Raw genomic sequence first — 56,334 nt, 5'->3', positions numbered from 1 at the left:
GCAATTATGCGCATGATAATCGGATCGTCATCGAGCACGCAGAAAAGCTGCTTACCAACTCGATCTTTACCAAGTCCGAAATTGAGCATTTCGCGGCCGCGGGCCATTTGCCGGACATTCCGGAAGTGGTGCCGACCCCCCTGCCCCATGAGCTACGCGAGACAAACGAACAAGTGGACATCGAAATCCCCCAGAGCCCCTATCTGCTCGGCGTGGGCGTGATGACCGGCCGCAAGAACCTTGAATGCGTGGTCCAGGCGATGTTGCATCTTCACAATCAGGGCCGCCCTGTCCCGATGTTCCTTCTGGCAGGCGCTCACCGGAAAAGAACCGTCTCCTACCTGGAGAAGGCCGAATTCGCCCCCATCAAAGACAAAATCCAGCTGATCCTGAACCCGAACCAAGCCAGCCTGCGTGCGCTTTACCAAAAAGCTCTGGCCCTGGTCATTCCAAGCCATATGGAGGGTTTTGGCCTGCCGCTTGGCGAAGCTCTGTGGATGGGCACGCCCGGTCTTGCGGCCGCGGTACCAGCCTTGCAAGAAGTCGGTGGCGATCTGGCAGAATACTTCGACCCCAACGATCCAACCGCGCTTGCCGCCCTTATCGACAAGATGCACACCGATCCTGAGGCCTATGCCGCCCTCAAAGACAAGGTGGTGCGCAACCATGCTTCGCTGCGCAGCTGGAAAGACGTTGCAACCGATATCATTGCAGCGGTATCCCCCGAACCCACAGGCGCGTAAGACACAGCATGGACATCAAAGACCCAAAAGACTCTGCCGAGGCAGAAGCGGTAGACGCTGGCAAGCGCAAGGGCAAACCACGCGCGCCGCTGTTCAATGATCAGGACAAGGACAACCTCGCCTGGTTCTGGAACACCTACCTCAAGCAGCGCACGCCTTGGCTCGGGCTGGTGATGGCCATGATCCTGGTACAAGGCTTCGCCTATCAGCAGTTCATCGCCCTAACTGAAACCGGTCTGAGGGTCATTTTCGACAGCGGAGATGTCGCCGGCCTGGTCAGGGTCTGCGGCATGGTATTGGGGATCTTCCTCTTGCGCGCCGTGATGTCCTACTGGGTACCGCGGCTCTCGGCATGGCTGGCCAGTGATGCGGTCTACAAAATGCGGCGCGATCTGATTGATCACATGATGACCTTAGATCTGGCCTTTTTCGAGCGAACCAAATCAGGCGATTTGATCCTACGCCTGGTCAACCAGGCTCAGGATCTATCCGGATTTATTGGCCAAACCACCGTAAATGCGGTGCGTGACACGGTCACCGTCGTCGCCGTTTCCGGCTACCTGATTTGGAAGAACGCCCCCTTGTTCGTGCTGGTGATTGTGGTGATCCCCATCATCACAATTGTGGTGCGGCGGATATCCCAAGGCATCAAAGGCACGCAGGCCACGGCCGAAAACGCCATGGGCAACTATATGTCCGGCATCGAAGAGATGTCCAACGGCATGCGCACGGTCAAAATCTCGAACCAGGAGCCTGTAGAAAAAGCCCGCCTCAACAAGGCCACTGGGGAGATCAGGGATCTCTCGATCCGCCTGCAGGCGTTGCAAGCCATGATGAGCCCCACCGTCGACGTGCTATCGGCAATCATCTACGTTTTGATCATCGGGGTGGGCGGCTATATGGCGCTCAGTCCGGATTTTGGGATGGATGGTGCTGGAATCATAGGATTTATGATCGGCATGGCCCTGATATTTGACCCTGCACGCCGTCTGACATCCTTTTTTGTCAGTATGCAGGCCAGTTTGATCATTCTCGACAGCCTACGCTCGCTGTATCGCGAGCGCCCCTCAATCACCAATGCCCCCGACGCCAAAGAGACGTTCAATCCGGACGGCGATATCGTATTGGACGACGTCACCTTCCAATACTCTGAGAAACATCCCCTGTTCCGTGGGGTGAACATGACCTTCGAGGGCGGAAAGGTCACTGCGATCGTGGGCGCCACAGGCTCGGGTAAAACCTCCGTCCTGAGCCTGATTGCGCGGCTTTATGATGTCTCCGACGGAGTCGTGACCATTGGTGGCACGCCCATCAAAGAGCTGCGTGTCGACAAATTGCGTCAGTCTTTTTCGGTTGTGGCCCAAGATATCGTCATCTTCAACAACAGCATTTGGGAAAACATCCGCTACGTCCGTCCGGATGCCACTGACGCAGAGATTTGGCGCGCGGCGGAACTAGTTGGCATTGACCAACTGATGCGCGACCGCGGCGATGCCCCTCTGGGCCCCAAAGGCTCTCAGCTCTCAGGCGGACAGAAGCAGCGTATCGCCATTGCCCGCGCGTTTTTGCGCGGAGCGCCCATCTTGTTGCTCGACGAGGCAACTTCCGCGCTGGATCAGCGCACCGAAGAAAAGGTGCGTGATGCCATTCGAGAGCTCTCGCAGGACAAGACCACCATTCTGGTCGCGCACCGCCTCTCCACCGTGACCCATGCGGACAAGATCTATGTGTTGGACGAAGGCAGGGTCGTCGAAGAAGGCACACATGCTGAATTGATGGCCCAAGAAGGCCTCTACGCGGCAATGTTCACCGCCCAACGCGGCAGCTACGGCTAAAGCGTCCCACGCATCCTGGCCTTAGGGACTCTTGGCTCGCAAGCTGACCTCCGTCAGCCGTTTCTTCGCGCGGCGGTTTAAATGCGCAGAACGCTATTGGATGAAAAAATCCGTTGGTTCGCTGCCAGTTTCATCCAACTCCGCCCATCAAAATACACCAAGGCAAGGTAGACGGTCGGTGCTTCAACATCGGGTTTGAAGATGAAAGTCAGGCGATGCCCGCCCCCACAACGCACAATCCAGCCATCGAGCCTTCCTTCATCAGGAAACCTGCGCCTCGAAGGGTTTTATGAAAGCTTCCTTTCACGAAGAGGCCCGCCCCACGCCGTTTTTTGATCACAGTTCCCCACCAGATACTGGGGAACATGCCGCGAAGCTTAGACCCCGCAGCTTGCCGCTCATTTTGCTCATCATCCGGTCGGGACAAAACAGCTTCCTGACCGGCGGCTTGATCGGCCTGACCTGCATGCTGGTCCTGCGCAATTCTCGCTGGTCCGGTGTGCCGCTGGGGCTGATGGCCATCAAACCGCATCTGGCGCTTGGCGTTGGCTTTTGGGCCTTGTTAGATCGCCGGTGGGTCATGGCAGCGCAATCCTTCGCCGTCATTGGCCTCTTTGGCGGCTTGGCCACACTGATGTTTGGCACAGAGGTCTGGGCGGCAGCCTTCGGCGGGATCGCGGAGACGGCCCAGGCCCTTTCCTCTGTTCCGCATGACATCAATTTATGCCTTTGTGCTGTCATCTGGCGCTGATCATGCCGTGGCCATGGTTCTGCATGTAGCAGGTGTTCTGGCCGCTCTTGGCGCGTTGGTGCGGCTTAGCTTTGCAAAACCTCCACCGCGCGTTCTCATGGGCGCCGGGGTCGTCGTATCCGCCCTGATCAGCCCTTATAATTACGTCTATGATCTTGCGATGTTGGCCGCCGCAGCTCGCCTGCTATGCAAAACAGTCCTGCGCCACGCCCGTAAATTAGAACAATACATCCTGGCAACCATCATCTTATTGGTTGGCGCTTATGGGGCTGTCCTGTCCGCTGTGGTACCTAAGACAATCGGCGATGACATGACGCGCCCGGTCTCCATTCTGGGCCCGGTTCTCTTTGCCGGCGGGATCGTGGTTTTCCGTGTGCTTTGGCGCAGCAGTCAGGCTGTAGAGGATTCATCGCTTGTGAAAACTGTCAAATCTGCAAAATGAAGCTCGTAGCGCCTTCGCACGTCGTCCCCTGCTTGGGTCTCTTGCTCGATAACACAGACTAACAGACAGCCAGGGTGCAAAATTCCGGCCTACCTTGATCAGGGGCTTTAAAAAAAATGCCAGGAATGGTTTGCGACTAGCAACCATTTCGCCGACCAACCGCACGCCGGTTGGAGGCCGCGAGCTCACCGAAAATAAAACAGCCGGAAATAAAACCGCTGGGGTCCAACCGCCAGCCCGTGCATTAAATGTTGGCAGGGATCTGGAATATCCCTGATGCGACAGGCTTTTGTGATCGTTTCCACCCGAAGGTTTCTTCGAGAGCGGTAGAGCGTTTTGTAAAGCAGACGTTGATATAGCCCAACGCGGCATCACCCAGATGATCCGGGCACACGCCTTGCTCAAAGCGGGGCGGTGATCGGATCGCCTCTTATAGACAAAAAACTGTTTCTAAGCCACCGCGTCCGGGCGCTCTCTCAAGAATGAAGAGGGCCGGCCTTTTCTCATGGACGCAGAAAGACGGGCTCTTCTCTCGCCGCCCGCGGCGATCGTTCAATTGTCGCGGGATCAATCTCGCACATCGTCAGCTGTGCATTCACCTTCCGTGCGGCCACTCCAGCTCGGAACCACTTCGACGCTGCAGCAATGTTCATCCGCGCGCGCCTCTGGCCTTTTTTCGGCTTCGAGGCCTCCATCACGGCGGCGACCATCTCATCGATGCGGTATAGCCCACCAGAGACCGGCAGTGGCATCTTGCGCTGTTGAAGGGCCTGACGCTTGACCTCCAGCTTCTCCGCCACGTCGGCCAAGCTGACCAAGTCAGGGCGAACCTCGCGCAGGACAGTGCCTTGCGGCAGCGCCTTGATCAGTGCCCGCGCAGCATCGAGGATCACGACCTCTGCGTCGTCCCCTTCAGCCTCCAGCTCCACGCCGACCAGGCCAGCTTGGCCCGTGCCCACAAGGGCATCTTCAAAGCCAGCCTCGAAGACGGCGTCGGACAGGCCAAATGCGTCGTGCTCTCCTTCGGGAAGCGCGAAGACCAGTTCGAATTCGAATTCTTCAGACATCGGCTTTTCCTTCGTCTTTTTTTCAAGCCTCACGCAGGACAGGGCCTTCTGCCTAACCTTCTTCGCGTGCTGCTGCGGGTTCTTGGGTGTGGACCACACCGACATGTTGCAGAACGTGCCGCAGCGGCACTCCTTATCGTTGGCAGGACAGCGGAGAATTCCCCATACGTGCCCTTTGCCTTCAATCAGGTCCCATCCGAGAGCTTCCAGTTCTTGGACGACAGCCTCGATTTCCTTCGACGTGTGCTTCTTCCTCGGCACTGAAGATACTCTCCTCCCTTAAATTGTCAACCGACAAGTTATTGTGTCGACAAAAACATCACTCCAGATCGCAGCCAAGCTCCAGCACGCCCCACAGCAGGTTCACGGGCAGGGCATTGGCGCGATCATTGATCTCGCAAAGGGATACCCGACGGAAGTCGAAGACATCAACGCCCGTCGGATCGTTCATAATGCTGCGGCCTGGATGAATGATCGGTTCGGGTAAGCTGTTCTGCAGCGTTGGACCTACGGGCGAATGTCCGGAGAGGGCCGTCCACGAAGGACGGCCCGGCCGGTCAGATTTCGACTGACTCGGAGATCGAGAGTGCGTCCTCCAGCTCGACGCCAAGATAACGGACGGTGCTGTCCATCTTCGTATGGCCAAGTAGGAGTTGAACCGCACGGAGGTTTCCGGTCTTGCGATAGATCTGGGCGACTTTGGTCCGTCGCATCGAGTGCGTGCCGTATGACAAAAACGCTTGTCACATAGATTTGCATCGGCGGCTCCAAAATTCTCTGCTTTGCGCGACGATAGCAGACTTTCACGCACGGTGCAGCATCGGTCAAAGAGGGCTCGAAGCCATTAGCTGCGCAATACCCCAAGGTCGGCTTAGGGCTGCGTAGAAGCCTAAGCGTTCCAACTCAGTGTCGGCCGCAGCATTTCTTGTATTTGCGTCCCGACCCACAGGCCCATGGATCGTTCTGCCTTGGCCGGCGGTCTGCCTTGAACGGTATACCGGGGCCCATTTCGGAAACCCGAGGTGAAAGCTCAGGGCGAGACTGATGGAGTATTGTAGCGACGCAGTTTGGGATCAGATCTGGCGCCTCCAGGTCGATCTCGTCGATCTCCTCATTTGTGAACTTACTTTGGCCGGTGTAGATATCTTGAAGCGCCATCAGGAAGATCATCGTCGCTCGCGTCTCTTCGTCGGCGTGATCGAGAAGTTGGTTCCAAGCTTCCGGCCGTAGCCGCATGGCGCGCGTGAAGCCATCGACCCAAGGCTCCCACATGACTTCGTCATTATTGGGATCAACCTCGTAAATCGGTTCGACCCAAAGCGAGCCGGTTATGGACGCGCCGACCAAATTATAATGTGCCATCACCGCACTAATAGTCTCCTCGGCGACTTTTTCGTCAGGGAATTCTGCCTCTCCAGTCTCACCCCAGACCTGAGGCAGCCACTCCGAAGGCCGGATCATCTCCGGGCAGGCAAGAACACCGACTATGTAGCCATCGAGCTCGCTGAGCGTCATCGGCATGTTATCAACGGGCAGCGCACGCAGCAGCGCGTCAAGTTGATCGAGATCTTGATCGGACTGATCCATTGAGATCTCCCGGCGATGGTGAGGACTTTTACGCTCCGCAACGCGAGTCCGCAATTGCGTCAATGACAGCTCCGAACCGGCACGAATGGATCGCCGCAGGCGGTCTGGATGTCGGCATTGGATCGGGCGCTACAGGTGTTTCTATATCGCAATAGAGAAGCCTCCGTGATCAATGGCTTTCAGCTTGCCCCAAACTCAACCGCTTCGTGTCGCATGCGGAGGCTCGGTGAAAGGGTATTTAACACTTTCCAAGTTCGGCCCGAGCAGCGTGGCGTGAAACCGTATTGGCCATACTGTTAACTTGACCTCGGCGTTCCGCATTTCAGCCCAGGAGCTGAACGGGGCTTTTTCGCCCTTCGCTGCGCGGTGCAAAAAGGTCCGCTGAGCGGACTTTTCGAACATTGGTTCAGTTTGCTTCAACTCCTGCTTCGATGAACCGTTCGAAAACGGTCGTTTTGGGCTGGACTCTTAATACAGAAATCCAAATTGCCCAAACGGCCTTGTGCCGCTACAGTTATAGGAAATAACTGAGGGGCTTCATGCTAAAATCATTTATCGCAGCGTCTGCACTGGCACTTACACTTTCGGCGTGCAGCGGCAACATGCAGGGAATGGTTCGAGGTACCGGCGAACCGGTAGCGTTTTCATACGAACAAGGCATGTCGAGTGACAGCTTAACAGCAACCATTGATCAAGAAGTATTCGTTGGCAAATCTGTAATGCGAGGAAGCTCAACAGCTATTGGTAATGTAGGCCTGTCTACATTAGTGGCGTCCAGCTATACTGGAGACTTCGTTGCCAAATTGCTTGGCAATCGAGGATCAACTCTATCCTGTGAACTGCAATATGCTGACTCAAGTGGTCTCACGACAGCTGGTGGGGTCGGAGTCTGTCAACATAGTGATGGGCGGCTTATAGATATTATCTGGTAGCGCCAAAAACACACCCATTTTGAACGTTCACAGTCGAGGTTTTTTGGAGCAGGCTTGAGGTCCGATAGGCGGACGAAGCGGACGGTCGATCAGGGAAGGCTTAACTGAGACATTCGCCCGCCATCGATGGTGAAGACCTCGCCGGTGATGAAGCTTGCATCCTCCGATGCCAGGAAGGCAACGAGCGCGGCCACCTCGTCCGGTGAACCAGTGCGCCGCAGAGGATGGATGCGCCCGATCTCCTTACGAAAGTTTTCGGGATCAGGCCTGTCCTCGATCATCCTCTGATTGAGATTTGTGTCGATCCGTCCGGGGGCAACGGCGTTGCAGCGAATGCCGTCCTGCCCATGATCGACCGCTGTAGATTTCCACGCAGAAGTGAGCCGGGTAAGCAGATAATTTCCACTGAGATTTGAGCCATGTGACCTTTCCTCCAGCGCGATGCGCAATGGGGGACATTGGAGTGATACACATGGGACTTTTGAACATCATTCGACGTATGGCACTGCGCGAGAAACTATCGACCCGCGAGATCGCGCGTCGCACGGGCATGTCGCGCGAAACTGTCCAGACACAACAAGGTGGCCAAGGCGATCAACTACATGTTTGAGAAGCATGGCCGTTGGCAGGCCTTCACGGCATTCCTCGATGACGGGCGTATCTGTCTGACGAATAATACGGCCGAACGTGCTTTACGTGGCGTGGCACTGGGCAGAAAGTCGTGGCTCTTCGCAGGCTCAGAGCGCGGCGGTGAACGGGCTGTCGCCATGTATACCCTCATCGTCACCGCCAAAATGAACGACATCGATCCGCAGGCCTGGCTCGCCGATGTTCTCGCCCGGCTGCCCGACGTGCCCGTCTCGCGCGTGCATGAACTTCTGCCTTGGAACTGGAAAGCTCTATCCTTTCCACAAGCAGCGTAACCATGCAGCTCAACAAGGTGTATTCCGTCAAGACAATCGACCGCGTCGCTGTCGAACTGGGCGAAACCGTTGATCAGATCTTTGATCTCGCCATCGGTATGGAAACCGAAGATGGTATAATCTGGGTCTACGGCCCCGGCGACGATAGTGTCATCGCCTTCACTCCGTTTGGGATCGAAAACCTGCAGGAGCTCATCGAAATGGACCGTGATCGCGAGCGATGACCCACCTGTGGCCTGCGCCGGATGCTTACCTTACACAGCAAAGGAAACCCGCATCTTCGCTCGCCAGATCGGCCTGAAGTCATGCTTCACCCCAGTCGCCAGCCCGCAATCCAACGGCATGTCCGAAGCCTTCGTAAAGACGCTCAAACGCGATTACGTGCGCGTCAATCCACTACCCAATGCCGAAACCGTTTTGAATTTGATAGGAGACTGGATCGAGGACTATAATAACAATCACCCCCACAGCGGCCTAAGATGGCGCTCGCCTCGCGAGTTCTCCAAGGCCAAAACCGAAACCGCTTAGGTGTCCGGTGAAACGGGGGCCGGTGTACTCATTCCTTAGCTGTAGAGTCCCAGCCCTTATTTCACAACATTCTTCCCAATCGGGGCCGTAAAAAAATCCCGGCGGCCCTCGCCTTGGTTGCAGCCGTGTCACAACGCCGCCAGAATGCTGCGGGGTCTGTCCATCAATGGTGGAATGCCGGATCTTTTTTGCAACCAAGTATCAGGCGCCGGATCGAGCTAGAAAGTGACGATTTATGACGTCGCGCCGCCCCGCTGTTTCGGAGACCATTGGCAGGGGCCAGATTGGCCGACGCCATTCGCCCGCTGCGGCACTCATCAACGTCTGCCCCATAAAGCGCAGTGTCGACGCACCATGCCGCACGGTACCCTGTGTTAAGACCAACCATGCATTGACATAGGAATGGGCACCCAACCGGGGCACATTAAGCTGGCGCAACCAACGACACCTATGAAAAAACACTATAAAAATTGAGTAGCGCGGCGGTTCTATGCTTTCGAAACGACGTGATCGAAAGATAGATTGGCTAAATCCCGTCGATCAGGATATCCAAAGCGCGTTTTAGGGCGTCACGATGCTCTCCCAATGTCCCCACCGGCTCTCGCAGCTCAGAGCCGGGGACCGCTGCCAGCTCTTGAACGCGGACAATCCATGCTGCTCCGTCAAGGTGGACAACCGGTGTCAGTCCAGGGAATGCCGTATATCGACCTGCGTCGCGCAAAGGCGCCACAACCCGCGAGGCCTCAATACCGATCAGGTCCGTTTGCAGATCCACAACAAGCTGCCCGGTTTTCAGGCGATAAAGATCAAACTGCGCCATCGCAACCCTGGTTTAAAAGCTTCTTAAGCCAGTAAGGGGCAAACCCTCTTTAGCCACCTCGTCCGCGTAGGCATTGATCGCTGCTTGATTTTCTGTCCGCCATAAGCGGTTGCGCTCTAGCTTTGCCGCCTCACTGATCGCAGCTTCCGCAACACGTGACATATTAAGACCAAGTGCGCGTGCCGTTTCCGCCACATCCGCATCAAGCGTCAGGTTCACCTTCACTCTTCCCACAGCATCCTCCAAGAAAGCGGATAAACAAGGAGTATAGTTGATGCTTACTTAGCAGGCAAGTTGACGATCTCCTCATAACCTGCTTTTTTGCAACCGCGCGCTCGTCCACATCTATCTAGCAGGATGTCCTGTCCGTCCGTGTTGGATAAATAACGCGGTTCCGCGTTCTTGGCACTTGAAGTCATCACGCGCGTGCGTTGCGTCGCATGCCGCGCAGTATATTAACGGATCAGCCTAAGGTTAGACCGCGCAATTTCTGCTATAGATAAGCTCACAGGGTCCTCGCCAGGGTTTCTGGGAGCTGGCTCTTGGGGACAGGTAACCTGGCAAAAATCCGATGTTGCGCGTTATCGAGCATTCGGACGTCTCTACATGTAAGAGGCAGTGGCGGGGCGCAAGGATTTGCGGGCCGGCAAAGACCTCATCGAGAAAATGCACCTGTGTTTGCTCTCACCCGCAGCCGAGAGACAATATGGCCGCAGGGTGCCAACGCCTTCGAGCGCGACAGAGGCGCGCCAGCCTATATCGCCCAAGCGGCATACGTCCTTCAACTTTTGCAGAGTGCCTTTAGGTTTGCTCGGGTCATTTGTAACGCACCACTCAGAGCCGCCAATCTCGGTCACCATTTGCGTTAACTGCATGATCGAGACATCGGTCCGGTAGATTTGTTCGTCGGTATTTTAAGCTGTTCAATCCAAATAACGACAGCGCGCGGCGGAAGGGGCCGGCCAACCCGACATACTCAGAACCCTGAGAAAACCATGTCAAGGGCGCCGCGGATCTCATAGTCGGCTCCGGAGAGGTCTGCGATGGAAGGGGCTTTGAGCAGCGTGGAAGGGATCGCCGCCATCTCTGCGGTGTGTAGGGCATGGGCAGCGCCATCAATCTCGAAAACCGGTTCGAGGCGTCCGATGACCCTTGGCCCGGCTGAAACCGGAATCAGAGGTGCGACGACGCGGGAACCGGTGTCGATCAGATCCGTCTGGAGATCGAGCACCAGCCGTCCGCCGGTTACCCGATAGACTTGAAACTGTGCCATCAGCCGAGTCGCAGCACTTGAAGGTCTGCCAGCGGCATCCCATGAGCCTCAAGCCAAGCGCGGCGCTCTGAGATCGCCGCCGCGTTGTCCGCGGCCCAAGCCGCGGCCCGCGCGCTCCGCACCGCTTCTGCGACTGCAGCATCGCTGATCGCGGACACGTTCAGGCCCAACTCCCGCGCAGCGCAGAGATTTTCCACCGTCAAAGTGATGTTTGTGCGTTGCTTTTCTGTTTTGGTCTGCATGCCATTCTCCTGCATCACATGCAATATACACACAAACGATGTGTAAGGCAATGGAAACGGGTCATTTGAATGTGGCCATTTGGTCGGCTCCGCGCCTCTTTCAATGCTCATGGTCGGCCTAAGGTCTATCGGAGCGATGCTTTGAGGCGCTACGATTGACCCGACGGCACTGGCGTGCCTTGTGCGAGCTTACGAGGCCGAAAGTTCGCATATAGGCTCCGCGTGATCGAAATACACCGAAAGCGCTATTTTGGCCGCATGGGAACCCACATCCTTGCACATCAACAAGGGGGCATGGAGTATGCTGCGCAATAGACACTCTGTTCTGTTTCGCGAAAAGGACACACATTGATCGTAAGAGCCAGATTGAAGTTCGCAAAGCCTAGAGCCGCGACATTCTTGCTTGCATCCATTATTCTCGCTTGCGCCACCTCCACATCCGCTTTGGAGTTGGAAAAAGGGGATGCGAAGCGTATCTTTCAGTTTGACACAGTCCAGATGCGAGAAAACCAGCAGATGGCATACGCAAGCTTCAAGAAGCGGACAGACTTCAACGCGGCCTTCGCCGTCAGCCTCTCAAGTCCGGCATGGGGAGCACAGGCATCTTCGAACCTAGAGCACTCCAAAACGATCGCTTTGGCCCGTTGCAACCAATACACCGAGAACAACGATTGTCGGGTTTTGGCAGTTGCCGTTCCAAATAGCGTAGAAACGCTTTCCGGTAACGTAAGAGCCCTGACGCCAAGCCAAAAGGCATACATTCAGAAGCAATACTTTAAGACCTCTATTTTGGAGGGAAAAAAATATTCCGTCTTGGCCGGCAACTCGCTTTATGTCGTCGCACGAACCAAGCGCACCCATTACGACCGTGCCGTATCGGATGCCATGTCTGACTGCGAAAGATACTCATCCCGCCTCAAGGGGACGCTGCATCGTGACGTATACGATGCAATGCAGCAAAGCGGCGCGCTCGAGTGCTACGTGCTCCACGCCGTCGGGGGCTAGGTTGCCCGCAACCGTTTGAGAAAATGCGCTTCGTCACCGTTCGGCTGCGCGGGTACACATGAAAAGGCGCAGACCCGATCCGGATCTGCACCGATCTATTTGAAAAGCCGGTAGGGACGCGGCTCAGTCAACCTACCTGAACCGCGATCAGGGGTCTACGACACCACTGGAGGTGTTCACTTTGGCCAAACCTTCCGCAACAACGTCGGCGAAGGTCGAAACCATGGCAGCGTAGAAGTCAGCCTCCGAAGGAGGAACCGCCACGTAACCTTCAGGGACGATCTGATCTGCGCTTGCCGCAGCAACCTTCACTGAAAAACTCCGACCGCTGTTTTCACCGGTCGGGCTCGTAATGTCGACAACTCCTTCGAGTTGGTTGAACAGACGATCATCGCCCAACATGGTTGCGCCGTTCAGCGCGATCTTCCGAATACCGATATTGATTTCCGGGTCAGCGCCATCGCTGCTCAGCGGCACCCGTTTGGCCACCTCAGCGCGCACATCCTCCGCCAGATCAGGGTAAAACTGAATGCCGTTGCTTTCCGCTGCTGCGGAAACCGAGGTCTCAACATTGATCCCCGAGATCTGGATCGGGTCATCAGCAGATGCGGCACCCCCGAGTGCAATCGCACTGACACCGGCTGCAAAAGCCATCGTTCTAATTGTCGTGAGCATGTTTCTACTCCTCGCTCTTCCCTGCGCGCGGTGGGCCATTCCTCCGCGGGTGGGTCATATTAAGAACTGTGCTTGGGTGTTTTGGGTTCCCCTGCCGCAAAGAGGAGGTCAGTCTCTTAGTTCAGCAAGGGGTCTCAAGGGCTTTGAGGTTTTTCCCCATCCTTCGTAATAACGGAGGGAGTACCGACAGCGCCATCAGCTTCCTGCTCAACGCGTAGCGAAAGATCAATCGTCCCTGATAACTTGCCAAGTTCGTAGAAAAACGCAGCCACGGCCAAACCGGCGAGAACAAGCACCCCATGATAGGCGGCCGGCAGAAAGACGAGAATGCTGATGATCCACACGATATTTCTTTGTTTCAAAGCCCTGATCCCCTACGATCAATTCGAAAGCCAATGCCCTGCCACAGCAGGTGCGCTAACCGCTACAGCCACACATCAGGGCAAATGGATCGTCGAAGCAGATGTCCAAACGTCTGAGCTTTCAATGCTTCCAACGTAAAAGCAGCCGAACCTCTCGGCAATGTTTTTCACGGCGTACTCATGACCAATGGGAATTGTACCATATGTGTAGCCATCAGCACATTAGCCCTTATGGCAGCGCGGGTATCCTGCCTTTCCCCTCGAATATTCGTTACACAGGTGAAAATCGCGAGTTGGAAGCGGAGGTGCCAGGCAGATCTGGGGCTAAGCACGGCCGGGCCATCTGGATTGCCTCTGCCAAAGAAGGCTTTAATGACAAGATCCGCTTCGCTCGGTTCAGCCAGGTTTAGGTGAGAGCGATATATACTGAGAAACACCCACCAGATCTGGGGTGACATCCGCGAAACCCAGCCTAGCTAGAGGCATACGAGAGGGGAGTATGACGTTGGCAGACACGCAAGAGAAATCCGGAAAGAACCAGCCCCAAAAGCCCGAGAGCAGCCGCGCCAGCCTTATTGCCTTTGCTCTGTTCGCAGCACTTGGCTGGATATGGGGAGGGTACCAGAATATTGCCCTTTCTGACCTGGAAGACGAAATGAACCGTCAGATTGAAGCGGCTACGCTCGAGCGCGATGAAGTGGCCGCCGCCCTCGCGGCCTTGGAGACGGCCTCTGGCGAGTTGGATAGCCTTGAAACGCGCATCGAGACGTCCAGCGGTGAGCTCGCAGGCCTGAAAGAGCAGCGCGAGGCGGCCGAGCGGGACTTTGAGGCCGAACTGGCAGCCTTGGCAGAGCGCAAAGCCAGCGCGGAAACCAAGCTGAACGCAGATCTCGCCGATATGACCACCCAGATTGAGGCCGCACGTAAAGATTTTGAAGCCGAACTCACCACGCTTACCGCGCAGCGCAACGCCGCCCTAAAGGAGACCGAGGCGGCCCAGAGTTCTCTTGAAGAAACCCGCTCACAGCTCAAGCAATCGACCACGCAGCTCGAAAACCAACGGGATGAGCTTGCAGAGATCGAAAAAGTGATAGGGACGCGCCAATCCGCACGGGAGAAGACAGAAGCGGCGCTGAGTAAAGTCACTCAAGAACTTGAATCAGTGGGGGAACGACTTAAGGAAGCGCGCGCGCAAGAAAGCGCGCAGCGTGACACCCTTGCCACGCTGCAACAAGAGGCGGCTGAGCTCAGCAAGGCGCTGGCCGATGCTGAATCCCGCATCCAAACAGCCCGCCGTGCCGAAGCCGAGACCCAGGAAACCTCCGTCAAGCTGACCGAAGAAGTCAGCGGCCTTGCGAAGGAAAAAGAGCGACTGACGAAAGCGGTCTCCGAGCTCGCCACCCGCCGCTCCGCCTTGCAGTCCGATGTCACCGCTGCTGAAGAACAGCGCGCGAAAGTGCAGTCTGAACTGCGTGACGTCACGGAGCTTCTCGAGGTTCGTTCGGATGAGTTGCTCAATGTGGAGCGCCGTATTGCTGCGCAACAGGAGATGGAGCAAAAGGGGCCCCTGGCACAGGCCCAGGAGACAGCATCGCGGGGCACGAAAGCTCGAGAAAGCAATTCAGGTGCCCCCTCCCCTACAGATACGCAAGACGCAAAACAGGGCCAAACCACTGCTTCTGAAGACACGTCGCGTGACGCTTCGGACGAAGTCCAGCCCGCTTTTGCTGCGGGCACATACCGTACCGGCGAAATTAACGCCCGTTTTCGTCCCGAGGGCGCGTTCCGGATGCGCAATGAGAAGCGTGGGACTGAAGTGAAGGGCCGGTATGCCACGCAACAAGGCATGTTGGTCCTATCGAACCCTGAAGGAGATCTGCGCCCCGGTGTGCGCTTTCCGTTGCGCTGTGCCGTAGCTGCCAAGAATGAGGGGTTCACATTACAAGACGTCGAGGGGGAAGGTTCTTCTTGTGGTCCTTTGGCTGGGACGATCTTTGAGAGAGTGCAAAACTAAGCGCCAAGAAAACTTCCTTTGGCAAAAGTCAGGGGCAAAACGCATGCTCAAAGATCCATGTGTTTGCCCCTACTTTTTGGCCCGGGCACGCCAACAACAGCGCTCAGGTCGGTATGGGTAGATGTCTTACATCATGAAGGGGTCGTCCCAGCACCCTCACGAGGGGCATCCGAAACTCCCATCCTGAGCATCAGAGGCAGCCCATGGTAATCATTGATGACCGCCCCAGCGGGCGTCATGCTTGTCTTTGTTCCAACAAAGAGGGTCATGGCTGCAGAGGCGGTGGCCTGATCATTGCTATTGATAGAACAGCCTTGGCCTGAGGAGCAGGTCGTCAGAGCGAAGTGATTGGCACTTGGGCAGCATCTCTCACGCGCGATCCCTATAGCCTCGCCCCCAAAGCCATTGCTCCGCACATTTTGGGATATTGCTCAGAGACCGCCGCCTCGTATAATCTACCTGCGGAATGTTCGCCCGCATCTGGGACACTCAAGCTTGGCCTCCATCCAGCTTTCGGTGTCTTTTTGATAAATCCCGTGGCCAAGGATCCAACAGATGGGTCGCAGCAGCCTGAGCCTCAAGCCCCGCCCCCGGTCGGGTTCTTTCCATGTTATTCGCGCCATTTTCCCATCCATCGTTCACTCCCTTCTGAAGCCTCCCGCAGCGCTTTGGACACGCACAAAGCGTTCCCTTGCGCCATTGAAAACTCCTTGCGGTGCAAAAATCAACTGGAAGGGTTGAGCCTGGCCCAAAGATGCGGGCTCAGTCGATCTCGATACCAGCTTTGTCAGCCAGAGCCCGAATGATCAAAGCGGCATCTGACATGACATTTCCTGCCAAGCGTGGCGTACGACCAATGTCCGCCATCTGCATGTCACCAAGTGCCCCGATCACTTCTGATATCGTGTCAGGATCTAAGGCTTCATCGCCCAAGGTAAGACCACTATGCCGCGGCACGCTAATGGGTCCCCTCGACATGGGAATCCGAGAATACCGTTTGGGGAGGTAGCGCGCGCAAACCCTCGGATTTGAGTTCGATCTCATTCATGACTTGAACGGTCAGGCGATAGATTTGCATAAGGCATCCTATGCGCTTCTGAGGCGCGCCGCATTTATTCGTTAAATTTATGGATATCGCTTATGAAGTTTTTCATCATAACGCTCGCCTTTTTACTGGCAGCATGCAACTCTCACACCGATGGAGAACTGCCTGTCATGCATGATCCTTCGACGGACCAGATGCGCCCCTGCGCGCATCTCGGGATATTAGGCGATTGCCAGCATTTCTTGTGAAGAAGCCTTGACTTCGCCTTGAATCGGACGACCTGCAAACTGACCGCTTCCGGTCGACACAACAACGCTGCCGTCTTCCAAGTTACGCACGAACGTACCCTGAACTTGAATGTAGTCACTGATCAGGATGGTCCGGATCATAAGGTTTCTCCTTCATGTTGTGGGTGCAGTATATTTCCCAATGCACATGCCGTAAAGCGGGTATAAGAGCCAAATGAGCTTACTTGCGCTTGTGTGCCAGCTCCGTTCAAGTGGGATCGCAGGAACGGATAAAGGCCATCACGGAATACAGCCCTTGCGGGGGGAAGTTCCCCCTCCCAAAGGATCAGGGGCCTATTTCCGGATTTGTCTGAGTTTCCTTTACAGCCTCGGTTCGGGCTCCACGCGGTGGCGGGGGGAAGTTTTGTTACTTGCGCGGAGCACCAGCAGTTGGCGCAGCCTGTCTGGGTTGTAGGTCTTGATGAGACCAAGCTTCAAAGATGTTTTCGCAACGGCCCCCATCCGCTGCATGGCCTCTAGCGGCATCCCGCGAGAATGCCGAATATCACCGGCTTTTGCAGCGACGTGAACAAACTGTGCCCGCTCGTCCAAGATGTCTTCAAGCAAAGCAATCAGCTCAAGCAGGGATGTCGCACGCCCAGTGGATATATTGAAAATTGCCGGTCGACGGTTGTGCAGCCCCATGGCTGCCAGAAAGAAGCGCACCGCATCTTCGACGAAGACGAAATCCCTTGTCTGCTTCCCATCTCCGAACACATGAAATGGCTCTTGCTTCTGTATCCGGTCGGCAAAGATGGATATCACGCCTGAATATGGCGAACTCGGGTCCTGTCCCGGCCCATACACATTGAAGGGCCGCAGGCCGACTGTCCGCACCCCATACATCAGCTGAGCCACACGGGCATGCAACTCACAGCCATATTTATCGGCACCGTAAGGGGTCTGGGGCGCCGCACGGCGGTGCTCCATGAGAGGCGAATGGCCGGCATCTCCGTAGACAGCTGCGGAAGACGCATAGACAACCGGTACTTTTCCCAATTCGCGCGCGGCCTCAAATACAGTAACGGCGCCGGCCTGGTTCGTAAGGTGGCCCTCCCGCCATTGTTCGCTGCATTTTTGAACCGAGGCAACGGCTGCCAGGTGGAAGACCCCGTGAACCCCATGCATCGCTTCAGCTACCGCGTCAGGATCACGCACATCGCCAATAATGAACCGGCAATCTTCAGGCAAACGCGCGCCAAGGCCAGAAGAAAGGTCATCGAGGACGACCACCTCATCGCCCCGCGCCTTCAAAGCATGGCAAAGGTGCGATCCAATGAAGCCGCATCCGCCTGTCACGAGATACTTCATCACGCTCTCCTCGTTCCTACCAAAACGCGCTGCGAGGTCACGTCACCTTCTCGCTTTCCTTCACGCCCAGATCTGGCTGGGCTGCGCCCGACCGAGTTCTTGAAAAATACTGCAGGAAATCGTCGGTCTGTCTTTGGGGCTTCAAAACAATCTTGAGCCACTCCCAAGCGAAAATTGTCGCGGAGAGAGCCATGAATGCTGCAAGCGCGGCCAAGCCCGCTTGAGCGAGAGGCGCAATACCCAAGGGGTCTTGCGCGGCTTGGGGCGGATCAAGCACTTCGATCACCGGTCCCTGTCCGCTCTCTATCTGGGCAGCAAGCTGATACTCCCCGCGTAGCTGCGCGATGCGACGATAGCGCTCCTCTGTCAGTGCCAAGTCGGTATCCAAACTGGTCTGTGCTGAAGCCGTCAAAACGCCCCCCCTCTCCATGCGACCAGCCTCACCGGGAGCGGCAGCCGCCTTCAAGCGCTCGCCGCGAAGGCGCATCAAATCCGCTGCCGCGGCGACCTCAGCTTCTCTCAAAGTCTCAGAGGGATCATTCACAAGCAGCTTTGTGCGCTCTGTCAAATAGTTGCCCAGCAGGACGTTTACGAATGCCTCCGTCATGCCGCGCTCTTCGTGCCGATAAGCCACTCTGACGAGATATGTGCCCTCAACCCGCTTGATGCTCAGCCGGTCAGCCGCATATTTTGCGAACCCAACCTTTTCAGCCCGCTTTTGCTCGCCTGGAAACCGTTTGAGCGTTTCAGCCAGAACTCTGCGGCTGCCAAGGATTTCCATTTCGGTATGAATGGCTTCATTGATGGCCACACGGACCGGCTCCCCTTTCCATGAGCTGATTGCTGCATTGCTTGGTAAATACTCCCGGCCAAAACGGAAGATAAGCGAACTGTCAGCCTGATGTAGCACCGGCCTTTGCGAGGCGAGGACAAAGACAACCGCCCCGCACATGATGGCGCCTGCGAGCAGCACAAGCCAGTGCCGCATCACACCGCGAAATGCGTGTAAGTTCGGGCGTCTGTGGCGAAGTCCTGTTGGATCAATGGCTTGCATAACCACCTCCTTCCGTCTCATCTTCATAGGTCCATAAATCCCCCTCCCGAGCCTGCGCCGACGTAGACAGCGGGGCTATTTGCGCTACGGAAAAACAGAGCGCAATGAGCAGCCATAAATACATCGGGAAGGCTTCATGGAGGAAAAGCGAAGTACTGGCATAGGCCAGCAGCGCGTAGAGCAATGCGCGCACCATGGGTGTGGCAGCCCCGCCTCTTGCCCGCGCACGCAGAGCGCAAAAAAGAGCGCCCCCCGCAGTAAGCAGATAAATCAAAGTCCCCACGAGCCCGCGTTCGGCCAAGAGCTCCAACAAGAGGCTATGGGCTTCGCGATCCGCGCCCCGCGCCATCAATCCGAAATGACGCGCTGCATCTTGGTAGAGCCCCTCGTATTGACCAACACCAATCCCGAACATTGGGTGCTCAAGAAAGAGGTAGATGGCCAAAACCATTTCGGACAAACGACCGCTTATCGCGGTGTCCTGCAAATAGCCCTCACTGCGCAAAAGGGCGATAATATCAGAAGACGCAACCGACAGCCGCTCGAGATAGGAACCATCTACCGCGAACAATAATAATGACAAAGCAGCGCCCGTGAATAGGAGAAGTCGCCAACGTCCGTAACTGTAAGCAACTACGAGCACTGCAAAGCCGATAAGAGCACCCCGGGAATATGTAAGTAACAAGGCAGCAACACCAGCACAAAGCGCGATCACGCATAGAATTTTCCACACAATAGAAGCGCTCCTTGCCGCCCCCATGATGGCAAACGGCAAAGAAATTAAGAGTACCTGAGCATAGTAGTTGGGATCGGTCAGGGGGCCATCAATGCGCCAGTAATCTACATCTCCTACGATGTGATGGTAGGTAGCAGCACCAAATCCACCGAAAGATAGGTGATAAAGATCGAAGATATACTGAATGACAGAAATGCCGGACATGAACGCCAAGGCGAGGACAATACCCGCTAGAGCGCCTTTGATCCGAGGGATATCTATGAGTAAAATCAGCACTATGAGAGTGATCAAGCCATGCTTGATAATCTCAACGGCAAACTGCATTCCCGCCCCAAAGGAAACTTGCAATAAGACAAACGCAGCATTGAGCAACAGCAAAGATGCAAAAATTCCACAGGTTGCACCTGGCAAGCGCCTTTGAGAAAGATCGTTCACAAAGAGAACGACCAGCAAGAGTAACAACAGCTCGGTTAGATAGTCAAACCCATGCACCAGCGAAAAGACCTGTTGAGCGTTGGTGAAAAAGCAGAAAAACACGAAAGCGATCGCCAAGGGCGGTCTTGCAACCATCCAGATCACAATTGGAATAACCGTAAAGGCGCCCAAGATCATGGGGGCCGGGAGCTCAATAACGTTCGAGACCACGGCGATAGAAGATACCGCAGCCACTAAGGTTAGTAAAAATATACCCTCGAAATGCGCGGTATTTATACCCATGCCCCTCATTTTCCATCAGGCGCGGTTAGGAGCTTCACCGTGAGCTTGACCAGTAGCTTGATATCTGCGGTCAGACTGTAACGGGCGATATAGTCGAGCTCTTGGCGGCATTTTTCATCAAAGGGCGCATGACGGCCCGATAACTGTGCAGGCCCGGCGATACCCGGGGTTACCGATAAGCGAGAAAGCTGCCAGGGCTTGTAGTCTTCGGGCCGGGCGGAACAGGCACGCGGGCCGACAAGCGACATCTCTCCTCGCAACACGTTAAAAAGCTGAGGAAATTCATCAAGACTCGTTGTCCGGAGGAACTGCCCGACCCTTGTGATCCTGGGGTCTCGGGTTAGCTTGAACTCAGGCCAAGTGACTTCATTCAAATGGGACAGCGAGGCGCGCAGAGCGTCTGCATCCTCTTGCATGGAGCGAAACTTAAACATGAAGAAAGGTGCGCCAAGATACCCGGTGCGACGTTGCGCATAAAACACCGACCCTTTACTCTCAATCTTTATCGCAATCGAGATCAGCAGAAAAAGCGGGATCAGAAGAGGCAGTGCTGCCAATATGAATACAATATCAAATGAGCGTTTGGCGACCTTCTGATAGGATGTCCGCCCATCTACCAGCGAAGCATATCCGGTGCTCCCCTCGTCAAATATATACTGAGATCCAGCGGGTAGAGAGCTGGCATCTTGTACTAGTAATGCACACATCGCGCCAATCCTTAGACTGGCCTGTTATAAATTCTGCCTCGGTCGTTTAGGAATCCCGCAAGATAACTAATTATGTCAGAAAACTCTGATCACATCCTCAACAAAGGACACTCACAAAACTCTGAGATCCGACGGTGTTCCCGATATCTATTCTTACATCGTTTCAATAAGCTGCGGATCATTGACAAGGTTATGCCACATTTCCGATTCCGGCAACGCTGTCTATCTCGTCAAGAAGTTGAACACAGGCCGGTGGCCTCTCCCAACCCAGTATCGGTGAACCTAATACCCCACAAGAAGTATCTAAATCCTATATTATACCTATATATTGTGTCCCTATCTTTGATATCCGGTGCCTAATCATTTGGGATTAGCCCCCTTGGCTAGCGCTGCGCTCTTTGCTTTCCGCAGGGACAATTCCAGAGACATCGCGGAATTCCGAAGATTTTGCGCTATACTCAAACTGCGCCCTGCATTGTCTGCCGCTTAAGGGACGAATGCGCATCCATGAAAAGACTTTTCTTCTTACAAATAGCGCATCTAGTATAGGAACAACCGGCATTCGAGCATCCTGAACCATAGGAAGCCACTATTATGACCAGCCTTATCCTTATTACGATTATATGCGTATTTCTTCAATTGTATCACTACGTATTTTATCCGTTGATTATCGCTGCATTTGCAAGATTCAAGAAGCGCCGGGATTCCCAGACCCAAATCCAGGAGTTCAGTGTATCTCTCATCATCTGCGCCTACGACGAAGCGGGGATCATCTCCCAAAAGCTATCAAACAGCATTGCACTCGATCCTCCTCCCGACGAAATCATCTTGATCTGTGATGGGTCTACGGATGGGACGGAACAGGTGGCCAGAGCCCTGGCAGCAAGGCAAGATCACATCACTGTGCTCTACCGGCCGGAGCGTCAGGGGAAATCAGCGGCCATGAACCGGGCGGCAGCAAAGGCCTCGGGGGACATTATGCTCTTCTCTGACGCCAATGCGATCTATGCCTCGAATGCTGTCGAGGCGATCAGACGGGGCTTTAGCGATCCGAGCGTCGCAGTGGTCAGCGGAGCTAAACACACCAAAGGTGCAGATGGTGTGGGGGTGGGCGACAGTCTTTACTGGCGCTACGAAGCCTGGATCAGGCGGTGTGAGACACGCATTGGCTCCACAGTAGCCTCCGTAGGAGAGATCATCGCCGTGAGGCGCAAAGATTGGCGCCCCATCCCAGGCGGCACCGTAAATGATGATGCATGGTTGACCCTTTCCAATCTTGCGCGCGGACGCCGGGTGGTATTCGCCCCCGAAGCGCATAGCTATGAGCCCGCCAGCGCAGACCATGATCTGGAAACCCAACGCCGACGCCGCATGAATGCTGGAAGGCTGCGTTTGATCGGCCGCGCGGAGAACTGGCCATGGAGATACCCTTGGCCATTGTTTGCTTTCCTATCGCATAAAGTTCTACGCCTTTTCTTGCCGATTTTCATGCTCCTGGGCTTTGCCACCAATTTTGCCGTCGTGTTGCAGGAAGCCGCTCCACGCATCATGGAACATCTTTTCGCCCTCCAACTGGCGGGAGCGGCGCTCATACTGGTGGGCGGGGTGGCAGCGCGCCGATCCTGGCGCCTGCGCCTTCCACTGGCGGCCTACCATGTATATCGCGGCAATATCGCAGCGCTTTTTGCCATGTGGGATATCTTGCGCGGAAAATCTTACGCTATTTGGGAGAAACCTGCGCGGTAGTCTTCAGAGCTCAGCGGGCAAGGCTGTCACCACGGTAGGCGGCAAGGGTGCTCTCCATCATCCGATCAATGCCGAAGTCTCGAAGCACCATGGCCTGAGCGGCAACCCCAACGGTGTGCCTTTTGTTCGCATTTTCTCTTAAGCATTCAAGGTAACGCGCTAATGCGCTGTCATTCCCTCCTTCAAAGACAAACCCCGTCTCGCCGTCTTTCAGGACAGAAGTGATCCCGGGCAGATCAGAGGCAAGAACCGGTACCGCTTGCCGACAGGCTTCGAGCACCGAATATGGCAAGGCTTCGCTGTCAGAAGGTTGGCAAAGCAAATCTAGCCCAGCAAGGACAGCGGGTATGTCGGTTTGGAAGCCGCCAAAATACACTTGGTCCTCAAGCCCCAGGCTATGCACCTGCGCACGAAGGGCTGCCTCGTCCCGTCCTGTCCCGGCGATATAGAGACGCAGATCGGTCAGGCCCTTTTTCTTCAGATGACTTATCGCCGTAAAAAGGTGGCGATGCCCTTTCACCGTCTCCAGCCGACCCACTGTGCCGAGAAGGATCCCCCCCGTTGGCCAACCAGCGGCTTGCCTCAAATCATGAGCACGAACCGAAGCGGTCAGCGGCTCCAACCCGTTTTGGCTCAACACCACTTGGCTTGAAGCGCGAACAAAATGCCGCTTCAGGTAGCCATCCACCACATGGTTCACAGCAATAAAGCAAAAACCCGAACGGGCACAAAACCGCAGCGCGCCCTCGTGTAGATGGCGCCGCGGAAAGTCAGGATGCGTTTGGCGGTAGACTGAATGGACAGTTGCCACACGAGAGGGCAAACGAAGAACCCGCCCGGCAAGGGCAGCCCAATATTGAGATTGCATATTATGCGCGTCAATGACCCGGCTGCGCTCTTTGCGTGCAAGCTTAACAAGCTCTAAAGCAAGCCGGGGATCACCTCGGGCAAAGCGAAAAGCCCGTGCAGAGAGGCCTTCTTCGCGCAATCTTTGGTGCAGCGTCGTGCCTTCCAAGACCGCCACGACATAAGAGATGTTCTGCGAGGCCAACCAGCGCGCCGTCTGTAGCACCCGAACATCTGCGCCCCCGAAAGACCGGGAAAAGCAGACGATCAAGACGGGTCCGATCGTTTTCATACCAAGCTTCCCTAGAAGATGTGGTAGGTTGGTCCGGTATTTAGGACTGACTACGCAGGTCTACCCTTCTCAATCGGGCTGTTCATGACAAGGAATTTCTGCACGCCGCTTCTGACGAAAAACGCCGCAAGGCGGCGGATCATCCATTTAATCGACGGGCTCGGCCATGGCGGAGCAGAACGACTGCTGACGCCGATCCTCGGCGGCTTGCGCAATGCGGGGTATGACGCCAGTGTTGCAACGTTCCAAGAAAAGGATGGCAATCCGGAGATCGAGCGGCTTCAAGATCAGGGCATACCGGTCACGCTCATGCCGATCACAAAGATCCGACGGCTTGATCAGATCCACGCCGCTTGGCGCGACCTGCGCGCCAAGGACCCTGCCCTCATTCACGCGCACCTGCAATATGCCATTATTCTAGCAGGGGGGCTCAGCCGATGGGCGCATATTCCAACTGTCGCGACACTCCATACGGACGGCTTTGAGAGCCGCTCTTTTGGCGGCACCTTGCGTATGGCGCTGATGAAGCACAGCCTAAACGACTGGATCTCCCGAACGATCGCTCTGTCGCCTGCTTCGCGCGCGCAGGCGCAGACTCAAGGCTTGTGTCGGGCCCAGCTGATGGTGCTGCCAAACGGGATCAATCTCGCACGCTTCGGCCCCGGGTCCCAAGACCACAAAAGTCGGCAGGCGATGCGCGCTTCACTTGGCATCGGCGACGAGGAAACACTCGCACTCTGCGTCGCGGTTCTGCGCCCCGAAAAGGGTATCGACCGGCTCCTTATGGCTCTCTCAAAGCTGGTACCAGAAAAACAGGCCCTGCAAACTTTGATCATCGGCGAAGGGTCTGAGCGGCACCAACTCGAACTGCAGGCTCAAAAGTTGGGCATAAGTGCAAACGTGCAATTTCTTGGGTATCGCAACGATATCGCTGACCTGATGAAGGCGGCGGACCTTTTTGTGTTGCCAACCTTGGCAGATGCGCTGCCAACCGTCGTCATCGAAGCCATGGCCAGCGGCCTGCCGATCATCGCCAGCGCTGTGGGAGGAATTCCGCATATGGTGGAGAATGGCACAGAAGGTGTGTTGGTTCCACCAGATGACCCGGCAGCCCTTACGGCTGCATTAAGTAGCCTGACCCGCTGTCGCACGGAGCGCCTGGCCCGGGGCCAAGCCGCTCGCCGACGCGCCGAAAAGGAATTTTCCCTGGAGGTCCAGATTGAGCGCCTGAGCCAGCTTTACGAAGGACTTATCCAAAAAACGGGCCAAGTCAGGTGAAAATTACAGTCGTCGAAACCGACGCGAAGGGCGGGCTTATCCATTTTGCCTACCATCTCGCAGAGGCATTAGGCGAACAAGGACATGAGACAACACTTGTCACAGGCGAAGCTTTTGAACTGGCAGAACGCCAAGGGGCGATCCCTGTCGCCCCGATCCTGAAACTCTGGCCTCAAATCGAGGCAAATTCTCAGATTGGGCAGGATGGGATCGCGCGTATCAAGCGCAAGCTCCGGCGCGCATGGCGGGGTATGGTACTGATCCGGGAGTGGACACGGCTGACGGTCTATCTTTTGCGAGAACGGCCGGATGTCGCTATCTTTAGCGTAATTCGCTTTCCGTTTCTCTTCGTGTTCTTGGCGACCTTACGGCTTGCGGGGATCCGCCTCTCCCAGATCTGCCACGAATTTGCACAGCGAGACCGACAGACCGGCCCAATGGCGCATCTTGGGCATCTGGCCCAAGGTATGGGCTACCGCTGCTTTGAGACAATCTTTTTCCTCGCAAAAGACACACAGGAAGAATTCCATAAAACCTACCGTTTCTCCGGGAGATCCTGCGTTCTTCCCCATCCTCCACAACTCATTTTTCATGATGTCGCAGCCCCCCCCCAAGAGCTTCGAGACATGTTCAAGATTGACCCATCTAACAAGGTAGTCCTGTTCTTTGGACTGCTCAGACCCAGCAAAGGGGTCGATCACCTGCTCGAGGCCTTTGCGCAGGTACCAACACGACATAATGCGCGACTTGTTATCAGCGGCTACCCGACAAAGATGTTCGACACGCAAGCGCTCCGTCGGCGCGCCAAATCACTCGGGATCGAAGCACGCTGTCGTTTCCACTTTGACTATCTACCAAATGAGAAAGTTAGCCCTTTGATGGAGATGGCGGACCTCGTCGTATTTCCATATCGCAACGCCACGGCAAGTGGCGTGCTGGCTTTGGCGCAGAGCTTTGCCAAACCCGTCATCGCCACCCGGGTAGGAGGCTTGATGGAGGCGGTGACGGATGGGGAAACGGGCATTACGGTCCCGCCCGAAGACCCAACCGCAATCGCCAAGGCGATCGACGATCTCCTTGCGCATCCCGACAAAGCGCGCCGACTTGGCCAGAATGCAAAGCGGGTATTGGCCCATGAGCGCTCTTGGGCAGTGGCAGCGGCACGTGTGTCGGCGCAGCTTACGCCAAAAGTCAGAGATGTCGCTGAGACCGCCGGCGGTTCGACCCAAGGCGACTGAGCCTCGATTTAACAGAGGCCTTCCGCAGCTTCCAACGCAGAATGGACCAAGTATCGGATGCGCCAATGGCAAAGCGGCCCAGACGGAACGCATCTGAGCCTGCCGTGTTCGGCTGCGCATTTGTGGCCACCGCATGATTGATGCCCAGCTTTCGCAATATGGCAATCGCACGCGCGTCAAAATCCTGGCTGCGCCCGTTTGGATAGGCAAAGCCGACACATTCCCCTCCATTCAAGCGCCGTAGGCTCTCAACAGACCCCGCGATCTCGGTTTCGAGAGCCTTTTGATCCAGAGCTGACAGAATGGGGTGGGTGACCGTATGCGCGCCGAACTGGAAAATACCCTTGTGTCGCGCTGCAGCGATCTCCGCCGAGGACACCATGGTAAAATCCGTGCCCGGGGCCGTGGACGGGTTCACCGGAACCTCCAGAGCGTGCTCGATCTCTTCCGCAATTGCCCCGGGATCTTGTGGACTTAAAGACTTTGCTGCCGCCTGCAATCTGGCATTGGCTGCGCTTTTGTCTCTCTTATCTACCAAGGGAAAATCATGATCGCGCCAGTACAAGGAAGTAAGCGCAGTGCGTTGCACGGCTTGCAAGATGCGGTTGGGCCAAAGCAATTTTTCGCTATCGATAAAACCGGTGGTCACAAAAAGCGTAGCAGGAAACCCGAAACGTTCGAGAATGGGGCCAGCAACGGTCAGGTTGTTGCGATAGCCGTCGTCAAAAGTGATGGCGACGGTCTCTCTTTCTAGCTCCCCCCTGGCTTGGGCCGCCAGCGCCGCATCGAGCGCCAGCACGTCATACCGGCTCCGGCTCAGACCTCGCATGTGCTCTTCAAATCGGCCGGCCGACAGAAAACAGAAATCTTCGACTGGCCTAGGAGTGTCACAGACGGCATGGTAACAAAGCACCCAAAGGCGAGCCTGTCTTCTACGTCTACCTTTGACCATTCCCGTTCGCTCTATTTTGGATAGCCTGCTGGCTCACCTGGAAATCCAAGGCTACCAGAAATTCTACAAAAAATCACCAAGACCCGCCTGACCTACGAAGAGGATGGGCAGAGCCTGACTTTTCTGGCACGCTTTGCCCGACCCATCATATTTCGGTGGGGCCTGTTCGGAGCATGGCCAGATGTCTCGCGTACCCCAGCCCCAACCGTCCCACGGCCTTGGCCGACAAGCTGCACGGGGGGCCTCCGTTACATTGCTCAGCTATATAGGCTCCCGCCTGCTGAACCTCGTCTCGGTCATCTTGCTCGCCCGCTACCTCCACCCGGAAGAGATGGGGCTGATTGCCGCCGCCGTCTTGGCCATCGAAATGGTGGACATGCTGCGCGATTTGGGCTTCCGCGAGGCGCTGATCTATAACCGAGACCAATCCCAATCGTCTTTGAACACCGGGTTCATCCTATTTATAGCCCTTGGAATCGCGCAGGCTGTTCTGGTCCTGGGGGCAGCGCAGCTGGCGCCTATGGTTGTGGAAGACCTTCTGATCGTCAGTCTTCTGACCTGGCTCGCGCTGATCTTTCCAATCAATACCGCAGGCGCGATACAAGAAGCACTTTTGCAGAAGTCATTCCAGTTCGGTCGACTGGCAATAGCTGAAATCACTTCTGTTGCGGTGAAATGCGCCGTCATCCTGCTGATGCTGGAACTGGGCTATGGCATCGCCAGCTTTGTCCTTGCCATGTTGATCAGCCGGGCTGTGCGCGTGGTCTTGCTCTGGGCCGCTTCGGATTGGCGCCCGACGGGGCCCCTGTGGGCCCCCAAAGCGGCGAAGTTTCTTTTTGCCTATGGGCGCCATATCGTGGCGGTCAGCATTCTTTTTGTGCTGCGCAGACGCTCGGACCAAATGGCAATCGTAGCCGCCCTGGGAGATGTGCAACTGGGTCTTTACTATATGGCTGCACGCCTGCCCGATATTGCGATCCTCGGGATCTGCGCCACGCTGACCAAAGTGATTTTCCCATCCCTTACCGCGGTCGCTGAAGATGTGCCGCGGTTGGGCAGGGCGTACCTCAAAACGCTGACGGCCAGCATGATGATCATGGCGCCGATCTCTCTCGGTCTCGCGGCCGTCGCCCCCCTCGCGGTCCTGGTCTTGTTCGGCGAAAAATGGACGGATGCGGTCCCGGTGCTGGCCGTGCTCGCATTGACCGGCATTCCCATCACTTTGGGATGGACGGCAGGCGACGTTCTAAAGGCAACCGGACGCCCCTCACTTCTGTCAAAAATCTCCATCGCGGAAACTGGCGTGGGACTGCCGCTGGTTTGGCTGGTCGCTGGCGTAACGCGCGATATTCTCAGCGTGGCCCTCGCCGTGATGCTCGTAGAATGCCTTGCAGCCGTTTTGCGCATCTGGGTCATGCGCAGCTATTGGGAGGTCCGGGCGACGGAAACCCTCCGTGCCATTGCAATGCCGGTGATCGCAGCGCTGGCCCTCGCGGGCGTGGTGCGCCTTCTCGAACCACATTTGGTCCAACTGCTGGGTCAAACAACTGCGCTCGGGACCGCTGTGCTGTTGGGATCGTTGCTTTACGCTGTCCTCATATTTATTATCGATCCAAAGACCGTGTTCTCCGTTTTGTCACTGTTCCGCAAGGAGGCACTGACTGAAAAATGAAAAACCCACCCGGCCTCTCCTTTTGGCGGCAACGCAGCCTGCGGATAAGCATTCAGCTCCTGGCTTGTCTGCTCCTGCTCGGTCTCGCATCCCCCGGACAAAGCACTGATATCGCTTCCGTCTTGGCTGATCTTCAGGCACGGGCCGCAAGCTACAAGCGCCCTTATGGTTCTGCGGCCCCCTGGAACATTCCAGTCAGAGGTCTGCCAATTCATGACAAGAGTGCCTATTACGCCCAGCTGATGTGGCAAGATGCCCCCAACACCAAAGGCAATTACAACCTCAGCTTCGTCACCTATACCTACCCAGTCTACAAAGCCGCAGATGCCGCCGGGGTCATAGAAGTCCGCACGCGCTGGCGCTCGAACATCAATCGCAAAAAGATCCCCTGGCACCCCAGTTGGCGACCCGCAGCCGGCAACGATGGCCAGGTCATTGTTCTTGATGAAGCGAGAGGATTGGAATGGAACCTCTTTCAGGTCAAACCACGACGCCATCATCTTCTCGTCACCAACGGCAACCGTGTTCCCGGAGACTACCGCTCTCGCACCAAAGGCTATGAACCCTCACGGGGCATCGGCATTCCTTATCTTGCCATGCTGGTTCGTCCCGAAGAGATCTTCCGAGGTCGCATCGAGCACGCGCTTTCCATGCCAATCTCCAATCCCGATGGCAGATATTATCTGCCTCCCGCCACCAAACTTGAAAATGCCCATGGGGGCGAAGGGATCCCCCTTGGAATGCGCTTCGCTCTGCGGGTCAGTGATGCCGAAATCGAAACCTGGGTCCGCAGCCTGAGCGGCGCCTCCAAGGGCACACAGCGCTCCGCACGCATTATCGCCCGCGCCTTGCGCGACTACGGCTGGTTCGTCACCGACACCTCCGGAAGTGCAAGTTTCCAGTTTGAATCCACCCTGACTGCAGGACCAGAGTGGAAACTATTGGGCTTGGGAAACGCGCAGATCGGTGACCGGGTGTTGCCCAGAGACCTGCTCGATGGCCTCATCCGCCCTGAACGCATCTATGTCATAGCTCCGAGCAACAAATACTGATGGTCATCGTAAGAAACGTCGACAGGTAAGCCGCAGACGTCGTCGTCTCACCTTTGCGCAGTGACGTTCGGTAGCGACCAGTGACTTTTTTGCGTAAACCCGAGGCGCTTTCGCAGGTGTCCGATAGCAGAATGCGGGTCATCCCCCCCCTCGCACAATGCATTCTGATCGCCCCGCCCCGCGAGGCAAATGACGACACTGTGATTTACGCCACCCCGGACTACCGGTACTTCTAACCACAGCGATGTGGGAGCATTCGGCGCATGACACTGCAAGATTCAGGTGTGAACAATCAGTCGGTCGTCAGGCGCGTGCTGCAAAGCTCAAGCTGGATCGGGCTGGGAGCTCTGGCCTCCCAAGGAATGAGGCTGGCCGGCAATCTCGTCCTAACCCGGCTGCTTTTTCCCGAAGCCTTCGGCCTGATGGCCCTCGTGACCATGTTTATCGTCGGCGCGAAGATGTTCTCGGATCTTGGCATCCGCCCCTGGATTCAAAAAGATCATAGAGGAGACGATCCGGTCTTTCTCGACACGGCCTGGACGCTCCAGGTCGCGCGAGGTGTCATCCTGTGGGGGCTCAGCTGCGTGATGGCCTGGCCTGTCGCGAACTTCTTTGATGAGCCTCTGCTGGCCACCATCCTGCCGATCGCAGGGCTGGAGCTCATCGCAGCGGGACTGATGCCCACCCGCATCGCCACTGCGCATCGTCATCTTCAAGTGGGGCGGGTCACACAGTTCGAGCTTCTCGGTCAGGCTGGCGGCCTCTTATTCACCTTGTTGCTCGCCTGGCAGCTGCAATCGGTATGGGCGCTCGTTTGGGGGAGCCTTGCCAGCAGCCTGATGCTGCTCATTCTGATGCAGCTCGGCTTGCCCGGCCATAAGAACCGCCTTTTGTGGAACTCCAAAGCGGCGACCGAGCTGATAACTTTTGGAAAATGGATTTTCTTCAGCACCATCTGCGGCTTCATCGTGGCCCAGGGCGACAAGATCATCTTAGGAAAGTTTCTCAGCGCAGAAGCCCTCGGGATCTATACCATCGGTTTTTTTCTCGCGAGCTTCCCGGTCATGCTCACACAGAAGGTCTCGAGCAAAGTTTTGATCCCGCTCTACCGCGAACACCCCCCCGCTGCTTCACCCCAAAATTTCGCCAAGATCAGAAAGCTCAGATTTGCCGTTACTGCGGGATTGTTTGCCCTCCTGATCCTTTTAAGCCTCTTGGGCCCCCACCTCGTCGAGCTTTTGTATGACGTGCGCTATGCCACCTCCGGCGTGATACTTGTCTTGGTCGCCTGTGCGCAGATGCCCCTGGCTGTGGGACTGACATACACCCACGCCGCCTTGGCCCACGGGAACTCCCGGCAGTTCTTCATGGTAACTTTGGTGAAAGCCGCGCTCATGCTTTCGCTGATGCTCTCAGGCACCTATTTCTTCGGGATGGTAGGCGCGATTGGCGGGCAGGCCGCAGCGCATTTTCTGTCTCTGCCCGCGATCATCTGGCTCGCCCGGACGTATCGCGCATGGGACGGGCTTCACGACATGGTGTTTCTAGGGCTCATGGTTGCGTTCGGCAGTGCCGCGATCTGGATTCACCGGTCTGACATCTTGGCCCTCATCCAAACTGGCGTTGGCGGGTGATCTAAGTACCGGCCTGATACCTTCGCTCGATCTCTTTCAGCGCGGCTGAAACAGCCTCTGCCTCGTTGCTACTGCTGGCCGCCAATACCGCCGCAAGCCACTGGCGGTGGACGCCCATCACTTTGACCGGAAAGACACCCGCCGCCCCCACCACCTTGGCTGCAGCCAGCCTGTGGGTCCCATGCGCCGTCTTGATGAGCGTGCCGTCGCGTCCGATCATCGCTTCGGGATAATCTGCTCCCTCCCTCTGGCGGTAGCCCTCTTGCCTCATCGTGGCCAGTATCTTGATCAGATAGCCCTCAAAAAGCCGATCCAGTTCTGCAGGATCCTGGGCGACGAGATCCTTATGAGAAAACTGCCCTTTCTCTGAAATCGCCTGTAGCCCGCGCTGGTACCAGAACGACTGCCTGTAATCTGGCAAGCACTCATAAAGGTCTTTCATCAGCTGGAACTCTTCGCGCTCCTCGAACGGCTTGCTTTTTAAGTCCCACTGGCCCCCGAAAACCCCTTTGCGCGACAAAAAACCCTTCAGACGGAAGACCACATGATGAGTGAAGAGGCGCGGCAGGTTCACGGCCGACCAGACCACCCACTTCAGATGGGGCTCCAGCGTATGTTGCTCCAAGACATGCGGATCGACATATAAGACAATGGGAGAGAACATACGGTTTTGCTTTATCATACAGACATTTAAGCTGAATATGCGAAAAATTTCCAAGCCAAAGTAAAGTTAAATCCAGCCCCCATCCTCACTTGCAGACTTTCAGAGCAAAATCGATCGTCTCAACGGCCATCCGGCGGAACAGGTCTTCGGGAAAAAACTCGAGCTGCGCCTGGGTTGCGCCCAAAGCGCAAAGCACGCAAGACACCGCATCAACAGGCTCTGCCTCTATCTGATCGAGCTGTTCTCGCACGTGGACCTTGACGAGACGCATCGCCGGATTGCTGCTGAGCGCAAACCGGAAAAGGTCGAAAAACGGGTACCCCTTGCAATTTGCACCGGCCCAATCGATCACGCAAAAGGACCGCGAAGACCCGGCGGGAGCCAACATCACATTGGCCATCCACAGGTCTGAATGCTGAACACAGTGAACCGGCACCCATCGCCCGTTCTCGAGGCGCTCCGCCGCCCGATCTGCAGATCTTCTCAGGAGATCTGGATGCGCCGTATCCTCGATCAACTTCGTGAGATGGCCCGCGATCACCTGCCGCTCGGCCGCCGTGGCATAGGCATGGGTCTCGGCAAAGACGTCTGAGAGCCAGTCGAACACGTCAGGCCGGATGAGCTGCTTGGCCAGATACCGCGGCACCCGCCCCTGAGGCAGATCGGAAAGCATCGGCCAAACGGCAAAAGAGCGCCCCAAAACCACTCCGGTTTCCAAGGGTTCCAAAACGGGCTCCGCGCTGCGCTCAGACAAAAGCCCTCTGATACCTTCGATATTACGGACAGCCCGGGCTACTAGGTCCGGATTGCCGGCCCCTGAGACAGTGATGAACAGCGACGGTCTGCCCTCTGATACAAAGATCAGCTTTATCGTTGCATCCGCCGGTGGCGAGCGCGGCGCCGTCTCAGGCACAATCAATTCCAACGCACCCGCTCGGTCGATCAGCTCCGAACACCGGCGCAACGCATTCACCAAAGTCTCCGAACTGACAGGCTCAAGCAAATCGCCGATCTCCACGGGTTTATAATTCTGAGGTCTCCGCTACCCTATAGATAGTATGAGCCAATGCTAGGCCACCTCACGCCTAGACTAAGATATCTGAATGCCCGGGCATGCTTCGCCCTACAGATTGAGCGAGCGTCGGCACCGTCACCCCTTAGCAAAGTCATCCGGATCAGTCCGCCCGCATCAAGGCTTCGCAAAGCACCTGCTTATCCTTTTGCCCCCTGCCCGCGGGCGTATACATCCTCGTAGCGAATGATATCGTCTTCGCCGAGATAGCTGCCGGTCTGGACCTCGATCAGCACCATGGGAACTTTGCCCGGGTTTTCCATCCGGTGGACCGCTCCCAGAGGGATATAGACCGACTGGTTCTCGCTCACGAGCTGCACCTCCTTGTCGATTGTCACGCGGGCCGTACCCTCAACGACAATCCAATGCTCAGAGCGGTGATGATGACTTTGCAGACTGAGCGCGGCGCCGGGATGAACAACGATGCGTTTGACCTGGAACCGCGCGCCCACCACCAGGCTTTCGAACCACCCCCAGGGACGATAGTCCCGCGGCAGGGTTTCGGCCTGCGCAACCCCCTTGGCCTTAAGTGCCGCCACGGCCTTCTTCACATCCTGCGCACGGTCTTTATGCGCCACCAGAACCGCATCCGGCATTGCCACGGCAATGATGTCCTGCAGACCAATGCCCACAAGCTGTTGCTGGGGGGCTTCAGCGCGCAGCAATGTGTCATGACAATCGATCGCTGTCGCGGCCTCGGTAACCACCACACCCGCCTCGTCAGAGCCACATTCCCGCCAAACGGCATCCCAGCCCCCCAGGTCCGACCATCCGCCCGCGTAGGGCACCACGCTGAGATTGTCGGCTTTCTCCATCACTGCATAGTCGATCGAGATGTCCTCGACTTTGCGCCAGGCTTCAGGGTCAAGCCGAGTAAAGCCTAGATCCTGCGCCGCCCCCTCCACGGCCGCGCGCACCTGTTGCAGCATGGCCGGGGCATGGGTCTCAAAAGCCGCAATGATAGCCTTCACAGAGAACAAGAAGATCCCCGCATTCCACAGATGCCGCCCGTCCGCCAGCATGGCTTCGGCCGTGGACTTGTCGGGCTTTTCCACAAAGCGCTTGAGTGGTTGCGGCTTGGGCGCAAACCCCGCCGCCGGGGCCTCGCTCATCTCCAGCCAGCCATAGCCGGTTTCTGCGCGATCAGGACGAATGCCGAACGTTACAAGCCCGCCTTCCTGTGCCACCGCCGCCGCCGCCTGCACCGCCGCGCAAAACGTCTCCGCGTCGGGAATGACATGATCGGAAGGGGCGATCAGCATCAAGGCTTCGGGCGCACGGGCCTCAAGGCTCAAAGCCGCTGCCAGAATGGCAGGGGCGGTGTTGCGTCCCTCAGGCTCGATGAGAATGCCCGCAGGGGCAATCTCCACCGCCGCCAGTTGCTCTGTCACCACAAACCGAAAGTCCGATCCCGTCAGCACCATCGGGGCCGCAAAGCCTTCACCCGAAAGGCGCTCGGCCGAGGCCTGAAACAGGCTCTTGTCGCCCATCAATTCCGCGAACTGCTTGGGATAACTCTTGCGCGACAACGGCCAAAGCCGGGTGCCCGAGCCGCCCGCAAGCAAGATCGGGTGAACAATATGGGTCATGCAAATTCCTTCAGACAAACGACGCAAGATCACGCGACATCCTAGCCAAGCATAGATCAATCAACCGCTTCCTAAAGCGCTTTTTCTAATGTCAAAAGACCCACCAAGGGAGATCAAACGCCAAATCAGGCGGGAAGCGCACCGCGACAGGACATACCACACTGTTTCAGCGGAGCGCGTATCAAAACAGGCATAAACTGCCACATCCCAACCTAGCGCCCAAGCGCAATACTCACCGGCCCGAGTGTAAGTGCCTTGACCGTATCAGGCTCGGCCCTGCGCAACTCTTTGATCAGCGCAATCGCAGCCGGAGACGTGCCGACAATGAAGTGATTGCTCCCGCCGTTGCCCAAAGCGGTCATATCAATGGTGGAGACCCCTAGATCCTCAAGCGCATCAAAGTCTTTTACCGTCCCCAAACGCGCAGCCCCACCCGAAAGCCCGGAAGCCAGGCGCAGCAAACGGTCGTTGCGAGCAACGGCCACGATGAACGGCTGGGGCAGCTTTCCTATTACTGCCGCCTGCGATTGAAACAAGTCCATGTCGATGTCAGGAGAAATTAAGGCGATGGTCCCGATCTTTTCCAAGGTCGCCGCCCCCTTCGTCAGCGCGATCTGGCGCAATGCTTCCATGATGAGAAGACTGCCCATCGAATGACCAACCACAGACAAACGCAGATTGTGTTTGAGCAAGAGAGTTCGAAGCAACAGCGCGAGTTGATCTCTCGCAATCAGAATGCTGTCTCGATCGTACGTGTACTCCAAAGGGTTGGCTGCCGAGGGCCAGGAGAACAAAATCTGCGGACCGCGCAGTTCATAATCCCACGCTACCTGCGCATGTCGGTAGGCCGATTGCGCAAAGGTCTGATTATAGCCATGTACAAAAAGGACGGTCTCTTCCCCAGATGTGGCAGCCGTTCGCTCTACAGCCTCAGCAAACCTCTCGGTATTGGCTATGGTCCTTGCACCGGTGAGCGCAAAATGCCGGGCAGGATCAACATTTTTCGTGGGAGGCCATTCAATCTGCCCGACCTTATGGTCCAGTGGTATCGACACGGAAAGCTGGGCAAAGCTCAATGCGTCTGACCGGCCTGCCCCGAATGCAATGGGCGAAGGATCCGCCGCCCGCGAAGAGGCCACGAACAGGCGCTGAACTTGCGCAGCGGTTTCTGCCGCTTCCCGCGGCAGGGCGGTGAACCCGCTCCTGTCCTGACATGCAGACAAGGAGGCTGCGCCTGCGAGCGCCAGAAAGCGGCGACGGTCGACGGGTGAACTGCTCACGTGGGGACCTCGCTTCAAGAGGGCATTCAATGGTACCATATACTTCCTAGAGTACCGGCTTTGGTAAAGCTGTCATCTATGACGAAAGCAGAATTTTTGGCACCGCCCTTTCCTCATCAATAACCAGTGCCCTGTCTCGCATCCCAGAGGCGCAGGATTTCAATCTGGCTCGGTGTCACGCGATAAATGAGCGTGAACGGCGTGCGAGGTACCGAGAGTTCACGCACGTCCTCGCGCGCATCGCTCGGCTGACCGGCATAGGGATTGACCGTCAGCGTCTTCTGGATGGCCTTCAAGTGAGCGCGGGCCTTTGCGCTGCCTTCAGGAAATACGGATTGGTAGTGGTAACGGAACCATTGGATGTCTTGCATCGTATCTTCGAGAAATACGATTTTCATACGCTGGTGCGTGCAATGTCGGCTCTCGGGGCAGAAACCTCATCCTTAGTATCCCAAGTGTCGATCCAGTCATTCATCGCCTCGGCGGAAATGAACTTCCCTTGATCTGCCCGCTCCAGCGCGGCCCTTATGGCTGTGCGCTTTGCAGTCTTGGCTTCCAGCATCAAGCGAATGGCGCGAACCGCAAGCTGTGCTGGCGGCCGATCTTCGATCTCCGCTTCGCGCTCCAGTGACTGCCTCAGCTCGTCATAAAGACGAATCGAATAAGGTAAAGCAGCCACCAAAGCGCCGCTTAATAACTCGACCGGAACCCAAGCTCATTTCGACACGATTGACGTCAAAGAGATCGACGTTGCTCGAGTTCGAGGAGGCCGTGAATGTCGCTTTTCTTTCCTGGCGCCGCGGCGGACAGCAGCAAATGTTTCGCGCGCGAAACATTTCTACGGCGTCGCAGGATTGCCAACATAATGATCGGTGCAGCCCCCCTGCCCATTCCGCAAAGCCTCGACAAGGCACAGGCAGTGCCGGATAGCGCATCCCGGCCTTCCCCCCCGCCTGGCCAGACAAAAAGGCCTTAGGTGCTTTTTCGCCACTCCAATTGCACGCGTGTTTTCTCGTCTTGTTCCGATATTTCCCGATGGGGTAACTAGGAAATCCAAGAACAATACAGCCCCCTAGGGCTCTTTCCGAGGCGTCAAGCAGGACACCCAATTCCTTCATAACGGATCAGCCGCCGGCTGATGAAAGGCTATGTGACATGGGCTATACTTTGGCCGACTATAAGTGGGGCGCAGGTGCGCAAGGCCAAGCCGGCGGCGTGGTCAAATGGAGTTTTGCACGTCCCAGCGGGGCTGGAGCTGCCTTTGCCGCCGAGATCTCAAATCCCCTCTATAAAGCGCTCATCCAGGATGCGTTTCAGGCGTGGCAGGACAGCGCGAACATTCAGTTCGTTCAAGTCGCAGATGGGGCGCAAAGCCAATTGCGCCTCGGATGGGATAGCATTGATGGGCGCCATGGGGTGATCGGCAACGCGACGTCCTATTTTAGCAAGAGCACCGCAAGCTCGAGCATGTACACTGTCCGGGAAGCGGAAATCCGATTCGACCTCGCAGAGAGCTGGTCTACCAGCAAAAACTCCACTGTATCCGCGCTCAACTTCTACGCCACGGCTCTACATGAGATCGGCCACACCATGGGCCTGCTGCATACGGATGACCCCGGCACGATCATGTATCCCACTACCGGAAGCCTGGCCGAATTGACGGGCCACGATACCCTTGGCGCCCAGATCATGTATGGTGCGCGCCTTTCCGGCACCACACGAGACGATCTGTTGGCGACGACAAGCGGGGCAGATGTTATAGATGGATACGACGGGCTTGATACCGTTCGCTTCAAAGGAGGCGCGAGCCTCTATACAGTGACCGATGACAACAACCTTAATATCCAGGTCCAAGCCTCTGCCACTGGCATTACCCGCGAACTGAAGAACATCGAACGGCTGCAGTTCGATGATGGCTATCTGGCCTTCGATACCGATGGGAATGCAGGAACCGTCTACCGGCTTTATCAAGCCGCGTTCGACCGCAGCCCGGATGCGGAAGGTCTGGGCTTCTGGTTGAGGCATTTTGATGCCCAGACCGTCGCCCTGCCCGAAATGGCAGGTTATTTCCTAAACTCGCAAGAGTTTGCCAGCAAATATGGCGAGCCAGAAAGCTTGAGCGATGATGCGTACCTCAGCTTGCTCTATGGCAACATTCTCGACAGAGCGCCCGACCAAGCCGGTTTCGCCTTCTGGAGCGATCAGCAAGACAATGGCCTCGGGCGCGAAACCATCCTCCAATACTTCTCCGACTCCCAAGAAAACATCGTCAAGGTCGCCCCCGCGATAGATGACGGCATCTGGTACGTCTAAGGCAAGCGGGTCCGCGCTGAGACCCTCTTAAGCACTCACTGCGGACAAGGGCGCGGTAGATATACCAAACAGCAGGAATGACTTCTTGTCGGTCATCCACTCCGTAGTAGTAAAATCGGACCTGATTGATGATGCGGAATTCTTCGCTGACGAAGATGGGGATATCGATCTTGATTGCAATCTCGGCGTCAATGTCCATGTCACGATCACAGACGTGGCCTGCCTTTACGTGGAGTTCACTAGCGAATTTTACGGCACAAGTTTTAAGTTGAACAAACCCGAAATGTTGCTCGTGCAGCAGGCACTGGCCAGCGGAACCCGGACGGATGCCTTCTTGGCCCAGATTGCACTCATCGAGGGGATTTGGGGGTGGTATGAAGATTGCTGGAGCTTGGGTCTCACTCACGAGGTGATCTGCGCTCTCGAGCGCCGCCGTCTTAATATCGGGTCTTCAGCTTTGTTTTGGGAAGAACCTTCATGTGCGGGGTACGGGTCCGATCTCTCCAAAATCATCATCTACGCTGCCGGCGATCGCGAGCTCATGGTCTGTCACGAGAGCGAAAGCTGTCCGTATGAAGATGAGCCGTCGTACGGCTTCATCACGCAGGCGCAGTACGATGCCGTAGAATTCGACCCGTATGACTATCAGAAGATGGCAAGCTCTTTCGCCAAGCTGGCAGGCCTGACGCCGTAAACTTCAAGCCGGCTCGGTATCCGGGGTGCGGTTTTCCTACAGGGTCGTCATCATTTTCACCATTGGCACAAGGGAGATTGGCCCCTATTTCCGGAGAACCTTGTACCGTTGCCGCGCGTTGAGGCGTTCCCTGCCTACATCTCTGCAGCAGGCAGGCCTTCCTTTTTTGCTGGAATCCCTCCCCGAGGGCCCCGGCAAACCGCGACGGCCCCCTCCGCACTCCCCCAGGGCCGTCGTGACCAGGAACGCGGGCCGAGAATGTGGCATTCCGCCTTCACTGTTAAGGCGAATGGCTTCACCTCAGCCGCCGCAAGACGCTTTATAGCATAGTAGTATAATGGTTTTTCTTGCCTTCCCCCACGTCGAGGCAAAGGATCATCAGTTCATCTGGCGCGCGTCATGAAAAAGCCAATATTTAGAAAATACATTGCCTTAGAGCCCTTTAGTTTAAACTATTTTTGGAGATTAGCGCGTGAAAATTCTCGCTGTGGATGATGATCCCATCGTTTTGGATCTCATCGGCACCACTATGGCCAAGACCGGCTCATGTGAGGTCACCACAGCATCTTCCGGTGCAGAAGCCCTGAAGTTGCTTTCAACCCAACCGGCAGCCTTTGACTGTCTCGTGCTTGATATCGAAATGCCGCTTATGAATGGCATCGATCTTTGCAAAGAGATCCGAGCCCTGCCAAAATATACCCATACCCCAATCCTGATGCTCACGCAGCGCACGGATGCGCGCTCAGTGGGGCGCGCCTTTGTCGCGGGAGCAACAGACTACGTCACAAAGCCCTTTAAGCCACGAGACCTTGTGGCCAGGCTACGTGTTGCGCAACGGGTAATGAATACAACGACAGATGTGCCGCGCATATCTGCGCAGGACATGCAGAAACACGGCATTCCGGGCACCCATTGCTTCGAAGAAGAGGAGCCCTTCTATATCGCGGATACCCCCCGGCTTGTTCTACCCTTCTCATTGGGAACATATCTGTCCCAACAATCACGTGGTCACCTCGATCAGTGTTATATCTTCGCGGCCACTCTCAATAGCTTCGAGAAGATGTACAACCAGTGCTCCACTAGGGAGTTGTGCATCGCCCTAACGACGGCCACGAAAGCTATCGCGCGAAGCTTGAACCAACCGGACCTTCTCATGTCCCACAATGGCAGCGGAACGTTGCTCTGCGTCTTTACGACGCACCAGATGCCGAACTGGCCCGCGGTGGAAAGCTCCCTGCCCAAAGAACTCTGGAACCTTGCGCCCCGCCATGCCAACGGCGCCAGGATCAAGATGTCTCTATCTTTGGGCAAACCTATTCAACCAAATGCCAGCCCAACCCAACGGGTCAGAAAAACATTTGACCGGGCGATCCAGCGGGTAGAGCGCCAACGTTCAGAACGGCGCGCCTTAAAGGCAGCCTCCCCGCCCACCTTGAGGCGCGAGAGCGTCGATGCTTGACCATCCCGTAGAATAGACGAAAGTCCCTTATGCGGCGACAGGACCTGTCGCCGCATAGGCTTTGGCTCTGCCCAAACCGCCTATCTCTATAAGGGGGTAAGGCTCCCAGCCTGCGTATTTTCGCGCTCGGCCGCTCTAGCGCTTCGCGACAGGGCCGCTGCACTAGGGCTCGAACTCCACAGGTCAACCAAATGCCCGAGGTTCACGTTACGTTAGCTGTCGACATGAAGTGATTGCTGTAACTACCGTTTCTGAACTTGAGCAGTATCCGGTCAGACCTTTTCAACGATAATTACAGCTGGACGAGACGATTAGAGAGATGAGCTATGACGCACTGAACAACGAAAAATCCCAGGTTCCAGATGCGTATGCAGATGTTCGTTTTGATAAAATTACACGAATAGCTTCCCGCACTTTGAATGCACCCATTTGCCTTCTCACAATGATCGATGATGCCGGAGACCGGCAGCTTCTCAAATCTGCCGTGGGCATACCCGAACAGCTTCTAAAAGCACGCGCCACCCCGCTCAGCCATTCGATTTGCAAACATGTGCGCGACACCGGAGAGCCGCTGGTCATTCCAGATGCCAGAGAACATCCCCTATTCAAAGACCATCCGGCAATCAAACTGTTCGGCATGGTCAGCTATCTTGGCATTCCCTTCCATGGATCGCGGCACACCGATTGGCGCGCTTTGCTGTATCAGCCCCCTTCCAAGACAATGGGACATGCAAGACGTCGAAGCATTGGCAGAGCTGGCCTCCATCGCCGACGACCAACTCCAGCTGGATTCAGCGGTCAAAGCCCGCGTCAAAGCCAAGCTTCTTGCAGAAAAAGCCGTCGCCACGCGGGCCAGCTTCCTAGCGCATGCCAATCATGAAGTCCGAACGCCATTAAGCGCCATTTCAGGGGCGTCACACCTCCTCAAAGCGCTGGCTACGGAAGTAAAAGTGGCGAACCTCGCCAGCGTCATCAAACGCAATACGACACGCTTGCAGTCGTTGACGCGTGACTTTTTACGCATCTCTGCTTGGATAGCGGTTTTGCCGCTATCCAAGCAGAGACATACGACATCTCCCAAATCGTCGAGAATGCAGTCGCAAAAGGCCGCCCCCAGGCTGGGGACAAAAAGATCGGTATTCATATCAATAACCGCTGCAAGTCCGAGACGACATTCCTGCTCGACGGGTTCATACTGGCCAATGTGTTGGACCGCTTGGTGTCCAACGCCATCAAGTTCACGGCCACTGGTGACGTTACCGTGACTATCGAAGCCATGGGGACAGAGGGGGTCCGGATATGCGTCAGCGACACCGGCATTGGAATGGACCCCGCACATCAGTCAATGATCTTTGAAGAATTTGAAGGACATAGCCCAAACACGGCCCGGACGGGCGGCGGAAGCGGGCTAGGGATGAACATTATCCGGCGCGAAATCGAGTTGATGGGGGGCACTATCTCGGTCGCGGGTGAAGCTGGGAAAGGCACCGCATTCACGATCAATCTCCCCTCGGGGCACGCCTGCGACATCCAAGATCAGACCTACGGCCTCCACTAGAGATACGAGGCTTATTGGGCGGGCCCGGGAACGCCGTGCCCGCTGCATTTGCCCCGGTCACAGCTTGGGCCCGAGCTTTGCGTCTCTGCACAAAGACACAATATCTGGCTTTACGCGCCCCGGGCCGGGCGACGGCTGCGCATCTGGCGCAGCATCGAAGAGGAGTAAAGGATCAGCGCCAGCCAAATCATTGGAAAGGCGATCATCCGGGCGCGACCGAACTCCTCGCCAAAAACGAAGACCGCCACAAGGAAGATCATTGTGGGGGCAATATATTGCAAGATGCCAATGGTAGAGAGCCGCAAGAGCTTGGCGCCGTTGGCGTAGATCAAAAGTGGCACTGCTGTTACCGCGCCACAGCCCAGCAAAAGCCAGGTATCCAAGGGCGCCGCTGTCAGAAAATTGCCTTCCTCATTCAGACCCAAGTAAGAAACGTAGATCAACGCCGGAACCAGCAAGATCAGCACTTCCAGCAAAAAACCCTGATTGGGTCCGACCGGCAGGCTTTTTTTGGCTAAAGCATAAAGGCCCCAACTGAAGGTCAGCCCCAAAGCGACCCAAGGTAAAGAGCCGGCATCCAAAGCCAGAACCAGCACCGCGCCGGCCGCGAGGCCAATCGCGATCACCTGCGTTTTTTCCATCCGTTCACCCAGGAGGAACGCGCCTAGCAAGATGCTGAACAAAGGATTGATGTAGTAGCCGAGCGCCGCCTCCAAAGCGCGATCCGACGCGATTGCCCAGACATAGATCCCCCAATTGATGGAAATCAGCGCGGCCGTCACAGCGCCCATTAACAGGGTTCGGGGAGACCGCAGGGCGGCTTTCAAATCCTGTGTCCGCCGCATCACCACCAACACGATAGCCGCGACTGGTACCGACCAAATTACACGGTGCGCCACCACTTCGGCCGCCGGAATATGCGACAAGGCTTTCATGTAAAGCGGCAAGAACCCCCACAACACATAGGCCGCCGTGGCAAAGACCAAGCCTTGGGGCGTATCGACGTTTGGCTTGACCGTAAGGCTGTCTGGGTTGCGCATGAAAGATCCTTTGTCTTTGGTCTAGCCCCTCCCTTGGGGCTCGGCCAGTACAAAGATAAGCCTGCAGAAACGCTCTGGAGCGATGCTCAATCAGACGCAGCAGTTGCGGGGCTTGCTCCAATGACGCAGCAATCGGGAAAATGGCCAGGGAAAGATCGGATCATTGGAGGAAGATCGACGCTCCGGCGCGTGATATACATGCCTGCACTGGTCGCAGATCGCTTCAACGAAGATCTCAAGGCCGTCTATCTACACCTACTCACTGCCGGTAAACACCTCAAAGCTATCCTGCAGCGCATGATTGTTAGACCCTTCGGTTTCCTCGGTGGAACCTATGAAATGACATACGACAAGTCGGCCGCCAAGCTGACAAAATATTAGGCTGGGCGGCACGGAAGCCTTTGTTACAGGCTCTTCAGTGCTAACGAAGAAGTTTGGGGACTTTGACACCACAACAGCAATGCCCACTCTACGGCTGCAGCACAAAGGCAGCATATTGGCAAATATCTAGGATATTACAAAGTTCTTCCAGAGATTAGCTACCCAAGAGGTAATCTGCGGAAACGTAACCTTCGACAGAAGGCGCTTCAGCGGGCGAGACCCGACACCATAGTTGGCCGACCTCGGTCACACAGTCTCGCCGGATCAACTCGGTACCATCAGGCAAGCCAAGCACAATACCATACTCCAGTCCAGGACCGGTACGTAGCTTCAAAAGATCATCTGCTCCCACGCCCACCACGCTTGTTCGGCCTCCCGCAAGAGGCGCGCAACCCGCAGACAGAAAGCACAGTGCTGGCATCATGACCCGAAGACCTTTCATGGCCAAATCCTATCTTGTTGAGGCATCCAAATTGTTTTGCCACCTCCAACGTGGAAGGCCGCAACCGGTTTAACAAGGCAACGACCCCATCCTCAGGCCCGCCCCCATGGGAAGTATGGCCCAATACCCTATCCAGATACTGTCTCCACGTGCTGAGTTGTAAGGAAAGTTCGAAATATTCAGCGCTGGCAACCCGCTTTTGGTGCGCATCTGATTGGGCAATTAGAAAACCCGAAGCCGCTACTGAGGCGTTTGGGTTTTGGCGCGACGGACCACCCACTCCTCGACAATCCGCCTTACGAGTTCAGGCCTGGTGGGAAGATCTTCTTCCTGCCTTCGGGCAGCATCGAGAGCTTCTATGAGGGGTGTCGGCATACGGACCATGAGCGGTTGCGTGTCGGCCTTGGGGCGTCCGCGAGATTTCATAATATCACCTATTGACATACCAATTACATGATATCATGTTATCGTATAGACGGAGGAGCTGCAACTCCCCCGCCTACACTAACCATACTGATCACGAGGAAATCTTCATGGCTAATACCGAACCTACCATGCCCGATACAGGCACAGAACCCCCTCTCGGCCTGCTCCGCGCAGATCAATTGAGCTTCCGCCACGCGCTCGATCTCTACTTCGCGGCCCTGCAGGCCGATTGGGGCTATTACGCTGGCCGGCAAAAAAACGCACTTTCTGCGGCGGCAGATCTGGCGCACGCCGCGGCTGCCACTTGGGCGGATTATACGACCCTGTTACAAGAGATCCGCAACTTTCCCGGTGCCCATCCTGACCTGCGTAGCGCAGCGGGGTACTTGTTGCGCAGTGCGCCCGAAGAGACCCCGACGGAACGGTCGCTGCATCAACTGGCCACCCAAGTTCTCAAACTGACCCAACAACATCGCCCATCGCGTACGGGGTTGCGGGCCTTGTTGGAAGAGGCCGTTGATTTATTGGATGTGCATTCCGCCAATCAGGCAGTGATCTCACTTCAAACGCGGGCAAATACTTCGTCCTTCTGATCCGCGCAGACCGGCTGCGGCCATCCTGTTCTCCAAAAGATCATTGTTCCACCCATCCTTTTTCCGGATGTCGCAGCACCTGCGCCCGGCAAAACCTTACGGAGATTTCCAGTGCATTCTCGCAAAATCATGTATCCCTTCCCTGTCGATGGCGCTCTTCGCCCTGTGTTTCGTGGCAAGCAACCTGCTCATTGGAAGGCTGCCGCTGAGGCCAAGGGCTTTGCCCTGATCGGCCGTGCGGTTGACCGCTTGCACGTCATCCTTGGCTGCAAGACCTGCGGCACCCCCACCCTCAAACGCATCAGCGTTGTTCTGGGCCACAATCCGGAATGTCCGCATTGCATCCGTATCCGCCGCGAAACGGCCGCAAGAACGGTTGGCGCCACGCTTTGCGGACCAGACCCGGATGGACACCGACACTACGGCCTTTACGAGTTCATTTGCGGCCATCGCGATCGCCGCCAACATACGCGCGTCGAAGCGGCCGCAGCAGGAGGGCATCAGCTGAGCTGCACCATCTGCCTGCATGAGCGTCACGCGATCGAAGCCGGAGCCCAAGGGTGGCAGCTACTGGGAGACGCGGACCGCCCCAACAAAAGCTATCGTCGCTACGAGCATCTGTGCGGCCATCAGCAGGATGCGGCCATTGCAAACATGCGCCGCGGCGACATTGATTGCGCAGGCTGTGGAGAAAGCTGGTCCTCCAAACCCAGCAAAATCTACCTAATGGCATTCACCCTGCCGGAAACCCAAGTGCTCAAACTCGGCTTCAGCAGCAATCCGGAATTTCGTCTGCGTCAGGTCCAGGAAAACCCGAAAATGACCAAAGGTGCTTTGCTTCGGGAGACCTCGGTCGACACCGGGCATCGCGCTATTTGCATCGAAAAAGCACTGCACAATCACATTGCGACCCATCGGCCAGACCTCATCGTACCGCCTGAGCTGTTCCAATCTCACATGCGCATCACAAGCGAGATCTATCACCGCCATGGGAAGACTTACATTTCTGCGCTCCTTGATGCCTTGGCATCAGGCTGGGACCCCAGTGTTCAACAGGCAGCGTTCGTTGAAAGCATTTAGACCGTCATGAACGGCAAATGCGGCTCGAGTGCCCCCTATACCCGGCCGGGGTATCGGGGGGTCGAGCCAGTAGAAGACTGAACATCGTTGATGACGCATCATTCAGTCGCTCAAGAGGCTGAGAAATCCTTTGGTACGAAAGAGGTCTTCTCATATCCTGCCTCAACACTGGTTCACAGTGTACGGTCAACTCGCCAAACCCCGGCACGAAGTTGACCAGAGCGCGGCGCTTGGTGGCGGCCGAGCCCGCGCTCACTGTAGATTGCTGAATCGGGACCGATGGCGGCAGCGGGCAACAGCGCTTCTGGTGATCAAGCGCCCACAAAAAGCTGTTCGAACATTAGTGCTGAAGAACAGCTATGCGCCGGACAATAGCTGCCGTTCAAGGTTTGTAGTGGATGCCTGCTTTCCTGTTGCCCTAACGCTGCAAGCCTACCTTTACCGCACGGAGGGCGATCTTGCAGCGCAGATCACGCGGGGGCGCCGGGTGCGACTGGTAAAAGGGGCGTTCGCTGCAGCTGCAGAACTTGCATTTCAAAGCACCCTAAAAAATTAGGCCGTGTCCGCAAATCGTGTTGGATCGACTTACACTACAAGAAACATTTTGTAGGATAGGTTTTTAGCCCATCTTACCCTACAAATAAAACTTAGTAGGGTAAGGCCAATAGTCATGATCAGACATCACAGCCACATCGGCACTGCCGCCTGGACCGACCTCCTGCGCATGTTGCAGGATGCTCAGATCTCCGAACTCCGAGGTTCGCCGAAGCTGAAGACGATAGGGAAGAAGAGATACTGGTATGATCAGTATCGGATCGGGACCGAGGTCGTAAATCGCTACATCGGCGAAGACAGCAAGAATCTCCGTGATCGGCTCGCTCGCCTGAAAGAGCTGGCCCTGAAGCGTAAGGAGAATGAGCGAGAGCGATCCCGGCTCATGCGGGTGCTCCGGGCAGAAGGATACCTGATGGCTGACGCGCAGACCGGACAAGTGGTCTCGGCAATGGAACGCGCGGGTGTCTTCCGCCTCGGCGGAACGCTGGTCGGGACACAGGCCTTCCGGCTCTACGAAGGTGAGCTCGGGTTCCGGATTGGATTCGGCAGCTCGGCCGCTACAGACGATATCGACATAGCGAGTTTCGAACGGCTGTCGATCGCCCTGGAGGATACCGTAGAGGAGCCGCTGTCGAAGGTCTTCTCTCAGTTGAAGTTCGCCCCCGTCCCCTCGCTCGAAAAGAACAAGATCTGGCGGTGGCAGCAGACGGATCGAAACACGCTGGTCGAATTCCTCACGCCGTCCTTCGAGGAAAACGAAGGTATTCGAGACCTCCCTGCCCTCGGCGTCAGCGCACAGAGCCTGCACCATCTCAATTTTCTGATATCCGACCCGATCCAGGTGCCGCTCCTCTACCGCTCTGGGGCGCTCGTGCAGATCCCGCGGCCGGAGCGCTTCGCCATTCACAAGCTGATCGTCGCCGATCGACGCAGGAGCGATCCGAGCAGATTGAAGGCCCGGAAAGATCGAGCGCAGGCCGGTCTGCTCATCGAAGTCCTGAGCGAGGAAAGGCCTGGCGAACTTGCGGAGGCATACGAGGATGCGATCGGCCGCGGACCAGCCTGGCACAACAGGATATCGGCTTCGCTGGACCTGATGCCCCAAGCTCGCAAGCGTCTCGACGACATCACCTGACGCAGTGATTGGGCGACCAACACGGTTTGCGAACATCCCCAAAAATCAAGGTTAACTCCGGCAAGCTGATAAAGAGAATGTTGTTACAAGCGGCGAAGGAGGCCGGTTTCTACCTCATCATTGGTCGCTCTCTTCACGGCGGTTGATTGATGAGGCTGATACTATCAGACCTCGCGCGACCGCGCCTGGCTGGCTCGCAGCCGTGATCTCTACCACTGTCTTCCTTCCCGCCTCACCCTGTCAGACGCTGCATGCCTTCCAGCACAGTTGCGGCGCGAAGCGCATGCGGGTCGCTTGGAACATGGTTATCTCCGTATCCTTCAAGCCGACATTGAAAATTGGCTTATGCGTGAAAGAGGTCTCCACCAGAAGAATACGGTCCCCTTTGGTCAGCAAGGGCACGCGAGCACGCATCTCCCCGGCGCTGAAGTCCGAGTGTCGCAACCGTGCCAACCCCTGTCCTTTCGAAAAATCCACCCTCAAAACCCTATTCTGGGGCTGGTCGCACTTTTTGGCGCAGCGGATCTGAGTGACCCGCACATTGACCGCATCACCATATCTGGTCAGCCGGCCTGCCACGGCTTGCAGGCCTCTAAGAAAGCTCATGTCGATCGGCGTGGTTTGCCGCGACAACGTATCGGCAATCACGGCCGTCGCATCGGCTGCCATAGCCCGGGCCCGGTAGGCATCGGTGAAAGCGATCATCGCGCAGATCGACCCGACCAGAAGTGGGGCCATAATCATGAATGCGATCGACTGGCTGCCATCCTCTTTGCGCAAAAACCGCAGGACCTTGTACCGAAGATAACTCATCCGCGTGGCTCCGTGACAAATGCTGTGGTGAGGCGGACGCCGTATTCCCCATCCGAGTTTTCCGGCAACTTCCGACCCAAACCAGTGCCTGGCAAAAGAGGGTCAAACAGACGGCAGACCCCGACCAGCATCAGATCGTTTTCGCGTCCAAGGCTGAAGTTGTTCGCAGGTTCATAGTTTTCGCGTCGATCGACACAGGGCGTCGAGCCAGAGACGTTTCGCCATGCCGAAACAGGCATGGCCTGCATCTCTATGCGAATGGACTGCATGCAACCTGCGCTGAAGAAAGACCTCTCGCAAATCATCGCCTTCATCTCTTCATAGCTTGGCGGATTTGCCGTGCTCAGACGCACCTCGCGCGCCACCATATTGGTGGCACGTCTCAGCATGATTTCACGTGCGCTCCACAGGCCCACCTCGAGCGCCATGAAAAGCAGGTAAAGTACGGCAGGCATGAGAATGACGAACTCGAGCGTCACAGCGCCATCTTCTGACGCCCCAAACCGCTTTGCCTTCCAACGATTGATCATTTGGTCAACCTCAGCATCGAGATCGAGGCCGCGATCATGTCGAAAGCCGTGGCGATATCCATTCCTTTCACATCGAAGTAATGCGCTTCAGTGGCAGCACATTCCTTCAGCAAGGCGAGCGATTCTGGCTCTTCAACCTCCATACCGATGGTGTAGGTCACGATGCCCGCTTGCTTGGCAGCGCCGCAGATGCTGCGCAGGCGCGCATTCTTCACATTCGGCTTGACGGTGTAATGCATGTTCTCCCATTGCCGCCACATGATGCCCCCCCAGCTGTTGCGGTAATTCGACTGACGGCCAAGCAGGTTGTATCCATAGTAGATAGGCGACATCTCGGCCCAGACTTCCGGCCAGGTCAGCTGTTTTTCGTCAATCTGACTTGCATATTGAGCGTACTCGGGGTCGTTCTTTGGTGTATGGTTTTTCCAGACCCGCTCCCCTTCTATGGGATGCTCGGGATAAAAGTACGTCTCCCCATACGGTTTTTTCTGATCATGCGCACCATAGGTCTCCGGGGCTTCCACACTGTAGGTAAGCATCGAGCCATATGTGGACTTTGTAACGGGTGATGGGCCGGAGGCGAACTTCGGATACAGCCGGTACTCCACGTCATTCTTCCCATCCGTCATGATCACGAGAACCTTCATGTTGTTCTGCGATTTATGCGGGTGTGGCCGGCCCTCGAAAGCCGGGCTGACCAGACCGTCAGATATCAGGCCGGAAACCGCAGTCTGAGCGGAGGGATCAAGAAGCGCCAGGCCCCACTTGGTCCCCATATCGATTGAGGTGGACCCTTTGGCGGTCAGCTTGTTGATCTGGGCCTTGAGGTCGGCGGCCGAGCTTGAAAGCGGCGTGATCGTAAAGCCGTCATCGAAGCGACAGACCCAGTCGCCCTTCTCTTTGTCGGTGATCGACCACTTTCCATACCGATTGCCATACTGAAAATGCCCCGTTCGCGGCAGCAGCGTGGAGGGATGAACGGCAAGATCGGTGTAGTGCGAGCCATCAAAATCGATGCAATGAGAAAAGTCGTGCTCTTGCGATGCGTTATAGTGTTTGAGCAGATCCGGGCCCGCGTTCGCCTTGGTGGAATAGGGAATGATCGAGATCGACACTCGCCCTTCCTCGGCCTCACTGAGCACGGCATCGACAAAATCGCTCGCGGCCTGTTTGAGCGCATCGATTTTCTTGCCGCTTCCGTCGCTGGTATCCCAGTCCATCGAGCCGGATACGTCGAGCACCAGAGAAATCTCGATGTCCTCGACGCGCTCGGTGGCTTGCGACTCGATCATCATAGCCAAATTATCGACGTCTAAAAAACGGAAAAAATAGGTATTCACCCCACCCGACATTGTGGCATGGACCGTGCGCCCGACAAGAATACCGCCGATCTCTTCTTTGCTTATCTCAACCTTGACCTTCGACGCATCCAGTCCGGCAGATGATACGTAGCTCAACACAACATTAGTGGGATCAATATCCTGCGACAAGCTGGCGGCTGCAAGCACCGCATTGTCGAGATGCGCTTGAAGATAGGTCCGTGTGCGCTCGTGATTAGCCAGATCGACAGCAAGGCCACCGCCGACCGTCATGACCACGAGAATCATGAGCGACAAAATCAGAATGCCACCCTCTTCTTCTCCCCAAAACCGGCGGAAAATCTTCGATAGCCTGTTACCTGCTATTTTTTGCGTCATAAAATTCATCTTCCAGAATCACGGCCGGTGAAAATCTTGTCCGGCGCACCGCAGATCCATAATGTTCCACCCGTGCCCCTTCTTTTAATGGAAGATGAATACGACAGGACGTCGCCCGAACTGAGGCAGCAATGCGGCATTCCATCGAAGCGGAATAAAATAAACCCCAAAACGTCCTGCTGCGCCCCAGACGAAAGCCAAACATCTGGGGACCTACAGATCTTAAAGAACAATCAACGGCACAGGTCCAAGTGCGTGATAGGGGCCAGTCCCCGCAAGAGCGTCACGGCTCTGATGAACCCCCATGAACACGGGGGTTATGCAGTTGTCAGACACATCCTTGGCGCCCCCAGGCCAGCTGGCTTTCGCGCCCGTTGCGGGTCCGGCGCGGTCAACCGTGACATATCTTGGAAAAACGCAGCAAGGTTGACGCCTGCCCTCACCATTTGACCGGACGCATTCTGGATCACGTTATAGGCTTGAGTGCTCGACGAGAAGATCACGAAAGGCGCCGCTGGAGACAGCAGCCGCGCCAACTTGGGCGACATCGAACACCCTGCCCCAACGAAAAGACAGTTGAATACAAACCGGGCGCCCGGCATATCCAGCAGCGCCACCGCAGGGGCCAAAGGTCTGGTATCATGAACACGCGCTGGAAAACGTGCCCAGGCATGACGCGGATCCTGCCACCCGAGGTCGCCCCCTGCATCGCCCCGCGCCGCGCGCGCTGACAGATGATTCAGCAGCGCGTCTGCTGCGACCATCGCGTGAGAAGCCTCCATGACGGGCTTGTCGCCGCGGTAATACAAAAACACCTCATGGCCAAAGGCCGCCTTAAAGCCGCTGTCGGCGAACGAAGCCCCATTCCTAATATGACAATGGCGTTCAACAGCGTTTCGATCCATCACCCTTCCAAGCGCATAGATCAGCGGGTTGGCGTTGATCGCCTCGGCAATTCGGACTGGCGTGCAGTGCATGGGGGTCTCCTGTTCTCAACCTTTGAATTAGGACACCCGAATGCAGCCGCATAGTGCGCAGCACCCGATTTATGTGGATAACCCCCGCCCCCAAAATCGCCTCAGCGGATGCCGTGCCGCGCAAGGCCTGCATTGGACCCGTTCTGCGCCCCGGTCAGTGTAACGCGCCGTGTTACAGGCAAGCATCTGAAAACATTGAACTTATTTTTGATCAAAAGCCAAAAAGAGGCAGATCCGCACCCTCTGTTACAAGCTTATTTATATAAATCAATGACTTAGTCTGTGTAACGCGTAACGCCCACGAGTGTCTTTATATGGAGACATGGTGATCAGAGCATGAAGCTCTCTGTCGCGTATGTACTCTTTTTCTATATTTCTGTTACAGACATATATATATCTATAAATGAGAGAGATTTCAGAGACTTACAGGCGTTACTTAAGGTGTTACAGACCCGTTACACCGTTACATCGTTGTTTCTGAACGATAATTCAGGCTCCACGGCCCAAAATCCTGCAACGGGCCACCGCCGGCTCGTAAAAACCACCCATGAGCGCGACCAGAAGTTCACTGAGATCGACCGGGCAGCTGGAAACCTCAAGAGACGAGATCACGGCGAAAACCACGGTTCGTAAACATTCCGCCTCCTGCCCTTCCGGGTCATTGGGCCCCCAAGCCGCGCTTCGGCCCCATGCCCTCAACCCTGATACCGAAGGCCGTATCATCAGCGCTCTCAGAACCAATTGCGCCGTGTTGATAATCAATTTGAATGCCGCCTAGACCAATAGACCCTCAGATCGATGGTCCGGCTTAGTGCTATATCTCACCGGGCCTGACCCTGACGATGGCATCAAGAGCCAATCTCGGCATGCATGTCAGCGGGGAACTGACGATTAAGTTTTTTGCGATATCGACAGGCACAGAACCTCAGGCCGGCACCCCGGCTGAAGAATACTTTTGCTTGCTGAGATCGAGATACCCCTCAAGATCGGCACGGATTGCAGGATCTAGCGCTTCGCTATGCATGATGCGGCTGTAAAACAGAGTGAAATAGATGACCTTGATCGCAGTTACTGCCCTGGCAAACAGCCCATGCATCACGAACCCCAGAAACGCGAAGATGAAGACGGGAAACCAATTAAACACGGTATCTGGCCCGATGGGCCCAAGGGCGGGAATATCCGGCGACAGCTCGCGCAGGGCGCCCGCAGAGAATGCTGAAGGCAGTGCATCGCCGAAGAGCAGGCCGCAGCCGATCGCGGCCAGACCGCCAAAGAGGTAAATCGGGCCCATAAGCGTGCCGACGACGCCTCCCATTATATCGATGCCGAAGACGCCGATGAGGGTTTCGGGCACATGGTTTTTCAAACTCTTCAGCCGGGCGATCCCGTCGCGTAGGTTGAGCCGATCTACTGCCACCGCGGGCACGAGAAAATGGTTCACCAGATCCCAGACCTCGCCCATCCCACCAAGCAACATTCCCATCAGACCGCCTTCTTTGTTTTTACGGCTGGCGATCCACGCGGCTGCCATATCGAGAAGGGCCAAACGGCGGGATTGCGCTTTAAGACCTGCAAGAGCTTTGGTCGCGTCTTGCCGCGTCGGTGTGGCGCCTGTTGCCGTGTCAAAGGTAAGGCGGCTCAATGTCAGTTCGGCGCGATTGTAAAAGAAATATTTGTAAACAGCCATAATTAGACCGCCGAATAAAAGCCAGCCACCGCCCCCGGAACCGATCACAATGAGGTAGAGTCCGATGAAGAACACTGCGACCATCGCCGCGGCATAGGCCCACATCGCAAAGACCGGGGCCAATATCGCGCGGTTACGTCCCACAATGCTGAAGGTGTGCCGCATTAGAAAGCCAAGCTGTGAAAGCCGCTCTCTGCGTCCGGGTTTGTCGAAATCCATATCTTGCGTCCTTCAATCTACTTTAAAGAATATCACCGCGCTACACCGTCACTCAGCGGACCAAAGGTGACGCCATCACCGATCAACTGTGCGGCCCCGTCTTGCATGGCCAGCGTTATAGCCTCCGCACCGGTTCCGGTAACGTGGCCTTCCCTCTGAGCAATGATCTTGCCGGTCTCAATGTCGATGACACGTGCGAATATGGCGTAGCCATCCGGGTTCTCAACCGGCACGATCTTGAAATCCAGCATGCGGCGTGGGGGCGCGAGCGTCCCAGCTTCAGCCCGGCAGATTTCCCGAAACCTTACTGCGGCGCGCGCCACCGGTAGCATCGCGCCGTCATCGCCGAGCATGAAGCGGATGTGCCTGGCGCTGCCTTTACGAGACTCCGTCTGCGTCCGGTTCTCAACGTCGGCCGCGCGGAAATAGTCTTGCAGTGAGAATTCTGACGAGGGCGGAACCAGTCCCTGCGCCGCCATGAAGGCCTGAGCCGCCGCGTTCTCACGGCTGAAATTCTGCCGGTCCGCGTCAAAAACGCAGTCCACAGGCTGATGTTCTGTGCCCTTGAGAAGGGTCAGCTTCATGCCGCGCTGGACGGTCACCCCGCCTCCGAAGGCGTCCATCCAACTGCCAATCAGGCGCGGCGTTACCGCATTGAAATGAAAGATACGAGTGGCCCCGCCCCCTGCCAGCGTTCCGGTCCAGCCAGAGGTTGCTGAGCGTGTGATCTGCATCCGCATCCCCTGCCCCGCGACTGTAATTCGGTCGCACCCCTCATAGGTGAGATCGACGGTCCCTTCATGGCGATTGCGGGGATCCAAATACACCATGCCGTCAGCTGAAAGGGTCACATTACCGGACTGAGCGCTGTAACGGCCCTGACAGGGCAAGGGATCAGCAGTTGCACTGCTCACGGTCACGCAACAGGCCGCCAAGGCCGAAAGGGTTTGCGTAAGATACTTCATTGCGGAAAGCTCCAACCGTCATGCTCAACGCGGAAGATCCGGACAGGTGCGCCGGATTGGGCGGTATCGGCGCGCAGGCGAAAGACAGCGCGGTTTGCCTGACCGAATTTGATGAAATCCACATTGATCGTAATCATCCCGCGCAGCATGGGCTGGTCTGGATCGGCGGCGATCCTTGTGATGCGGCCCTGAAAATCTTGTGCATCATAAAGAACATCTGCGCCGTGGCCTGCAAGGTCGGGCGTGATACCAGCAAAGAAGAACTGTGTGGCTTGGATCGGGTTAAACGGGTTCTGCGCAGCCCCGCTTTGCCCTTCAAACGCAGCGTAGAGGTCACCCACCAGCCGAGCTGCCGCGTCGATCATCGCATCTCCGCTTTGATGCACCGGAATTTCGCTGCGCTCGACCGTCGTGCGGTCTGTCGGCAGGTCCACATCCCCCATCAAAAAGCGCTGCGCGACCCAGCCAGCTTTCGCAAAATCGCCCGTGCGCATCAGGCACCAGCGCTGCGGCAGGGCGTTGCGCTGCGCCTCGGTTAGCTTGTGGTAGATTGAGGGGATCAGCAATGGCACGCAAGTGACTTGCTGCAAGCCGCGGGCATTAGGGGGCAGACTGTCGATCACCAGATAGCGGGTCCCCGGCCCCATGCGCATGTTCAGCACATCGTCCGCCGCGACCCCGGTGACGCGCCAAGCGTCTGGACCGTGGCCGTCGATCTCTGCCCGCAGCGGCGCGGCGAGCGTGGCACAGGCGATGGCCGCCCAGAGAATAAGACCCCGCATCATTTCACCTCCACCACTGTACGGCCCAGCAACGTCTGTTCCGAGATATCGAGGAAACGCAGCTCATAAAGCCCCGGCTCTTCGGGCATGGTCAGGGTGAGCGATTTATCCTCCGCGATCTTCTGCGCGGTGATCCAGGCGAACTCCGGCTGATCCTTTCGCGCAAGCGCTATGCGTTGGTCCGCCCCGCTGCCACCGCCTGTCCACGAGACAGTGATGGAGGCGCCGGGGGCCGCAGTCTCAGGCGCTGAAAGCCCCGCGCCCGCATCCATCGGCGCGTCTGCAGGGACGACCTCAAGCGGGACGCTGGCAAGCGTGCGCAATCCTTCGTTCAGGATGTAGCGGATTTCATAGAGCCCCGGTTCCGACGGTGCTTTCAGGCTGCCTTGGGTCCGGTCGTTTGCGCGGAAATACTGACCGGTTTCACCCTCCTTCGCCCCCATTGGGAGCAAAGCGATCATATCACGCGGATGAATGGTTGAGGACCATGAAACCTCCACCTCAGTCTCAGCACGCGTTGTGCCGGGGGCAGAGATGCCGATCTCAGCTTCCACCACCTCAATGGGTGACGTGGCGAGGGTCTTGGCCCCTTCGTTGAGAATATAGCGCAACTCATA

56 protein-coding genes and 6 pseudogenes (1 of these 62 only partly in view) are annotated in these 56,334 nt (G+C 56.4%); 27 read left to right on the top strand and 35 right to left on the bottom strand.

Annotated features, from left to right (window positions below; translation table 11 throughout):
• From HTT03_RS18735 to HTT03_RS09505, 4 genes are all read left to right on the top strand, one after another.
• Nucleotides 1-743: the 3' portion of a glycosyltransferase gene (locus tag HTT03_RS18735; protein ID WP_343035772.1), read on the top strand. It extends 175 nt beyond the left edge of the window; the window shows 743 of its 918 coding nt (coding positions 176-918); its start codon lies off the left edge, out of view; the stop codon is at nt 741-743.
• Between the two features lie 8 nt (nt 744-751).
• A complete protein-coding gene (locus HTT03_RS09515; protein WP_174859610.1) occupies nt 752-2,578 on the top strand; it encodes an ABC transporter ATP-binding protein in 1,827 nt (608 codons plus the stop codon).
• A 289-nt stretch (nt 2,579-2,867) separates the two neighbouring features.
• Nucleotides 2,868-3,329 (top strand): glycosyltransferase family 87 protein, encoded by a 462-nt coding sequence (locus tag HTT03_RS09510; RefSeq protein WP_174859609.1) that lies wholly within the window; start codon nt 2,868-2,870, stop codon nt 3,327-3,329.
• Entirely contained in the window at nt 3,289-3,771 is a 483-nt protein-coding gene (locus tag HTT03_RS09505; RefSeq protein WP_174859608.1) for a hypothetical protein, read from the top strand. Before HTT03_RS09510 ends, HTT03_RS09505 begins: the two co-directional genes overlap by 41 nt.
• Before the next feature lie 503 nt (nt 3,772-4,274).
• On the opposite strand, the gene HTT03_RS09500 is transcribed toward HTT03_RS09505, so the two are convergent.
• The 4 genes and pseudogenes from HTT03_RS09500 to HTT03_RS09495 all read right to left on the bottom strand — a co-directional run bounded on the left by HTT03_RS09500 (nt 4,275) and on the right by HTT03_RS09495 (nt 6,425).
• Nucleotides 4,275-5,099, bottom strand: a complete 825-nt coding sequence (locus HTT03_RS09500) for a hypothetical protein (RefSeq protein ID WP_246253428.1) — start codon at nt 5,097-5,099, stop codon at nt 4,275-4,277.
• Between the two features lie 58 nt (nt 5,100-5,157).
• Nucleotides 5,158-5,289 carry a hypothetical protein gene (locus HTT03_RS18840; protein WP_281361048.1) on the bottom strand — a complete coding sequence of 44 codons (132 nt, stop codon included), beginning with the start codon at nt 5,287-5,289 and terminating at the stop codon, nt 5,158-5,160.
• A gap of 106 nt (nt 5,290-5,395) precedes the next feature.
• Nucleotides 5,396-5,569: pseudogene (locus tag HTT03_RS18730) on the bottom strand (integrase); the annotation flags it as partial.
• A 172-nt stretch (nt 5,570-5,741) separates the two neighbouring features.
• Entirely contained in the window at nt 5,742-6,425 is a 684-nt protein-coding gene (locus tag HTT03_RS09495; RefSeq protein ID WP_174859607.1) for a UPF0149 family protein, read from the bottom strand.
• Between the two features lie 539 nt (nt 6,426-6,964).
• Between HTT03_RS09495 and HTT03_RS09490 the strand changes: the two genes are divergently transcribed.
• The gene (locus tag HTT03_RS09490; protein ID WP_174859606.1) at nt 6,965-7,357 is read left to right on the top strand and encodes a hypothetical protein; all 393 of its coding nucleotides are present in this window, start codon (nt 6,965-6,967) and stop codon (nt 7,355-7,357) included.
• A gap of 89 nt (nt 7,358-7,446) precedes the next feature.
• On the opposite strand, the gene HTT03_RS09485 is transcribed toward HTT03_RS09490, so the two are convergent.
• Nucleotides 7,447-7,806: an SDR family oxidoreductase gene (locus HTT03_RS09485; RefSeq protein ID WP_174859605.1), complete on the bottom strand. Its 360-nt coding sequence runs from the start codon at nt 7,804-7,806 to the stop codon at nt 7,447-7,449.
• 23 nt (nt 7,807-7,829) lie between these two features.
• On the opposite strand from HTT03_RS09485, the gene HTT03_RS09480 reads away from it, so the two are divergent.
• From HTT03_RS09480 to HTT03_RS09465, 4 genes and pseudogenes are all read left to right on the top strand, one after another.
• Nucleotides 7,830-7,967, top strand: a complete 138-nt coding sequence (locus tag HTT03_RS09480; protein WP_174859560.1) for a hypothetical protein — start codon at nt 7,830-7,832, stop codon at nt 7,965-7,967.
• Nucleotides 7,912-8,280: pseudogene (locus tag HTT03_RS09475) on the top strand (IS66 family transposase); the annotation flags it as partial. The gene HTT03_RS09480 and the pseudogene HTT03_RS09475, both read left to right, overlap by 56 nt.
• A 2-nt stretch (nt 8,281-8,282) precedes the next feature.
• Entirely contained in the window at nt 8,283-8,504 is a 222-nt protein-coding gene (locus tag HTT03_RS09470; RefSeq protein ID WP_174859604.1) for a hypothetical protein, read from the top strand.
• A gap of 31 nt (nt 8,505-8,535) precedes the next feature.
• Nucleotides 8,536-8,808: pseudogene (locus tag HTT03_RS09465) on the top strand (integrase core domain-containing protein); the annotation flags it as partial.
• Nucleotides 8,809-9,334: 526 nt separating this feature from the next.
• Here HTT03_RS09465 and HTT03_RS09460 read toward each other — a convergent pair.
• The 4 genes from HTT03_RS09460 to HTT03_RS09445 form a co-directional block, all read right to left on the bottom strand.
• Nucleotides 9,335-9,628: a CcdB family protein gene (locus HTT03_RS09460; RefSeq protein WP_174859603.1), complete on the bottom strand. Its 294-nt coding sequence runs from the start codon at nt 9,626-9,628 to the stop codon at nt 9,335-9,337.
• Nucleotides 9,629-9,640: 12 nt separating this feature from the next.
• Nucleotides 9,641-9,847, bottom strand: a complete 207-nt coding sequence (locus HTT03_RS09455) for a type II toxin-antitoxin system CcdA family antitoxin (protein ID WP_343035771.1) — start codon at nt 9,845-9,847, stop codon at nt 9,641-9,643.
• A 757-nt stretch (nt 9,848-10,604) separates the two neighbouring features.
• The gene (locus HTT03_RS09450; RefSeq protein WP_174859601.1) at nt 10,605-10,901 is read right to left on the bottom strand and encodes a CcdB family protein; all 297 of its coding nucleotides are present in this window, start codon (nt 10,899-10,901) and stop codon (nt 10,605-10,607) included.
• Nucleotides 10,901-11,143 carry a type II toxin-antitoxin system CcdA family antitoxin gene (locus HTT03_RS09445; RefSeq protein WP_174859600.1) on the bottom strand — a complete coding sequence of 81 codons (243 nt, stop codon included), beginning with the start codon at nt 11,141-11,143 and terminating at the stop codon, nt 10,901-10,903. Before HTT03_RS09445 ends, HTT03_RS09450 begins: the two co-directional genes overlap by 1 nt.
• A 366-nt stretch (nt 11,144-11,509) precedes the next feature.
• Here HTT03_RS09445 and HTT03_RS09440 point away from each other — a divergent pair, with 366 nt between their 5' ends.
• On the top strand, nt 11,510-12,148 hold the full coding sequence (locus HTT03_RS09440) for a hypothetical protein (protein ID WP_174859599.1): 639 nt from the start codon (nt 11,510-11,512) through the stop codon (nt 12,146-12,148).
• Between the two features lie 147 nt (nt 12,149-12,295).
• Here the strand turns inward: HTT03_RS09440 and HTT03_RS09435 are convergent, their stop codons facing one another.
• Nucleotides 12,296-12,823: a hypothetical protein gene (locus HTT03_RS09435; RefSeq protein WP_174859598.1), complete on the bottom strand. Its 528-nt coding sequence runs from the start codon at nt 12,821-12,823 to the stop codon at nt 12,296-12,298.
• Between the two features lie 134 nt (nt 12,824-12,957).
• Nucleotides 12,958-13,167 (bottom strand): hypothetical protein, encoded by a 210-nt coding sequence (locus HTT03_RS09430; protein WP_174859597.1) that lies wholly within the window; start codon nt 13,165-13,167, stop codon nt 12,958-12,960.
• Between the two features lie 517 nt (nt 13,168-13,684).
• Between HTT03_RS09430 and HTT03_RS09425 the strand changes: the two genes are divergently transcribed.
• A complete protein-coding gene (locus tag HTT03_RS09425; protein ID WP_174859596.1) occupies nt 13,685-15,199 on the top strand; it encodes a coiled-coil domain-containing protein in 1,515 nt (504 codons plus the stop codon).
• Nucleotides 15,200-15,961: 762 nt separating this feature from the next.
• On the opposite strand, the gene HTT03_RS09420 is transcribed toward HTT03_RS09425, so the two are convergent.
• From HTT03_RS09420 to HTT03_RS09395, 6 genes are all read right to left on the bottom strand, one after another.
• Nucleotides 15,962-16,177, bottom strand: coding sequence for a hypothetical protein (locus HTT03_RS09420; RefSeq protein WP_174859595.1), 216 nt, complete (start codon nt 16,175-16,177; stop codon nt 15,962-15,964).
• Between the two features lie 288 nt (nt 16,178-16,465).
• Entirely contained in the window at nt 16,466-16,633 is a 168-nt protein-coding gene (locus tag HTT03_RS09415; protein ID WP_174859594.1) for a hypothetical protein, read from the bottom strand.
• A 219-nt stretch (nt 16,634-16,852) separates the two neighbouring features.
• Nucleotides 16,853-17,842 carry an NAD-dependent epimerase/dehydratase family protein gene (locus HTT03_RS09410; protein ID WP_217482788.1) on the bottom strand — a complete coding sequence of 330 codons (990 nt, stop codon included), beginning with the start codon at nt 17,840-17,842 and terminating at the stop codon, nt 16,853-16,855.
• Nucleotides 17,843-17,879: 37 nt separating this feature from the next.
• Nucleotides 17,880-18,896: a GumC domain-containing protein gene (locus tag HTT03_RS09405; protein WP_174859592.1), complete on the bottom strand. Its 1,017-nt coding sequence runs from the start codon at nt 18,894-18,896 to the stop codon at nt 17,880-17,882.
• On the bottom strand, nt 18,883-20,349 hold the full coding sequence (locus tag HTT03_RS09400) for an O-antigen ligase family protein (protein WP_174859591.1): 1,467 nt from the start codon (nt 20,347-20,349) through the stop codon (nt 18,883-18,885). Before HTT03_RS09400 ends, HTT03_RS09405 begins: the two co-directional genes overlap by 14 nt.
• A 5-nt stretch (nt 20,350-20,354) precedes the next feature.
• On the bottom strand, nt 20,355-21,056 hold the full coding sequence (locus HTT03_RS09395; RefSeq protein ID WP_174859590.1) for a sugar transferase: 702 nt from the start codon (nt 21,054-21,056) through the stop codon (nt 20,355-20,357).
• Between the two features lie 594 nt (nt 21,057-21,650).
• Here HTT03_RS09395 and HTT03_RS09390 point away from each other — a divergent pair.
• Nucleotides 21,651-22,802, top strand: a complete 1,152-nt coding sequence (locus tag HTT03_RS09390) for a glycosyltransferase (protein ID WP_174859589.1) — start codon at nt 21,651-21,653, stop codon at nt 22,800-22,802.
• A 10-nt stretch (nt 22,803-22,812) separates the two neighbouring features.
• On the opposite strand, the gene HTT03_RS09385 is transcribed toward HTT03_RS09390, so the two are convergent.
• Nucleotides 22,813-23,940 carry a glycosyltransferase family 4 protein gene (locus HTT03_RS09385; RefSeq protein ID WP_174859588.1) on the bottom strand — a complete coding sequence of 376 codons (1,128 nt, stop codon included), beginning with the start codon at nt 23,938-23,940 and terminating at the stop codon, nt 22,813-22,815.
• A gap of 84 nt (nt 23,941-24,024) precedes the next feature.
• Here HTT03_RS09385 and HTT03_RS09380 point away from each other — a divergent pair, with 84 nt between their 5' ends.
• Both HTT03_RS09380 and HTT03_RS18895 read left to right on the top strand, forming a co-directional pair.
• Nucleotides 24,025-25,218 carry a glycosyltransferase gene (locus tag HTT03_RS09380; protein WP_174859587.1) on the top strand — a complete coding sequence of 398 codons (1,194 nt, stop codon included), beginning with the start codon at nt 24,025-24,027 and terminating at the stop codon, nt 25,216-25,218.
• Nucleotides 25,215-26,456, top strand: a complete 1,242-nt coding sequence (locus HTT03_RS18895) for a glycosyltransferase (protein ID WP_174859586.1) — start codon at nt 25,215-25,217, stop codon at nt 26,454-26,456. The genes HTT03_RS09380 and HTT03_RS18895 overlap by 4 nt, the downstream gene beginning before the upstream one ends.
• On the opposite strand, the gene HTT03_RS09370 is transcribed toward HTT03_RS18895, so the two are convergent.
• On the bottom strand, nt 26,410-27,255 hold the full coding sequence (locus HTT03_RS09370) for a polysaccharide deacetylase family protein (protein ID WP_174859585.1): 846 nt from the start codon (nt 27,253-27,255) through the stop codon (nt 26,410-26,412). The genes HTT03_RS18895 and HTT03_RS09370 overlap by 47 nt on opposite strands.
• A gap of 334 nt (nt 27,256-27,589) precedes the next feature.
• Between HTT03_RS09370 and HTT03_RS09365 the strand changes: the two genes are divergently transcribed.
• From HTT03_RS09365 to HTT03_RS09355, 3 genes are all read left to right on the top strand, one after another.
• On the top strand, nt 27,590-29,080 hold the full coding sequence (locus tag HTT03_RS09365; RefSeq protein WP_174859584.1) for a lipopolysaccharide biosynthesis protein: 1,491 nt from the start codon (nt 27,590-27,592) through the stop codon (nt 29,078-29,080).
• Nucleotides 29,077-30,132 carry a hypothetical protein gene (locus HTT03_RS09360; protein ID WP_174859583.1) on the top strand — a complete coding sequence of 352 codons (1,056 nt, stop codon included), beginning with the start codon at nt 29,077-29,079 and terminating at the stop codon, nt 30,130-30,132. Before HTT03_RS09365 ends, HTT03_RS09360 begins: the two co-directional genes overlap by 4 nt.
• Before the next feature lie 263 nt (nt 30,133-30,395).
• Nucleotides 30,396-31,766 (top strand): oligosaccharide flippase family protein, encoded by a 1,371-nt coding sequence (locus HTT03_RS09355; protein WP_174859582.1) that lies wholly within the window; start codon nt 30,396-30,398, stop codon nt 31,764-31,766.
• A gap of 1 nt (nt 31,767) precedes the next feature.
• On the opposite strand, the gene HTT03_RS09350 is transcribed toward HTT03_RS09355, so the two are convergent.
• The 6 genes from HTT03_RS09350 to HTT03_RS09325 form a co-directional block, all read right to left on the bottom strand.
• Entirely contained in the window at nt 31,768-32,430 is a 663-nt protein-coding gene (locus HTT03_RS09350; protein WP_217482787.1) for a hypothetical protein, read from the bottom strand.
• A gap of 85 nt (nt 32,431-32,515) precedes the next feature.
• The gene (locus HTT03_RS09345) at nt 32,516-33,448 is read right to left on the bottom strand and encodes a phosphotransferase (RefSeq protein WP_174859581.1); all 933 of its coding nucleotides are present in this window, start codon (nt 33,446-33,448) and stop codon (nt 32,516-32,518) included.
• A 194-nt stretch (nt 33,449-33,642) separates the two neighbouring features.
• Complete coding sequence (locus tag HTT03_RS09340) at nt 33,643-35,091, bottom strand: mannose-1-phosphate guanylyltransferase/mannose-6-phosphate isomerase (protein WP_174859580.1); 1,449 nt, start codon at nt 35,089-35,091, stop codon at nt 33,643-33,645.
• A gap of 212 nt (nt 35,092-35,303) precedes the next feature.
• Nucleotides 35,304-36,371 (bottom strand): alpha/beta hydrolase, encoded by a 1,068-nt coding sequence (locus HTT03_RS09335; RefSeq protein ID WP_343035766.1) that lies wholly within the window; start codon nt 36,369-36,371, stop codon nt 35,304-35,306.
• A gap of 116 nt (nt 36,372-36,487) precedes the next feature.
• Nucleotides 36,488-36,769: a type II toxin-antitoxin system RelE/ParE family toxin gene (locus HTT03_RS09330; RefSeq protein ID WP_174859578.1), complete on the bottom strand. Its 282-nt coding sequence runs from the start codon at nt 36,767-36,769 to the stop codon at nt 36,488-36,490.
• Complete coding sequence (locus HTT03_RS09325) at nt 36,766-37,050, bottom strand: CopG family ribbon-helix-helix protein (RefSeq protein ID WP_174859577.1); 285 nt, start codon at nt 37,048-37,050, stop codon at nt 36,766-36,768. Before HTT03_RS09325 ends, HTT03_RS09330 begins: the two co-directional genes overlap by 4 nt.
• A gap of 476 nt (nt 37,051-37,526) precedes the next feature.
• On the opposite strand from HTT03_RS09325, the gene HTT03_RS09320 reads away from it, so the two are divergent.
• The 6 genes and pseudogenes from HTT03_RS09320 (at nt 37,527) to HTT03_RS18710 (ending at nt 42,395) form a co-directional block, all read left to right on the top strand.
• Nucleotides 37,527-38,684: a DUF4214 domain-containing protein gene (locus HTT03_RS09320; RefSeq protein WP_174859576.1), complete on the top strand. Its 1,158-nt coding sequence runs from the start codon at nt 37,527-37,529 to the stop codon at nt 38,682-38,684.
• Nucleotides 38,685-38,769: 85 nt separating this feature from the next.
• Nucleotides 38,770-39,378: a hypothetical protein gene (locus tag HTT03_RS09315; protein ID WP_174859575.1), complete on the top strand. Its 609-nt coding sequence runs from the start codon at nt 38,770-38,772 to the stop codon at nt 39,376-39,378.
• A gap of 472 nt (nt 39,379-39,850) precedes the next feature.
• Nucleotides 39,851-40,837, top strand: a complete 987-nt coding sequence (locus tag HTT03_RS09310) for a response regulator (RefSeq protein WP_174859574.1) — start codon at nt 39,851-39,853, stop codon at nt 40,835-40,837.
• Between the two features lie 319 nt (nt 40,838-41,156).
• Nucleotides 41,157-41,492 (top strand): annotated as a pseudogene (locus tag HTT03_RS18970) (GAF domain-containing protein); the annotation flags it as partial.
• Nucleotides 41,386-41,805, top strand: a pseudogene (locus HTT03_RS18965) (GAF domain-containing protein); the annotation flags it as partial. The pseudogenes HTT03_RS18970 and HTT03_RS18965, both read left to right, overlap by 107 nt.
• A gap of 62 nt (nt 41,806-41,867) precedes the next feature.
• Nucleotides 41,868-42,395, top strand: a complete 528-nt coding sequence (locus tag HTT03_RS18710) for a sensor histidine kinase (RefSeq protein ID WP_246253419.1) — start codon at nt 41,868-41,870, stop codon at nt 42,393-42,395.
• 110 nt (nt 42,396-42,505) lie between these two features.
• Here HTT03_RS18710 and rarD read toward each other — a convergent pair whose 3' ends face one another.
• The gene (gene rarD, locus HTT03_RS09295) at nt 42,506-43,435 is read right to left on the bottom strand and encodes an EamA family transporter RarD (RefSeq protein WP_174859571.1); all 930 of its coding nucleotides are present in this window, start codon (nt 43,433-43,435) and stop codon (nt 42,506-42,508) included.
• Between rarD and HTT03_RS18835 the strand changes: the two genes are divergently transcribed.
• On the top strand, nt 43,385-43,816 hold the full coding sequence (locus tag HTT03_RS18835) for a transposase (protein WP_281361047.1): 432 nt from the start codon (nt 43,385-43,387) through the stop codon (nt 43,814-43,816). The two genes, rarD and HTT03_RS18835, sit on opposite strands and share 51 nt — an antisense overlap.
• 154 nt (nt 43,817-43,970) lie before the next feature.
• On the opposite strand, the gene HTT03_RS09285 is transcribed toward HTT03_RS18835, so the two are convergent.
• On the bottom strand, nt 43,971-44,258 hold the full coding sequence (locus tag HTT03_RS09285; RefSeq protein ID WP_174859570.1) for an SH3 domain-containing protein: 288 nt from the start codon (nt 44,256-44,258) through the stop codon (nt 43,971-43,973).
• 533 nt (nt 44,259-44,791) lie between these two features.
• Between HTT03_RS09285 and HTT03_RS09280 the strand changes: the two genes are divergently transcribed.
• The 3 genes from HTT03_RS09280 to HTT03_RS09270 all read left to right on the top strand — a co-directional run bounded on the left by HTT03_RS09280 (nt 44,792) and on the right by HTT03_RS09270 (nt 48,047).
• Complete coding sequence (locus HTT03_RS09280; protein ID WP_174859569.1) at nt 44,792-45,277, top strand: hypothetical protein; 486 nt, start codon at nt 44,792-44,794, stop codon at nt 45,275-45,277.
• 249 nt (nt 45,278-45,526) lie between these two features.
• Nucleotides 45,527-46,357, top strand: coding sequence for a hypothetical protein (locus tag HTT03_RS09275; protein WP_246253415.1), 831 nt, complete (start codon nt 45,527-45,529; stop codon nt 46,355-46,357).
• A gap of 670 nt (nt 46,358-47,027) precedes the next feature.
• Nucleotides 47,028-48,047, top strand: coding sequence for a nucleotidyltransferase family protein (locus HTT03_RS09270; RefSeq protein ID WP_174859568.1), 1,020 nt, complete (start codon nt 47,028-47,030; stop codon nt 48,045-48,047).
• 240 nt (nt 48,048-48,287) lie between these two features.
• On the opposite strand, the gene HTT03_RS09265 is transcribed toward HTT03_RS09270, so the two are convergent.
• From HTT03_RS09265 to HTT03_RS09230, 8 genes and pseudogenes are all read right to left on the bottom strand, one after another.
• Nucleotides 48,288-48,860, bottom strand: coding sequence for a hypothetical protein (locus HTT03_RS09265; protein WP_174859567.1), 573 nt, complete (start codon nt 48,858-48,860; stop codon nt 48,288-48,290).
• Nucleotides 48,857-49,390 (bottom strand): TadE/TadG family type IV pilus assembly protein, encoded by a 534-nt coding sequence (locus HTT03_RS09260; protein WP_174859566.1) that lies wholly within the window; start codon nt 49,388-49,390, stop codon nt 48,857-48,859. Before HTT03_RS09260 ends, HTT03_RS09265 begins: the two co-directional genes overlap by 4 nt.
• Nucleotides 49,387-51,087: a VWA domain-containing protein gene (locus HTT03_RS09255; protein WP_174859565.1), complete on the bottom strand. Its 1,701-nt coding sequence runs from the start codon at nt 51,085-51,087 to the stop codon at nt 49,387-49,389. Before HTT03_RS09255 ends, HTT03_RS09260 begins: the two co-directional genes overlap by 4 nt.
• A 317-nt stretch (nt 51,088-51,404) precedes the next feature.
• The gene (locus HTT03_RS09250; protein WP_174859564.1) at nt 51,405-52,064 is read right to left on the bottom strand and encodes a hypothetical protein; all 660 of its coding nucleotides are present in this window, start codon (nt 52,062-52,064) and stop codon (nt 51,405-51,407) included.
• A 925-nt stretch (nt 52,065-52,989) separates the two neighbouring features.
• Nucleotides 52,990-53,970 carry a hypothetical protein gene (locus HTT03_RS09245; RefSeq protein ID WP_174859563.1) on the bottom strand — a complete coding sequence of 327 codons (981 nt, stop codon included), beginning with the start codon at nt 53,968-53,970 and terminating at the stop codon, nt 52,990-52,992.
• A 32-nt stretch (nt 53,971-54,002) separates the two neighbouring features.
• Nucleotides 54,003-54,935, bottom strand: a complete 933-nt coding sequence (locus tag HTT03_RS09240) for a hypothetical protein (protein ID WP_174859562.1) — start codon at nt 54,933-54,935, stop codon at nt 54,003-54,005.
• A complete protein-coding gene (locus tag HTT03_RS09235) occupies nt 54,932-55,720 on the bottom strand; it encodes an SH3 domain-containing protein (RefSeq protein WP_174859561.1) in 789 nt (262 codons plus the stop codon). The genes HTT03_RS09240 and HTT03_RS09235 overlap by 4 nt, the downstream gene beginning before the upstream one ends.
• Nucleotides 55,717-56,334 (bottom strand): annotated as a pseudogene (locus HTT03_RS09230) (hypothetical protein); the annotation flags it as partial. The pseudogene HTT03_RS09230 and the gene HTT03_RS09235, both read right to left, overlap by 4 nt.

The organism is Sulfitobacter maritimus (genome assembly GCF_013346665.1).
Taxonomy (GTDB): Bacteria; Pseudomonadota; Alphaproteobacteria; order Rhodobacterales; family Rhodobacteraceae; genus Sulfitobacter; species Sulfitobacter maritimus.
The sequence above is the reverse complement of the archived record's forward strand: the minus strand, read 5'-3'. Positions and strand labels throughout refer to the sequence as shown.

Bases quoted from the DNA above. Each gene is read 5' to 3' on its own strand.
- HTT03_RS09285 (WP_174859570.1), bottom strand. From the start codon at position 44,258: ATGAAAGGTCTTCGGGTCATGATGCCAGCACTGTGCTTTCTGTCTGCG.
- HTT03_RS09385 (WP_174859588.1), bottom strand. From the start codon at position 23,940: ATGAAAACGATCGGACCCGTCTTGATCGTCTGCTTTTCCCGGTCTTTC.
- HTT03_RS09510 (WP_174859609.1), top strand. From the start codon at position 2,868: ATGAAAGCTTCCTTTCACGAAGAGGCCCGCCCCACGCCGTTTTTTGAT.
- HTT03_RS09250 (WP_174859564.1), bottom strand. From the start codon at position 52,064: ATGCACTGCACGCCAGTCCGAATTGCCGAGGCGATCAACGCCAACCCG.
- HTT03_RS09400 (WP_174859591.1), bottom strand. From the start codon at position 20,349: ATGGGTATAAATACCGCGCATTTCGAGGGTATATTTTTACTAACCTTA.
- HTT03_RS09415 (WP_174859594.1), bottom strand. From the start codon at position 16,633: ATGATCCGGACCATCCTGATCAGTGACTACATTCAAGTTCAGGGTACG.
- HTT03_RS09240 (WP_174859562.1), bottom strand. From the start codon at position 54,935: ATGAAGTATCTTACGCAAACCCTTTCGGCCTTGGCGGCCTGTTGCGTG.
- HTT03_RS09490 (WP_174859606.1), top strand. From the start codon at position 6,965: ATGCTAAAATCATTTATCGCAGCGTCTGCACTGGCACTTACACTTTCG.
- HTT03_RS09515 (WP_174859610.1), top strand. From the start codon at position 752: ATGGACATCAAAGACCCAAAAGACTCTGCCGAGGCAGAAGCGGTAGAC.
- HTT03_RS09495 (WP_174859607.1), bottom strand. From the start codon at position 6,425: ATGGATCAGTCCGATCAAGATCTCGATCAACTTGACGCGCTGCTGCGT.
- HTT03_RS09445 (WP_174859600.1), bottom strand. From the start codon at position 11,143: ATGCAGACCAAAACAGAAAAGCAACGCACAAACATCACTTTGACGGTG.
- HTT03_RS09360 (WP_174859583.1), top strand. From the start codon at position 29,077: ATGAAAAACCCACCCGGCCTCTCCTTTTGGCGGCAACGCAGCCTGCGG.
- HTT03_RS09235 (WP_174859561.1), bottom strand. From the start codon at position 55,720: ATGATGCGGGGTCTTATTCTCTGGGCGGCCATCGCCTGTGCCACGCTC.
- rarD (WP_174859571.1), bottom strand. From the start codon at position 43,435: ATGCGCAACCCAGACAGCCTTACGGTCAAGCCAAACGTCGATACGCCC.
- HTT03_RS09355 (WP_174859582.1), top strand. From the start codon at position 30,396: ATGACACTGCAAGATTCAGGTGTGAACAATCAGTCGGTCGTCAGGCGC.
- HTT03_RS09405 (WP_174859592.1), bottom strand. From the start codon at position 18,896: ATGCAAGCCATTGATCCAACAGGACTTCGCCACAGACGCCCGAACTTA.
- HTT03_RS09260 (WP_174859566.1), bottom strand. From the start codon at position 49,390: ATGATCAATCGTTGGAAGGCAAAGCGGTTTGGGGCGTCAGAAGATGGC.
- HTT03_RS09255 (WP_174859565.1), bottom strand. From the start codon at position 51,087: ATGACGCAAAAAATAGCAGGTAACAGGCTATCGAAGATTTTCCGCCGG.
- HTT03_RS09420 (WP_174859595.1), bottom strand. From the start codon at position 16,177: ATGTCGAGGGGACCCATTAGCGTGCCGCGGCATAGTGGTCTTACCTTG.
- HTT03_RS09330 (WP_174859578.1), bottom strand. From the start codon at position 36,769: ATGAAAATCGTATTTCTCGAAGATACGATGCAAGACATCCAATGGTTC.
- HTT03_RS09365 (WP_174859584.1), top strand. From the start codon at position 27,590: ATGTCTCGCGTACCCCAGCCCCAACCGTCCCACGGCCTTGGCCGACAA.
- HTT03_RS09410 (WP_217482788.1), bottom strand. From the start codon at position 17,842: ATGAAGTATCTCGTGACAGGCGGATGCGGCTTCATTGGATCGCACCTT.
- HTT03_RS09425 (WP_174859596.1), top strand. From the start codon at position 13,685: ATGACGTTGGCAGACACGCAAGAGAAATCCGGAAAGAACCAGCCCCAA.
- HTT03_RS09380 (WP_174859587.1), top strand. From the start codon at position 24,025: ATGACAAGGAATTTCTGCACGCCGCTTCTGACGAAAAACGCCGCAAGG.
- HTT03_RS09480 (WP_174859560.1), top strand. From the start codon at position 7,830: ATGGGACTTTTGAACATCATTCGACGTATGGCACTGCGCGAGAAACTA.
- HTT03_RS09450 (WP_174859601.1), bottom strand. From the start codon at position 10,901: ATGGCACAGTTTCAAGTCTATCGGGTAACCGGCGGACGGCTGGTGCTC.
- HTT03_RS09270 (WP_174859568.1), top strand. From the start codon at position 47,028: ATGATCAGACATCACAGCCACATCGGCACTGCCGCCTGGACCGACCTC.
- HTT03_RS09340 (WP_174859580.1), bottom strand. From the start codon at position 35,091: ATGACCCATATTGTTCACCCGATCTTGCTTGCGGGCGGCTCGGGCACC.
- HTT03_RS09470 (WP_174859604.1), top strand. From the start codon at position 8,283: ATGCAGCTCAACAAGGTGTATTCCGTCAAGACAATCGACCGCGTCGCT.
- HTT03_RS18840 (WP_281361048.1), bottom strand. From the start codon at position 5,289: ATGAACGATCCGACGGGCGTTGATGTCTTCGACTTCCGTCGGGTATCC.
- HTT03_RS09280 (WP_174859569.1), top strand. From the start codon at position 44,792: ATGGCTAATACCGAACCTACCATGCCCGATACAGGCACAGAACCCCCT.
- HTT03_RS09390 (WP_174859589.1), top strand. From the start codon at position 21,651: ATGACCAGCCTTATCCTTATTACGATTATATGCGTATTTCTTCAATTG.
- HTT03_RS09350 (WP_217482787.1), bottom strand. From the start codon at position 32,430: ATGTTCTCTCCCATTGTCTTATATGTCGATCCGCATGTCTTGGAGCAA.
- HTT03_RS09395 (WP_174859590.1), bottom strand. From the start codon at position 21,056: ATGTGTGCATTACTAGTACAAGATGCCAGCTCTCTACCCGCTGGATCT.
- HTT03_RS09320 (WP_174859576.1), top strand. From the start codon at position 37,527: ATGGGCTATACTTTGGCCGACTATAAGTGGGGCGCAGGTGCGCAAGGC.
- HTT03_RS09505 (WP_174859608.1), top strand. From the start codon at position 3,289: ATGACATCAATTTATGCCTTTGTGCTGTCATCTGGCGCTGATCATGCC.
- HTT03_RS09265 (WP_174859567.1), bottom strand. From the start codon at position 48,860: ATGAGTTATCTTCGGTACAAGGTCCTGCGGTTTTTGCGCAAAGAGGAT.
- HTT03_RS09460 (WP_174859603.1), bottom strand. From the start codon at position 9,628: ATGGCGCAGTTTGATCTTTATCGCCTGAAAACCGGGCAGCTTGTTGTG.
- HTT03_RS09245 (WP_174859563.1), bottom strand. From the start codon at position 53,970: ATGGATTTCGACAAACCCGGACGCAGAGAGCGGCTTTCACAGCTTGGC.
- HTT03_RS09435 (WP_174859598.1), bottom strand. From the start codon at position 12,823: ATGCTCACGACAATTAGAACGATGGCTTTTGCAGCCGGTGTCAGTGCG.